The sequence below is a fragment of the Pseudomonas palleroniana genome (genome assembly GCF_003031675.1).
GTDB lineage: Bacteria > Pseudomonadota > Gammaproteobacteria > Pseudomonadales > Pseudomonadaceae > Aquipseudomonas > Aquipseudomonas palleroniana.
Genome location: NZ_PYWX01000039.1, coordinates 57,317 through 98,858 on the forward strand (window position 1 = coordinate 57,317; position 41,542 = coordinate 98,858).

At 60.8% G+C, this 41,542-nt stretch carries 33 protein-coding genes (1 of these 33 only partly in view); 21 read left to right on the top strand and 12 right to left on the bottom strand.

The annotated features are described in order from the left end of the window. The 4 genes from C9383_RS14020 to C9383_RS14035 all read left to right on the top strand — a co-directional run. Positions 1 to 50 carry the 3' portion of a fimbria/pilus chaperone family protein gene (locus tag C9383_RS14020; RefSeq protein ID WP_060753853.1) on the top strand. The gene continues 667 nt to the left of window position 1, outside the view, so 50 of the gene's 717 nt are visible here — the last part of the coding sequence; its start codon lies beyond the left edge, outside the window; the stop codon is at positions 48 to 50. A 129-nt stretch (positions 51 to 179) separates the two neighbouring features. Next, positions 180 to 2,618, top strand: coding sequence for a fimbria/pilus outer membrane usher protein (locus C9383_RS14025; protein ID WP_235863186.1), 2,439 nt, complete (start codon positions 180 to 182; stop codon positions 2,616 to 2,618). 11 nt (positions 2,619 to 2,629) lie between these two features. Continuing rightward, a complete protein-coding gene (locus C9383_RS14030; protein WP_090366624.1) occupies positions 2,630 to 3,754 on the top strand; it encodes a DUF1120 domain-containing protein in 1,125 nt (374 codons plus the stop codon). 11 nt (positions 3,755 to 3,765) lie between these two features. After that, positions 3,766 to 4,416 carry a DUF1120 domain-containing protein gene (locus C9383_RS14035; RefSeq protein WP_090366626.1) on the top strand — a complete coding sequence of 217 codons (651 nt, stop codon included), beginning with the start codon at positions 3,766 to 3,768 and terminating at the stop codon, positions 4,414 to 4,416. Positions 4,417 to 4,608: 192 nt separating this feature from the next. Here C9383_RS14035 and C9383_RS14040 read toward each other — a convergent pair whose 3' ends face one another. The 6 genes from C9383_RS14040 to C9383_RS14065 all read right to left on the bottom strand — a co-directional run bounded on the left by C9383_RS14040 (position 4,609) and on the right by C9383_RS14065 (position 10,837). Next, positions 4,609 to 5,880, bottom strand: a complete 1,272-nt coding sequence (locus C9383_RS14040) for a CynX/NimT family MFS transporter (RefSeq protein ID WP_090366628.1) — start codon at positions 5,878 to 5,880, stop codon at positions 4,609 to 4,611. After that, the gene (locus C9383_RS14045) at positions 5,870 to 6,529 is read right to left on the bottom strand and encodes a FadR/GntR family transcriptional regulator (protein ID WP_090366630.1); all 660 of its coding nucleotides are present in this window, start codon (positions 6,527 to 6,529) and stop codon (positions 5,870 to 5,872) included. The genes C9383_RS14040 and C9383_RS14045 overlap by 11 nt, the downstream gene beginning before the upstream one ends. Before the next feature lie 139 nt (positions 6,530 to 6,668). Continuing rightward, entirely contained in the window at positions 6,669 to 7,433 is a 765-nt protein-coding gene (locus C9383_RS14050) for an amino acid ABC transporter ATP-binding protein (protein WP_003221897.1), read from the bottom strand. A 10-nt stretch (positions 7,434 to 7,443) separates the two neighbouring features. Continuing rightward, positions 7,444 to 8,541: an amino acid ABC transporter permease gene (locus C9383_RS14055; RefSeq protein ID WP_090366632.1), complete on the bottom strand. Its 1,098-nt coding sequence runs from the start codon at positions 8,539 to 8,541 to the stop codon at positions 7,444 to 7,446. A 10-nt stretch (positions 8,542 to 8,551) separates the two neighbouring features. After that, a complete protein-coding gene (locus C9383_RS14060) occupies positions 8,552 to 9,733 on the bottom strand; it encodes an amino acid ABC transporter permease (protein WP_090366634.1) in 1,182 nt (393 codons plus the stop codon). 72 nt (positions 9,734 to 9,805) lie between these two features. Continuing rightward, positions 9,806 to 10,837: an amino acid ABC transporter substrate-binding protein gene (locus C9383_RS14065; RefSeq protein WP_090366636.1), complete on the bottom strand. Its 1,032-nt coding sequence runs from the start codon at positions 10,835 to 10,837 to the stop codon at positions 9,806 to 9,808. A 345-nt stretch (positions 10,838 to 11,182) separates the two neighbouring features. On the opposite strand from C9383_RS14065, the gene C9383_RS14070 reads away from it, so the two are divergent. Together C9383_RS14070 and rhlB are read left to right on the top strand one after the other, a co-directional pair. Then, the gene (locus tag C9383_RS14070) at positions 11,183 to 11,839 is read left to right on the top strand and encodes an alpha/beta hydrolase (RefSeq protein ID WP_090366637.1); all 657 of its coding nucleotides are present in this window, start codon (positions 11,183 to 11,185) and stop codon (positions 11,837 to 11,839) included. 97 nt (positions 11,840 to 11,936) lie between these two features. Beyond that, positions 11,937 to 13,406, top strand: a complete 1,470-nt coding sequence (gene rhlB, locus C9383_RS14075) for an ATP-dependent RNA helicase RhlB (RefSeq protein WP_090366639.1) — start codon at positions 11,937 to 11,939, stop codon at positions 13,404 to 13,406. A 586-nt stretch (positions 13,407 to 13,992) separates the two neighbouring features. Here the strand turns inward: rhlB and moaE are convergent. The 6 genes from moaE to C9383_RS14105 form a co-directional block, all read right to left on the bottom strand. Next, a complete protein-coding gene (gene moaE / locus C9383_RS14080) occupies positions 13,993 to 14,439 on the bottom strand; it encodes a molybdopterin synthase catalytic subunit MoaE (RefSeq protein ID WP_081086985.1) in 447 nt (148 codons plus the stop codon). A 5-nt stretch (positions 14,440 to 14,444) separates the two neighbouring features. Further along, on the bottom strand, positions 14,445 to 14,687 hold the full coding sequence (gene moaD, locus C9383_RS14085; protein WP_060753863.1) for a molybdopterin converting factor subunit 1: 243 nt from the start codon (positions 14,685 to 14,687) through the stop codon (positions 14,445 to 14,447). Continuing rightward, a complete protein-coding gene (moaC, locus tag C9383_RS14090) occupies positions 14,684 to 15,157 on the bottom strand; it encodes a cyclic pyranopterin monophosphate synthase MoaC (RefSeq protein ID WP_060753864.1) in 474 nt (157 codons plus the stop codon). The genes moaD and moaC overlap by 4 nt, the downstream gene beginning before the upstream one ends. A 179-nt stretch (positions 15,158 to 15,336) precedes the next feature. Next, entirely contained in the window at positions 15,337 to 19,056 is a 3,720-nt protein-coding gene (locus C9383_RS14095; protein ID WP_090366641.1) for an autotransporter domain-containing protein, read from the bottom strand. A 314-nt stretch (positions 19,057 to 19,370) separates the two neighbouring features. Then, the gene (locus tag C9383_RS14100) at positions 19,371 to 20,765 is read right to left on the bottom strand and encodes a PhoH family protein (RefSeq protein ID WP_060753866.1); all 1,395 of its coding nucleotides are present in this window, start codon (positions 20,763 to 20,765) and stop codon (positions 19,371 to 19,373) included. Positions 20,766 to 21,112: 347 nt separating this feature from the next. Then, a complete protein-coding gene (locus tag C9383_RS14105; protein WP_090366643.1) occupies positions 21,113 to 22,237 on the bottom strand; it encodes a polysaccharide deacetylase family protein in 1,125 nt (374 codons plus the stop codon). Positions 22,238 to 22,369: 132 nt separating this feature from the next. On the opposite strand from C9383_RS14105, the gene yaaA reads away from it, so the two are divergent. The 15 genes from yaaA to C9383_RS14180 form a co-directional block, all read left to right on the top strand. Beyond that, positions 22,370 to 23,149: a peroxide stress protein YaaA gene (gene yaaA, locus C9383_RS14110; RefSeq protein WP_090366645.1), complete on the top strand. Its 780-nt coding sequence runs from the start codon at positions 22,370 to 22,372 to the stop codon at positions 23,147 to 23,149. An 816-nt stretch (positions 23,150 to 23,965) separates the two neighbouring features. Next, the gene (locus C9383_RS14115; protein WP_060753869.1) at positions 23,966 to 25,282 is read left to right on the top strand and encodes a nucleotide sugar dehydrogenase; all 1,317 of its coding nucleotides are present in this window, start codon (positions 23,966 to 23,968) and stop codon (positions 25,280 to 25,282) included. 79 nt (positions 25,283 to 25,361) lie between these two features. Next, a complete protein-coding gene (alg8, locus tag C9383_RS14120) occupies positions 25,362 to 26,843 on the top strand; it encodes a mannuronan synthase (protein WP_161548234.1) in 1,482 nt (493 codons plus the stop codon). Between the two features lie 37 nt (positions 26,844 to 26,880). Next, positions 26,881 to 28,047: an alginate biosynthesis protein Alg44 gene (locus tag C9383_RS14130; RefSeq protein ID WP_060753871.1), complete on the top strand. Its 1,167-nt coding sequence runs from the start codon at positions 26,881 to 26,883 to the stop codon at positions 28,045 to 28,047. 8 nt (positions 28,048 to 28,055) lie between these two features. Beyond that, positions 28,056 to 29,600: an alginate biosynthesis TPR repeat lipoprotein AlgK gene (gene algK / locus C9383_RS14135; RefSeq protein ID WP_235863188.1), complete on the top strand. Its 1,545-nt coding sequence runs from the start codon at positions 28,056 to 28,058 to the stop codon at positions 29,598 to 29,600. After that, positions 29,597 to 31,084, top strand: a complete 1,488-nt coding sequence (locus C9383_RS14140) for an alginate export family protein (protein WP_090366647.1) — start codon at positions 29,597 to 29,599, stop codon at positions 31,082 to 31,084. Before algK ends, C9383_RS14140 begins: the two co-directional genes overlap by 4 nt. Beyond that, complete coding sequence (gene algG, locus C9383_RS14145; protein ID WP_090366649.1) at positions 31,084 to 32,652, top strand: mannuronan 5-epimerase AlgG; 1,569 nt, start codon at positions 31,084 to 31,086, stop codon at positions 32,650 to 32,652. The genes C9383_RS14140 and algG overlap by 1 nt, the downstream gene beginning before the upstream one ends. Positions 32,653 to 32,663: 11 nt before the next feature. Beyond that, entirely contained in the window at positions 32,664 to 34,112 is a 1,449-nt protein-coding gene (locus C9383_RS14150; RefSeq protein ID WP_060753932.1) for an alginate O-acetyltransferase, read from the top strand. An 8-nt stretch (positions 34,113 to 34,120) separates the two neighbouring features. Beyond that, positions 34,121 to 35,230, top strand: a complete 1,110-nt coding sequence (locus C9383_RS14155; RefSeq protein ID WP_060753874.1) for a mannuronate-specific alginate lyase — start codon at positions 34,121 to 34,123, stop codon at positions 35,228 to 35,230. A 192-nt stretch (positions 35,231 to 35,422) separates the two neighbouring features. Continuing rightward, positions 35,423 to 36,955 (top strand): MBOAT family O-acyltransferase, encoded by a 1,533-nt coding sequence (locus C9383_RS14160; RefSeq protein ID WP_090366651.1) that lies wholly within the window; start codon positions 35,423 to 35,425, stop codon positions 36,953 to 36,955. 11 nt (positions 36,956 to 36,966) lie between these two features. Then, positions 36,967 to 38,148, top strand: a complete 1,182-nt coding sequence (locus C9383_RS14165) for an alginate O-acetyltransferase (RefSeq protein ID WP_090366653.1) — start codon at positions 36,967 to 36,969, stop codon at positions 38,146 to 38,148. A gap of 16 nt (positions 38,149 to 38,164) precedes the next feature. After that, positions 38,165 to 38,821 (top strand): alginate O-acetyltransferase AlgF, encoded by a 657-nt coding sequence (locus tag C9383_RS14170; RefSeq protein WP_060753877.1) that lies wholly within the window; start codon positions 38,165 to 38,167, stop codon positions 38,819 to 38,821. Positions 38,822 to 38,905: 84 nt separating this feature from the next. After that, the gene (locus C9383_RS14175) at positions 38,906 to 40,357 is read left to right on the top strand and encodes a mannose-1-phosphate guanylyltransferase/mannose-6-phosphate isomerase (protein ID WP_060753878.1); all 1,452 of its coding nucleotides are present in this window, start codon (positions 38,906 to 38,908) and stop codon (positions 40,355 to 40,357) included. A 178-nt stretch (positions 40,358 to 40,535) separates the two neighbouring features. Then, entirely contained in the window at positions 40,536 to 40,838 is a 303-nt protein-coding gene (locus C9383_RS28405; protein WP_014717988.1) for a transposase, read from the top strand. Positions 40,839 to 40,846: 8 nt separating this feature from the next. After that, a partial coding sequence (locus tag C9383_RS14180; protein ID WP_249031087.1) for an IS3 family transposase occupies positions 40,847 to 41,542 on the top strand: 696 nt, incomplete at its 3' end.

The following is a 41,542-nucleotide window of genomic DNA, read 5'->3' on the forward strand; positions in this document are numbered from 1 at the left end:
CCACCTACGGCTTTGCCGTTGCGCCCTACGACGCGGCGCTCAACCTATAAGAACAGGCGACGGTCACACCGCGCCAACCCTCAAATAAAGAAGTGGCCTCATTGAAGGCCGCCGGGAAGCCTGGCCCTGAATTCAGCCAGTATGCCTCCACTCTCGAGTACGACCTTGTGAGCACAGTAATGACTGACCGCGACGGCGAAGCCATGCCCGCCGTTTCACCCCGCCGCACCCTGCTGGCCGGCCTGGCGCTGACACTCGGCGCCCTCTGGCCCGCCAACGAACCCTTGGCCGACGAGCCGACAAAAGTCGGGCTGTTCGATCCACAAACGTTGTCCCAACGCGGTATCGACCCCGAGCTTGCCAACCTGCTGCTGGACGCGCCGCGCTTCACCCCTGGGCGACACGCCGTCAACCTCAGCATCAACGGCCAACGCCGAGGCCGGATCGACGTGGCATTCGACCGCAAGGGCGCTCTGTGTTTCGACCGACCTCTGCTGGATGCCGGTAACTTGGTGGTGTTGGATGCAGACGCCGCCTGCCAGGATTTCCTGGCCGCCTACCCACAAACTGTTATCGAGCAAGACCCGGCCGCTTTGCAGCTCGCCCTGATCGTGCCCGGCGAAGCCCTTCGCCCAGCGGTGCAGGATGTGTCCGGCTATCAGAGCGGCGGTTTCGCCGGTTTGCTCAACTACGACCTGACTGGCCTGCATAACCAATCTTCAGGCAGCAGCAGCCGTTTTGCATCGGCCAACACCGAAGCGGGTTTCAACGCCGGCGATTGGATCGTGCGCAGCCGCCAGGTGCAGACCTGGCAAGACAAAATCTCGCGCACCACCCACCTGGACGCCTATGCCCAGCGCACCTTCGCCGAACAACAGTCGGTGTTCCAGGCCGGGCAGATCAGCCTCTATAACCCGGTGCTGGCAGGCGCGCAGATCACCGGCGCGCAGGTGCTTAACGAAACCGCCCTGCAAGACCAGAACCGAGGCGCGACCATTACCGGCATCGCCAACAGCCCGGCGCAGGTCGAGGTGCGCCAGAACGGCGCGTTGATCCACTCGACGGTGGTGCCCGCCGGGCCGTTTTCCCTGACCGATGTACGCCGCTTGAACAGTCGCTCCGACGTGGAGGTCACGGTCAAGGAAACCCATGGCGAAGAACGCCGTTTTACCGTACCGGCCGCCATGCTCGGCCTGGGCCTGCCGGCGCCGGGTTATTCCGTGGCGGCCGGCCGCGTGCGCCAGATCGGCAACAGCGACGGTGCCGAACCCTGGGTGGTCAGTGCCGGTTGGAATGGTGCATTGCTCTCCCAGGTGAGCGTCGGCGGTGGCGGATTGATCGCCGACGCCTATCGTGCCGCCGGCATGAACCTGGGCTGGTTACCGCGCCCGGACACCCAGCTGCAATTTACCGTGCAGGGCGCACAAGCCACGCGTGTGGGCAACGAGCAAGGCGTGCAGACCGACCTCTCCTGGTCGCAACGGCTGAACGACAATTGGGCAATCACCACCGCCGCCTCGTGGCGTTCACTGGGCTACCGCGACCTCGACGAGTCGACCTATTCGCGCTACACCCACGAGCAGGAACGTTCACGCTATCGTGATCAGCAAAGCCTCACCGCATCGTGGGCCAGCCCGTGGCTGGGCGCCTTCAGCGCGGGGGTGTCGCGTTCTGCGTCGTATGCCGGTTACAGCAGCAGCCGGGCGCTGGCGTCATGGGGCACATCAGTGGGCGGGGTGTCGGTTTCCGCCAGCGCCGAGTGGCAGGTCGGTGGTCGGCAGCAAAGCGACGACAGCCTTTACTTGAACATCAGCCTGCCCCTCGGTGAAAACCGCAGAGCCCGCGCCTGGGCGCGCAATACGGGCGGCGAGCACCGCGTCGGCGTGGGCATGAGCGAGCAGGTCAACGACCAACTGGCCTACCGTGTCGGCGTAGAACGCGACAGCCGCGACCGCGAAGTGGAGTCGTCCCTGGGGGTCTCGGCACTGCCCTACTACAGCCAGTTGGACTTCAACTACACCCGCTCCGAAGACCAGCGCTCCAGCTATCAAGGCGGCGCCCGCGGCGGTGTGGTGCTGCACGGTGACGGTGTGACGTTCTCGCCGTACCCGGTGCGCGACACCTTTGCCGTGGTTTCGGTGGGAGAGATGGCCGGGATCAAACTGTCGACCCCAAGCGGCCCGGTGTGGACCGACTGGCAAGGCCAGGCCGTGGCACCGCAACTGGCCGCCTATGGCCGTAGCCCGGTGGAAGTACAAACCCGCTCACTGCCACGCAACGCCGATATCAACAACGGCCTGGCGGTACTGACCGCCGGCCGGGGCAGCGTCGACAAGCTGCAGTTCGGCGTCAGCCTGACGCGCCGCGTGCTGCTGAGCGTGACTACCGCCGATGGCCGGCCGTTGCCGCGAGGGGCGGCAGTGAGCACTGAAAATGGCGAGTTCGTGACGCTGGTTCAAGAAGGCAGCCAGGTGTTTTTACCCAATGCCCTGGATCAACGCCCGCTATGGGTCAAGCCCCCCGACCAGCCACGCTGCCGCTTGGATTTTGCCTTGCCGAAGGACGGCGATCCGAACGTGTATTTCGAAACCGCACCCGCGCGCTGCCTGACGCCATGAGGACCATCACCATGAAAGCTGCCTTGTTTCCCCTGGGTTTTCTGCTGCTGAGCGCCAGTGCGTTGGGCGCGGAGGAATGCCAACTGAACCTGAGCGAAAACCGCCTGGATTTCGGCTTGATGAACCGCGCCCTCGCCCTTGTCCCAAGCGGTGAGCGGCTACTGGGTGAGCGCCGCACAAGGCTCACCCTGAACTGCCCGCAGCCGACGGACATGAGCGTGTTTTATCGTGGCCTCGGCGCGGGTGTGGAGCGGTTTCGCTTCACCGAGCGTGGCAGCTACGGCCTGACAGCCAGCGATGCCGTGCTCGATGGCCAGGCGGTGGAGCTGGGTTTATCGGCAGGGCCAGGCCAGCCCGCCGTAACAGTCGCCACGGCCCTGGCTTGGCGCCCGGAACACGGCATAGTGCCAATGCGCGGCGGCATGCCCGTAACCGGGCGCAGCCTGTCGGTGCAAATCGACGCCAGCGCCTGGGCCCGTGAAGAGGCCTCCCGCGTGCGTGAAGCCGTCACCTGGGAAACCAGCGGGCTGTTCGACGCCCGCGGCGCCGGGCGGTCGCGGGAGGTCAGCCTGCTTGCACAGTTTGCCCCGGCCGCCTGTACCCCGAGCCTGTCCAACGGCGGCAATGTGAACCTGGGCAAACTGTCGGTCATTGACCTCAATCAGCATCAGGAAACACCGCTGGCCCCGCGCACAGTGGTGCTGAACGTCACGTGCGACGCCCCGACCGCCTTCGCCATGCGCATGCAGGACAACCGCCAGGGCTCGGCCACCGGCGTGGCCGACGACAGCACCTACGGCCTTGGGCTGGACGCCCGGCAACAGAAGATCGGCCGCTACCGGCTGACCTTCGACCCATCGCAGATGACCGCCGATAACGTCGCTCAACTCTACCGAACCGACTCCGCCACCGGGTCCCAGCCGTGGAGCAGCGCCAGTGCAACCCCACTGCCGATTGCAGCCAACCGATACCTGGGGTTCGCCGCCCAGGCCGGCAGCGTCGGCGGCCCCATCGCCATTCAAAACCTCAACGCCACGCTGAACCTCGAAGCGGTACTCGCGCCCCTGGGCTCCCTGGACCTGGGCAGCGAAGTGCATCTCGACGGCTCGGCCACCCTCGAAATCAACTACCTCTAGAGGAGCACCCCATGAACGCCTACCTGATACCCATCGCGGCCTTGACGTTGCTGGGCACCTACACCTTGGCCAACGCCGCGTCCACCGTCGAACTGACCGTCACCGGCTTGATCACGCCCATGGCCTGCACGCCGCTGCTGCCTGGGGGTGGCCTGGTCGACTTCGGCAAGATTTCGCAAAAGGACCTGAACCAGGCGACCGGTACCCGCCTGCCCCTCAAGTACCTGACCCTGACGGTGAACTGCAACGCCCCTGGCCGCTATGCCCTGCGCATGCGCGATAACCGCGACGGCACGGCCCACGTCAACAGCGAGATTTACTACGGGCTGGGGCTGGACAACAGTGGCGGCAAGATCGGAGTGTATTCGGTGAGCTTCGATCCCAAGCAAACCGTGGTCGATGACCTGCCGCAGATCTACGGCACCGAATCGACCACAGGCGGTGTGGCGTGGCGCACCGCCAACAGCAACCCGATCGATATCGGCTCGCGCAGCCTGCTGGGCTTCACCGACGTGCTCGGCAGCGTGGCCGGCCCGTCAGCGATCCAGAACCTGAGCACCACCTTGAAGCTCGAGGCGGTGATCAATGCCAAACAAAACCTGGACCTGAGCACGGAAACGCCGATGGATGGATCAGCCACGCTGGAGGTGGTCTACCTCTAGGCCCATGGGTATCTACACGAACGGTGGCCCTAATGCGCTGTTTGCTGTGTTTTTGATCTTAGTCGCCCCGTTAAACCACGCTGGCCGAACGCAGGCTTGAATCCGTGGGTAACCCGGCAGGACGCCGGGTTAGCCGCCACGGGAGCAAGCTCCCTCGCCACAGGCTTCAACTTAGCACCGCAAGCCCATGCTCTAGGCGTCAACCCTCTCACTGCGCACGTCCACATACAACGCCCGGCCGGCGCCCACGCCGGCGGCAATGGCGCCGAGCCCGAGTGCTGCGAAAATCCAGCCCACGGCGGCCCAGCCGCCGGTCCAGTCATGTACCAGGCCGACGGCGAACGGGCCCATGGAAGCCAGGGTGTATCCGATACCCTGGGCCATGCTCGACAGGTTGGCCGCCACATGCGCATCACGCGAGCGCAGCACGATCAAGGTCAATGCCAGGCTGAAAGTGCCGCCCTGCCCGAGCCCCAGCAGAATGGCCCAGCCCCACAGCCCGTCGAGGGGTGCATACAGGCAACCGAACAGGCCGCCGAGGGTCAGCACCATCACCACCACGATGGCCAGGCGCTGGTCCTTGCCGCGTGTGGCCAGCCACGGTGCGGCAAGGGAGCTGATCAATTGCACGATGATGGAGCCCGACAGCGCCAACCCCGCTTCGGTGGCACTCAGGCCACGGCCGATCAGGATCGACGGCAACCAGCCAAACACGATGTACGCCAGGGAGGATTGCAGGCCCATGTACAAGGTGACTTGCCAGGCCAGTGGATCGCGCAACAAACCGCTCACCCGATAAGCCATCCGATGGGCACCATGCTTCTGACCGACCTGCGGCAGCCAGCACAGTGCGGCCAGCAACGCCGGCAGAATCCAGAAGCCCAGCCCGATGCTCCAGCGCTCACCAAAGTGCTGGCTGAGCGGCACCGTGGCCCCAGCCGCCAGCGCCGCCCCCAGACACAGGGCCATGGTGTAGACACCGGTCATGGCACCCGCCTGCCGGGCAAAATCACGCTTGACGATGCCCGGCAACAACACGCCGATGATGCCGATACTTGCGCCGGCGACCAGGCTACCGGCGAACAACCCCACTTCACCCAGCGAACTGCGCAGCAGGATGCCCGCAGCCAGCATCAGCAAGACACCCAGCACCACGCGCTCGGCGCCGAAGCGGCGGGCCAGGATCGGTGCGGTGGGGGCAAACAGCCCCAGGCATAACACCGGCAAGGTCGTCAGCAACCCCGCCTTGGCCGCCGACAACCCAAGGCTTGCGGACACGTCATTGAGCAATGGCGACAGGCTCGACAGCGCCGGGCGCAGGTTCAACGCCACCAGCACCAGGCCCAGCAGCAACAGCCAGGGGCGACTCACTGGCGGGTGGCTGTTTTGCACCACCTCATCGTCGGCTTCGGCATCGATCAACAGTTCTTCGAGTTCGCTGGGGCGCTGGGTTTCAGGGTTCATTGATCAACTGCCGGCAGAGGGATTTGGCACGTTCCGGGTCTTGGTGTTCCACGGCGTCGAGCAGGGCGACATGCAGATCGAACACCGCCTGGCGACGCGGCGAAATATTCAGGGTCTGGCGCAATTGCGCGCTGACGATGGCGGAAAAGTACTGGTACAACTCGCTCAGCGCAGGGTTATGCGCGGCGTCCACCAGGCGCGTGTGAAACACCAGGTCGGCGCTGATATAAGCCTCCAAGTCGCCGTGGTACAACATGGCGCTGGCTTCGAGCGCCGTACGCAGGCCGTTGAGGTCCTCTTCGGTACGACGCACCGCCGCCAGGCTGACGGCCTCCACCTCGAGAATCTGCCGCGTTTCCTGCGCCTGCCCCAGGGTGCAATGGGACAACGCACGCATCGTCCCCAGTGGGTCGGTCATCGAGCGCAGATAACTGCCGTCGCCCTGACGGATATCGATCAGCCCGGAAAACGCCAAGACACGCATGGCTTCGCGCACGGTATTGCGGCTGATACCCAGCTCAGCGGACAACTCAGGCTCGGTGGGCAACCGCTCACCCACGGCCCAGACGCCTTGGCTGATGCGCAGGCGCAATTGCTCAAGGGCCTGATCGACCAGGGAGCGTTTGATCAGAGGGGCGATGTCAGTCATGGGATCTGCGCTTTCGTCCAATCATAGGATGAATTTTCCTACAGCGTATTCAGAGTTGCCTACAAAGGCAACGCTCCAGGTTTTCAGTCAGGCAAAAATAAACCCGGCACCAGGCCGGGTTTATTCATTCAAACATTGATCAATGCAAAATCTGACTCAAGAACAACTTGGTCCGATCATTCTGCGGGTTGTCGAAGAAGTCATTCGGCGCCGCCTGTTCCACGATCTCGCCCTTGTCCATGAAGATCACGCGGTTGGCCACGGTGCGGGCAAAGCCCATTTCGTGGGTCACGCACAACATGGTCATGCCGTCTTCGGCCAGGCCGATCATGGTGTCCAGCACTTCCTTCACCATTTCCGGGTCGAGCGCCGAGGTCGGCTCATCGAACAACATGATCTTGGGCTTCATGCACAGGGCACGGGCGATGGCCACACGCTGTTGCTGGCCGCCGGACAGTTGCCCTGGAAACTTGTGGGCCTGCTCCGGAATACGCACGCGCTCAAGGTAGTGCATGGCGATTTCTTCGGCCTTGCGCTTGGGCATCTTGCGTACCCACATTGGCGCCAGCGTGCAGTTCTGCAAGATGGTCAGGTGCGGAAACAGGTTGAAGTGCTGGAACACCATACCGACTTCACGGCGGATCGCTTCGATCTGCTTGAGGTCGTTGGTCAGCTCCACGCCGTCGACCACAATACGGCCCTGCTGGTGTTCTTCCAGGCGGTTGAGGCAGCGGATGGTGGTGGACTTGCCCGAACCCGACGGGCCGCACAGCACGATACGCTCGCCCTGCTTGACGTTGAGGTTGATGTCTTTCAGCACGTGGAACTGGCCGTACCACTTGTTGACGCCCTGCATCTGGATAATGCCTTCAGGGCCCACAGGCTTTTTGATTGCTTCGCTCATAAAAGAACTCCTAACGCTTGTGGCCTGTGTCGAGCTTGCGTTCCAGATGCATGGAATAGCGCGACATACCAAAACAGAAAATCCAGAACACCAGGGCGGCGAACACGTAGCCTTCGGTGGCCATGCCCAGCCATTTCGGGTCGGCGGCGGCTTGCTTGACGCTGTTGAGCAGGTCGAACAAACCGATGATGATCACCAGGCTGGTGTCCTTGAACAGCGCGATAAACGTGTTGACGATGCCCGGGATCACCAGCTTCAAGGCTTGGGGCAGAATCACCAGGCCCATGCTGCGCCAGTACCCCAGGCCCATCGCCGCGGCCGCTTCGTATTGCCCCTTGGGAATGGCCTGCAAACCGCCACGCACCACTTCGGCCACGTAGGCCGACTGGAACAGGATCACGCCGATCAGCGCCCGTAGCAGCTTGTCGAAGTTCATGCCCTCGGGCAGGAACAGCGGCAGCATCACCGAGGACATGAACAACACCGTGATCAACGGCACGCCGCGCCAGAACTCGATGAAGGTCACGCAGACCACACGAATCGCCGGCAGGTTCGAACGCCGCCCCAGCGCCAGCACGATACCCAGCGGCAACGCGCCGGCGATACCGACGGTGGCGATCACCAGGGTCAGCATCAGGCCGCCCCACTGGCTGGTCGCCACGTTGGTCAGGCCGAAGATGCCGCCATGCAACAGGCAGTAGGCAATGATCGGGTACAGCACCAGGAAGCTCAGGCCGTAGATCGCCTTGCGCTGGAAACGCGAGATGAACAACGGCGCCACGCCCACGACGGCCAACCATACGGTCAGGTCCACTCGCCAGCGCAGATCGGCGGGATAATAGCCGTACATGAACTGCCCGAAACGCTGTTGGATAAACACCCAACAGGCGCCCTCCTTCGTACAGTCGGCACGGGTAGTGCCGACCCAGTTGGCGTCCAGAATCGCCCAATGCAGAATCGGTGGCACCACCAGGTACACCAGGTAGATCGCCAGCAAGGTCAGCAGGGTGTTGAGCCAACTGGAAAACAGGTTGGCGCGCATCCAGGCCACCGGGCCGAAGACTTTGTTCGGCGGCGGCATGTCAGGTTTGAAAGTATGAGAACTCATGGGCGTTTCCTCACCGCTCGATCAGCGCAATGCGCTTGTTGTACCAGTTCATCAGCAGGGAAATGCTGATGCTGATCGCCAGGTACACGCTCATGGTGATAGCAATGACTTCGATCGCCTGGCCGGTCTGGTTGAGCACCGTGCCGGCAAACAGCGAAACCATTTCCGGGTAACCGATACCGGCGGCCAACGACGAGTTTTTCGCCAGGTTCAAGTATTGGCTGGTCAGCGGCGGAATGATCACCCGCAGGGCTTGCGGGATGATGACCTTGCGCAGCGTCGGCCCCGGGCGCAAACCCAGGGAGCGCGCGGCTTCGGTCTGGCCGTGGCTGACGGACTTGATGCCCGAACGCACGATCTCGGCGATGAACGCTGCCGTATAGACGGTCAATGCCAGGGTCAGGGCCAACAGCTCGGGAATCAGGACCCAACCGCCGACAAAGTTGAAGCCTGCCAGCTTCGGCATTTCCCAATGCAGTGGGGCGCCGAAAACCAGCGTGCACAACGTCGGGATCAGCACCAGCAGCGCAAGCCCCGCCCAGAACTTGTGGAACGGCTCACCAGTGGCTTCGAAACGTTTATTGGCCCAGCGCGTCATCAGCACAATTGCGACGATCGCCACCACCACGCTGACCACAAACGGCCAGAAACCCTGCGCCATCAACGCCGCCGGCATGTTCAGGCCGCGACTGCTGACAAAGAAGGTATCGCCGAAGTTGTGGCTGTTACGCGGCCCCGGCATGGTCAGGAACACCGCGAAATACCAGAACAGGATTTGCAGCAGCGGCGGTATGTTGCGGAACACTTCCACGTACACCGTCGCCAGCTTGTTGATCATCCAGTTCGGCGACAGTCGCGCCACGCCGATGATGAAACCGAGCAGGGTCGCCAGGACCACGCCGATCACGGTCACCAGCAAGGTGTTGAGCAAGCCGATCACGAACACTCGGGCATAACTGTCCGATTCGGTGTAGTCGATCAGGTGCTGCGCGATACCGAAGCCGGCACTGCGCTCAAGAAACTCGAACCCCGAGGTGATGCCCCGGTGTTGAAGGTTGGTCTGGGTATTGTTGAAGAGGTACCAGCCCAGCGAGACCACCGCCACAATCGTGATGATCTGGAAGAGCCACGCACGCACTTTGGGATCGCTGAAGCTGAGCTTCTGCTTGGGTGCGCCGATTTGATTTTGCATGAAGTGCCCCGGAAATAATGGAACAGAACATCACCCGGTGGTTGGCCCACCGGGTGACAGAACCATCAGCGATCAGCGCACTGGGGGTGCGTATTGAATGCCGCCGTTGTTCCACAGCGCGTTCAGGCCACGGTCGATTTCCAGCGGAGTGCTCTTGCCGAGGTTTTTCTCGAACACTTCACCGTAGTTACCGACTTGCTTGACGATCTGTACGACCCAATCTTTCTTCACTTTCAGGTCTTTGCCGTATTCGCCGTCGGCACCGAGCAGACGTGCAACGTCCGGGTTCTTGGTGGACTTGGCTTCAGCTTCAACGTTTTTCGAAGTGATACCGGCTTCTTCAGCATTGAGCATGGCGTAGCCTACCCAGCGCACGATGGCCAGCCACTCGTCGTCGCCGTTACGTACGACTGGGCCCAGTGGCTCTTTGGAAATGGTTTCCGGCAGTACCGAGTAATCCTTCGGCGAGGCCAGCTTGCTGCGTTGGGCGAACAGCTGGGACTTGTCGGAGGTCAACACGTCGCAACGGCCGGATTCCAGCGATTTGGCGCTTTCATCGGAGGTATCGAAGGTGATCGGGGTGTATTTGAGGTTGTTGGCGCGGAAGTAATCGGAAACGTTCAGCTCGGTGGTGGTACCGGCCTGGATGCAGATGGTTGCACCGTCCAGTTCCTTGGCACTTTTCACGCCCAGCTTGTTGTTCACCAGGAAGCCGACACCATCATAGTAGGTGATGAAGCCCGGGAATTTCAGGCCCATGCCCGCATCGCGGGAACTGGTCATGGTGGTGTTACGGGACAGGATGTCGACTTCGCCGGATTGCAGCGCGGTGAAACGCTCCTTGGCATTCAACTGGCTGAATTTGACCTTGGTGGCGTCGCCGAAAACGGCAGCGGCCACAGCACGGCACACGTCAGCGTCGATCCCGAGGATCTTGCCGCTGGCATCCGGCACCGAGAAACCCGGCAGGCCGTCACTCACACCACATTGCACAAAGCCTTTCTTCTGCACGGCGTCCAGGGTAGCGCCGGCTTGGGCAAAACCACTGACACCCAATACAGCGGCCGCGGTGACGATGGCCAGGGTGGATTTCAATACCTTCATTCAAACCTCCAGTTGCTCTTGTTGTGTCGGAGCTCGAACCTCAGCGCACCCTTATGAGGCGATATCGACCCGTGTTGGCTTTTTTTAGGGTCAAGCGGCATGAGGTTGTCGCGATAATTCCAGCTGCTATCCCACAAGCGGCAGTCACTGATAGTGTTACCGTCTGCGAATAGTTCTGACATCGACCTACACATAGCAAGGCGCGTACCAGAGTGCCGGCTGAGTCGTTTCAGCCCATGTGCAATAGAAAAAGATTCAACCTTGCGACATTCTCTTAACAGATCGACCTTTTACGCACCGTTCCAACGCACCCAATCGGAGCGTGTGCACATAGATGGAGCAGACATGACCGAACCCTTGATTCTTCAGCCCGCCAAGTCCGCCGACGCCTGCGTAATCTGGCTGCATGGCCTGGGCGCCGATCGCTACGACTTCCTGCCGGTGGCCGAAGCGCTGCAGGAAAACTTACTGACAACCCGTTTCGTTTTGCCCCAGGCACCGACCCGTCCCGTGACGATCAACGGCGGCTACGAGATGCCCAGCTGGTACGACATCAAGGCCATGAGCCCGGCCCGGTCCATCAGCCTGGAAGAGCTGGAAACCTCGGCCAAAATGGTCACCGACCTGATCAAAGAGCAAAAAAGCAGCGGAATAGACGCCTCGCGGATTTTCCTCGCAGGGTTCTCCCAAGGCGGGGCGGTGGTGTTCCATACCGCGTACCTGAAATGGCAAGGCGCGCTGGGCGGCGTGATCGCCCTCTCCACCTACGCACCGACGTTCGACGATGAGCTGGAATTGTCCGCCAGCCAGCAGCGCATTCCGGCCCTGTGCCTGCACGGCCACTACGACGACGTGGTACAGAACGCCATGGGCCGCAGTGCCTACGAGCACTTGAAGACCCGTGGTGTCACCGTGACATGGCAGGAATACCCAATGGGCCACGAAGTGTTACCTGAAGAGATACGCGATATCGGTACCTGGTTGAGCACTCGCCTGGGCTGAAAAGCATTGCTTTATGTAGCCGCATGACAGACGCACTACGCCGCGCCCGTTTCTTGCATTACACTGGCCGGCGTACATTCCTTAACCAATTAATGAGATCACCGTGCTCAAAGCACTCAAGAAGATGTTCGGCAAAAGCGAGGCTGAGCCGCTCGCGCCAGTTTCCAGTGCCCCTGCCCCCACGTCCGGCAGCCGCAATGACGGTAAACAGCCCGGCCGGACCGCACCTGCCGCCCAGCCGAAAAAGCCAGCGGCAAAGCCGGCCGAACAGGCAAAACCGCTCGAGGCCACGCCTGCGCCCGTCGCGCCCAAGCCACGTCGCGAACGTGCGCCCAAACCGCCGGTCACTCCGTGGAAACTCGAAGACTTCGTCGTCGAGCCCCAGGAAGGCAAGACGCGCTTCCACGATTTCAAGCTCGCCCCGGAACTGATGCACGCCATCCAGGACCTGGGCTTCCCGTACTGCACGCCGATCCAGGCGCAAGTCCTGGGTTTCACCCTGGCCGGCAAAGACGCCATCGGTCGTGCGCAGACCGGCACCGGCAAGACCGCTGCGTTCCTGATCTCGATCATCACCCAGTTGCTGCAGACGCCACCGCCCAAAGAACGCTACATGGGTGAACCACGCGCCCTGATCATTGCCCCGACCCGGGAGCTGGTCGTGCAGATCGCCAAGGACGCCGCCGACCTGACCAAGTACACCGGCCTCAACGTGATGACCTTCGTGGGCGGCATGGACTTCGACAAGCAGCTCAAGCAGCTCGAAGCCCGCCACTGCGACATCCTGGTGGCCACTCCGGGCCGCCTGCTGGACTTCAACCAGCGCGGCGACGTGCACCTGGACATGGTCGAAGTGATGGTGCTGGACGAAGCCGACCGCATGCTCGACATGGGTTTCATCCCGCAGGTCCGTCAGATCATTCGCCAGACCCCACCGAAAACCGAGCGTCAGACCCTGCTGTTCTCCGCGACCTTCACCGACGACGTGATGAACCTCGCCAAGCAATGGACCACCGACCCGTCCATCGTCGAGATCGAAGCCGAAAACGTTGCCAGCGAAAACGTCGAACAGCACATCTACGCCGTAGCCGGTGCCGACAAGTACAAACTGCTCTACAACCTGGTCAACGACAACGGCTGGGAACGCGTGATGGTGTTTGCCAACCGCAAGGACGAAGTTCGCCGCATCGAGGAACGCCTGGTGCGTGATGGCGTCAACGCCGCGCAGCTGTCGGGCGACGTGCCGCAACACAAGCGTATCAAGACCCTGGAAGGCTTTCGCGAGGGCAAGATCCGCGTGCTGGTGGCCACCGACGTGGCGGGCCGCGGGATTCATATCGACGGAATCAGCCACGTGATCAACTTCACCCTGCCGGAAGTACCGGACGACTACGTGCACCGCATTGGCCGTACCGGCCGTGCCGGCGCGGCGGGTGTGTCGATCAGCTTCGCAGGGGAAGATGACTCGTATCAGCTACCGTCGATCGAGGCGCTGCTGGGCCGCAAGATCAGCTGCGAAACACCGCCGACGCACCTGCTGCGCCCGGTTGAACGCAAACGCCCATAAAGCTGGATGCAGTAAAAATGTGGGAGGGGGCTTGCTCCCGATAGCAGTTGTTCAGTCAACACAACTGTTGAATGTGCCACCGCCATCGGGAGCAAGCCCCCTCCCACAGTTGGTTTTGTGTTCGATCCGCTATTTCCAGCGGTCCGGCTTCGCTGGGGATGACTCTTATCAGCGGCGAGAGACCACCAATGCACTTGCTGCGCCCGGTTGAACGCAAGCGCCCATAAAGCTGGATGCAGTAAAAATGTGGGAGGGGGCTTGCTCCCGATAGCAGTCGCTCAGTCAACATAACTGTTGAATGTGCTACCGCCATCGGGAGCAAGCCCCCTCCCACAGTTGGTTTTGTGTTCGACCCGCTATTTCCAGCGGTGCGGCTTCGCTGGGGAAGATGACTCGTATCAGCGGCGAGAGACCACCAATGCACTTGCTGCGCCCGGTTGAGCGCAAACGCCCATAAAGCTGGATGCAGTAAAAATGTGGGAGGGGGCTTGCTCCCGATAGCAGTCGCTCAGTCAACATAACTGTTGAATGTGCCACCGCCATCGGGAGCAACCCCCCTCCCACAGTTGGTTTTGTGTTCGATCCGCTATTTCCAGCGGTCTGCGGCCGTATGGTCGCTGTGGCGTCCTTCTACCCAGCGCGGCCCTTCGTTGGTGTTCTCTTTCTTCCAGAACGGCGCTCGCGTCTTCAGGTAATCCATCACGAACGCACAGGCATCAAACGCGGCCTGGCGATGGGCACTCGCTGCCGCGACGAAGACGATGGGCTCGCCCGGCTCCAGCACACCAATACGATGCAGCACCTCCAGCTTGAGCAACGGCCAGCGCTGCTCGGCCTCCACGGCAATCTTGGCCAAGGCTTTTTCAGTCATGCCGGGGTAATGCTCAAGGAACATCCCCGACACTTCACGGCCATCGTTGAAGTCGCGTACATAACCGACAAAGCTCACCACCGCGCCCACACCCACATTGGCTGCGTGCATAGCATTGACTTCGGCACCGGGATCAAACGCCTCGACTTGCACACGAATCACCCTGCTCACCCCCCGGTCACGGGCGGGAAAAACGCCACTTCGTCGCCCGGCTGCAGCGGTTCGTCGAGGTTGCACAGTTCCTGGTTGCGGGCGCACATCAGGCTGGTCTCGTTGAGCACGGCAAACTCCGGATCCGCCGCCAACGCCAGGCGCACAGCGTCAACGGTGGCAAAATCGCCTTCCATTTCCAGCGAATCGAAGCCCACCACCTCTGCGTAGCGCGCAAAAAACAATACGTTGATGCTCATGCCTGCTCCGCCTTGAAATGCCCGCTTTTACCGCCGAGCTTTTCCAGCAGGCGAACGGTTTCGATGGTCATGCCGCGGTCCACGGCCTTGCACATGTCGTAGATCGTCAGCGCTGCGACACTGGCGGCGGTCAGGGCTTCCATCTCCACGCCGGTCTGGCCACTGAGTTTGCAGCGCGCCAGGATATGCACCGTATCCACACCTTCGGCGCTCAGCTCGACCTTGACGCCAGTGAGCATCAACGGGTGGCACAGCGGGATCAGATCACTGGTTTTTTTGGCGGCCTGGATGCCGGCGATACGGGCCACGGCAAACACGTCGCCCTTGGGGTGGGCGCCGTCGACAATCATTTGCAGGGTCTGGGGCAGCATGCGCACCCGCGCTTCGGCCACGGCCTCTCGGAACGTCACGGCTTTGTCGGTGACGTCGACCATATGGGCGCGACCTTGGGAATCGAGATGAGTCAGCACAGGGATACTCCTGATCAGGAGCGACAATTGTAAACCCGTAGGTCAAAAAAAGGGGCACTACACGCGGCCCCCCATCCAAATGCATGTAGTGAGCGGGCTTGCCCGCGCCGCGGTGTGTCAGGCGGCTCAAACTTACCTGATACACCGCCGCGCGGGGCAAGCCCGCTCACTACAAAGGGTCAGAAGCGGAAGGTAAACCCGGCATTGATCCCGTTGTTGTTACCTCGGTTGGACAGCAAACCGCTGTAGCTCAAGGACACCAGCGTATCCGGGGTCAAGGCCATTTCAGCACTGGCCTTGATGACCGCGCCATCGCGGGCCACGGGCACGCTGTTGACTGCAAAGGCCGTGTCGCTGCCGGCGAATTTCAGCGAGGCTTCGCGATCGGTAGCGCCAAACTGATGCTCCCAACCCAACTCGCCGCGCAAGGTCACCGACGACGTCGAGCTGACCGGCAATTGGGTATGCGCGCGCAGGCCCAGTGTGGAGAGCGTGGCGTCCTGGCTTTGTTTGCTGGCGTGCAAGGCTGCGGCGCCGCCTTTCTCCTTGAACGAATCGCTCTGGTAGTTCAGGTAGGTCAGGTTGGCGAAAGGCTCGAACTGGCTCCATTGGGTGTAGCCGATCTCGCCGAACACCTGGTCGGTGCGCGCGTTGTAGTCGGCTTTGTCGTAGTCCGCCTGGTTGGCATAGGCCACACGACGCGAAGCGTCGATACGGTGCCAGGTGCTGGCGCCACCCAGGCGCAGGGCTATCGCATCGAAACGTTTTCCACCGTAGACCGACAGGTGATAGTTGTCGCTGTCTGCCGAAGACGATGCGCCATTGAGATGGCTCTGGGTGTAGCCGGTAGCTGCCCCCACGCGCCAGCCGTCCCCGACCTCGGTGTCCAGGCCCAGCAACACCCCGCTGGTGGATGAGGAATAACCGCTGGCGTTGTTGTCACCGCTGATGTTGTTGCGACCGCCCAGCAACTGTACCCAACCGCCGTTATCGCCGGCCTGGATCTGCGCGCTGGAATCCAGCGACTGGGCCTGTTGCAGCCGGCCATTGACCGCTTCACGCAGGTAACGGCTGTCGGCCATGTGCGCCGCCGCCACATCCGAGTGCAATTGCCCGGACAACTGCTTGAACGCCTCCCGCGCCTGCGGCGCCGAGTCGGAGGCCAGCAGGCTTTCGTACACCGGGCTGCCCGCGCCCAACGCTTCGGCCGCTGTCGCGACCGCACGCTCATTACGGGTTTGCGCGACACTGGCGAACGTCGCCTGGTTACGCGCCACCGTCAGGCTCAGTTGGTTCGGCTGGTAGCTGAGCTCAGTGCCAATAAACAGATAGTTGGGAGTAATCGCCGCAAACCGGCCGTTGATACCTTGGCTGGCGCTGAGGATGTTGAACGGCTGGCCCAGCAGGCTGCGCGCCTCGCTGGCGGACAGCAGGTTTGGGCTATTCTCCAGGGACACCGTCACCACACCGCCATTGAGGGTCGCGACGCCACTGCTCTGGATCTGGTCGCTGCGGCCATTGGGGCCCACTTCAACGGCGTACACCGAGCCTGGATTGAAGGTCACGTCACCCGTGTGCAGCGTGCCGATCGAATGCCCCGGCGCCACGCGGCCACCGCTGTTGAGGGTCAAGGCACCCACGGTGCCGTTGCCGGCCAGCGTGCCACCCAACGTGGTCGTCACACCGTTATCCGCATTGCGCGTGCCCACGGCACTGGCGTCCACCGTCACTGCGGAAGTCAGCGAGCCGTCCACCGACAGCTTGCCTCCACGCACCCAAGTACTGCCCGAGTAAGTGTTCTGGCCTTCCAGTACCAGCTCGCCGTCACCGGACTTGACCAGGCTGCCGACATAGGTCGCGCCGGTGAGCAAATCCTTGCCACGAGCCAGGGTCGCCTGCTCCCGTGCGCTGCCGATCTCGTACGCGAACTGATCATCCGCCGAAGCATTGGCAGGCAGGCCATTGAGCCAGCCTTTTTGCTGTTTGGTCGCGGCCCAGGTCGCTTGTTCGGTGGCATCTTCTACCCGACGTGCGCGAATCGCCTCATCGGAAATCGGGTTAGCCCAGATGTCACGCGTAGCCGTTGGCAATGCCACGGCCACCGCCCCGAGGAACTGCCCCGGCCCTTGCATGGCTTTTTGCAGATTGGGCAGGCCCCAGCCACTGACCACGCCCGGTACTTGCGGCGTGCCCGGCGCCGCATCATGCACCGGTTGCAGGTTGTCGTAGGTGCGGCCACCGGTCAGGGTGCCCACAGGGGTGTCCGGCCCATCCGGCGCTTGCAGGCTGGAGGTGGTGAGCAACACATCCCGGGCCTGGCTGGCGGTCATGTAGGGGAAGCGCTGGAGCACCAGCGCCAGAGCCCCGGAGACGCTCGGCGCAGCGGCGGAAGTGCCGTTGGCGTTGGGGATGATTTCACCTTCAGGCCCGGTGGACGGAATCCCGGAAACACCCATCACGCACCACCATTTCGAGGTGCCGCAACGGTTGTAGACCTGGGCACTGGTCTCGTCGTAACCGGTGATCGAAAGGAATTTGCTTTCGATATCCGGCTTGAAAAATGGCAGGTTGGCGTTGGTGTCCGGGTTGGCGCCGTGGCTGTCGTTGCCCGCCGAAATGATCTGGATAAAGCTGTTTTGCCGGGCAGCATCGGCCATCGCATCCATCCAGGTTTTCTGCCCGGCGTGGGCCTTGTCCCAGAACGGGCGGTAGGCGGCGGTCATGTCGCGCAGGTTGTCGGCCGCGCTGTCGCCGACGTTGCCGAAATGGTTTTCCACGTCATTGCGCGAGTTCTGCCCCCAGCTCTGGTTGACGATCGACACATTCTTGGCGGCCAGGGCGTTGTAGCTGGCCATGAACGCGTTGTAGTCCAGATCGTTGGAGCCCTGGAAACGGTTGTCGTCGGTGCCGCCGGTATTGGCGACAAAAATGTTCGCGTCAAAGGCTATGCCGTGCATACCGGTGCCGTTGCGACTGGCGCCCAGCACACCGGACATTTCCGTGCCGTGCCCGTCGTTGATGGTCGGGTCGTACTCGCCGGAAATACTGAAGTGCTCGCCTTTTTGAAACTCGCCCGCCGGGGTGTCATGGAAATAACGCGGATGCGTGGCGTAGTACTCGCCGGTGGACGTCACCGCCTGCACACGGTCCTGGCCCTGGGCGTTCTTGCCCTGGAATTCGAAGTGTTCGGTGAGAATGCCGGAGTCGAGCACGCCGACATTCACGCCCTTGCCGGTCATGCCCAAGGCATAGGCGAAATACGCGTTGGTGCGATCCAGGCCGGAGTTGACCTGGGCTTCCGGGGTTTTCCAGGTTTGCGCGTTGGCATTCCAGTCACGGGTGACGGCGGCCCAGGACTGGCCGGCGTTGAGCTGCCCGTTGAGGTTGCTGCTGACGCCCGGTTCTACATAGGTGTAGGGCTTGGCGGCGGGCAGGTTGGCAATGATGGCCTTGGAGAAGTCGAGAATGTTGGTGGTGTAGCGACCGCTGTTGCTGAAAAGCCGGCTGCGGTAGTAATCCAGGCGTGAGCTGTAGTCCAGCGGCCGCCGGGTGTCACCGAGCATGGCTCCGATGGTCAGGTTTTCTGGTTGCAGCTCGTAGTTCTGCTTGAGGGCCGAATCGAACTTGGCGGACTGGCCGGCGAAGTCTTTGGCGGCAAGATCGACGATATCGGCGTAGGCAAACCGCAGGTTTTTATACACGTCGGTATTCGGGCCAAACGAGGCAACCGCTTTGCGGAAGGCCGATTCGAGCACCGGGGCGGTGTAAGGGTTGCTGTCATCCGCCCAGGCCGTTGGGCCGTGGCCGAGCCATAAGGCCAAGCCGAGTGCGATGGGTGTGAGGGGTATCGATTGGCGCTTGCGAAAAAATACAGTGGAGCCATTACCTGCTACGTCCATTTTCCTTTCCCTTTGGAGATGTGCGTCGTCAATGAGCGATGTATCGGGCTTTTTGTAATAGGCAGGGTCACGCGGAAAACCCATGGGGTTTTCAAGTGTTCGTCGAATGAATGAGGTGGTTTTCCGACGGGGGTCACGCAGCGTTCTTATTGTTTTTGCAGCGGCAAAAAATGTAACAAAATAATTACAAAGACCACAAGCACCCTGGGCGCATTAACGAAGACAAATGTCGCCCACAACAAAAACCCCGGACTTCGTGAAAAATCCGGGGCGGTTCGTGGCATTTAGCCACCAACTCTCACAGGTGTGTGTGTTTACAGATGCGACTCGGCGTATTCGGCCAGGATCGAACGAGGCACCCCTTGCAGCGCGATGTGCACGCCGTTGGGGAAGTCTTTGAAACGTTCCGTCAGGTAGGTCAGCCCGGAACTGGTCGCGGACAGGTAAGGGGTGTCGATCTGTGCCAGGTTACCCAGGCACACCACTTTGGAACCGGCGCCGGCACGCGTGATGATGGTTTTCATCTGGTGCGGCGTGAGGTTCTGGCATTCATCGATCAGGATCAGGCTTTGCTGGAAGCTGCGACCTCGAATGTAGTTGAGGGATTTGAACTGCAACGGCACTTTGCTGAGGATGTAATCGACGCTGCCATGGGTGTTTTCGTCATCCATGTGCAAAGCTTCGAGGTTATCGGTGATCGCCCCCAGCCACGGCTCCATTTTTTCCGCCTCGGTGCCGGGCAGGAAACCGATTTCCTGGTCCAGGCCCTGCACGCTGCGGGTGGCGATGATGCGGCGATAGCGCTTGGTCACCATGGTCTGTTCGATGGCGGCAGCCAGGGCGAGAATGGTTTTGCCCGAACCTGCGGCGCCCGTCAGGTTGACCAGGTGGATATCCGGGTCGAGCAGCGCATACAACGCCAGGCTCTGGTAGATATCGCGCGGTTTCAGGCCCCAGGCTTCCTGGTGCAACAGGGGTTCCTGATGCAGGTCGAGGATCAGCAGCTTGTCGACCTGGATCTCTTTGATCCAGCCCACGAAGCCCTGTTCGTCGACGATGAACTCATTGATGTGCACGGCCGGCAGGTTGTCGATCAACTGCACCTGGTGCCAGGTGCGGCCATGATCCTGACGGGTTTCGACTTTGCTGACGCGATCCCAGAACGAGCCGGTCATCATGTGATAACCACGCGACAGCATCGATACGTCGTCGACCAGTTGGTCGGTACTGTAGTCCTCGGCAGCGATCCCACACGCTCGTGCCTTGAGGCGCATGTTGATGTCTTTGGTCACCAGCACCACGCGCAGCTCCTTGTCGCGTGCGTGCAAGTCGATCAATTGGTTGATGATTTTGTTGTCGTTCAGGTTCTCCGGCAGCAGGCTGTTGGGCTCGCTGCGCTTGCTCATCAGAATCGACAGCAAGCCCTTGGGCCCGCCTTTGCCACGCTGGATCGGCACGCCGACTTCAACGTCTTCGGGTGAAGCTTCACCCAGGGTCTTGTCGATCAGGCGAATCGCCTGGCGGCACTCGGCGGCCACGCTGTGGTGCCCGCTTTTGAGCTTGTCGAGCTCCTCAAGCACGATCATCGGGATGGCGACGTGGTGTTCTTCGAAGTTAAGCAGTGCGTTTGGATCGTGGATCAATACGTTGGTATCAAGCACGTAAAGGATTGGCTGGTCGGAAGAAGGGTTACGTCCATGATCATCCATACTCGGTCACCTTTGTGGGAGCCATTCGACGCAATACCTGGGCGGTGCTGCGCCTCGATTCGACCACCGACCGCACCTGAGTGACGTCAAGCGCGGTGCCCACCTGAGGAGTCTTGTAAGACGCCACCTGTGCTGCAGGTTTCGGCGATCTGACTTCGTAATACCGCAAAACCCATGACAGGAAAAAGCACTTTGACGCTTTTTTGAAGTTTATTTTTCAGGATGACGAATAACACTAGCCGAGTGCCAGGTACCCCGTTAAAGTCGGAAGTCCGCCTGCATCGATTTGTCGCACAAAATCACCCCGAAAATGCCTCTGCCCCAACCGGGCCGGGCGTTTCGTCTTTTCAACGAAAAGCTTCCCGGCAGTCCTGCCAGCCCAGGCCACTCTGCGCCGTAGATTGCAACAACAGCGGCAACGCCACCCGTGCCTTGTCCTGGGTGTCATGAAACACAATCACCCCTTTGCGCCACAGCAACATCAGCGTCAGCACCCGTTGCGCCGATTCGTCGGCCTTGAGCTGGCCCGGCTCGTCCTGGGAATCGATATCCCACAACGCCACCTGCAGACCTTGCGCTTGGAAGAACCCCTGGCTGTCCGCGCGACGCTGGCCGTAAGGCGGGCGAAACAGCGGCACGTAGTTTTCCGGCATCAGGTTTTGCGTCAGCGACGCACCACGTGTGATGGAGCTTTGCCAGTCCACCCAGTGGCTGTGGGAACGGTATTGCCAACCCTGGGTGCCCACGCACTGGCCGTGGTACAGCGCCTGCACGTCACTGGCCGAACTGCGTTCCACCCGGGTTTGCAGGCTGCCGCCGAGGGCGAAGAAAATGGCGTTCATCTTCTGTTTACGCAAATAGTCAGTGAGCCAGTCGGTATTGCCGTTGAGCGGTGCCGGACCGCCGTCGAAGGTCAGCAGGAACATTCGATCATTGAGCTCATCACCGTTGCGCTCATGGTCACCAAAGCGCGCCACTTCGCTACTGATCTGCGGGAACAGCGCTGCCTTGCGCAGCAGTTCATCGAGGTAACGCTCATGGAATTGATGGCTCGGCCCGGCCCAGCCTATATAGAAGGAGTTTTCACTGACTACGAACTTGCCGGCCTGCTCGCGCAGGTCATCCATGTTTTCCACCAGATAGCAGAACGAGGCGTCCTCTTCACAGCTCTGCTGGGCGAGGGTGTAGTTCTCCAGCAGGCGCTGCCACAGCTGGCGACGCAGGTCGTAGATCGACGCCAGGTTGATGATCTTCAGCCCCAGTCGCTGCTTGAGCGCGCCGTCATCCTGGGCCTCACTGGCCAACAGGCTGTGGGCGAACATCAGGATTTCCGCACGTGAGGCCACATCGAACAGCGCCGGACTGCTGAGTTTTTCCGGCCAGGTGTCACGATCCAGGCTCGCCACATCCACCGGCGCAGCCTGGGTATTGAGGCATAACAGACAAGCCGAGATTAAAAGCGCGATTCGCACACAGGGTCTCCCTCTCCAGAGTCACCGGGCATCATAGCGGATCGCGACTATCGCCATCATAGGTGGAGTCAAAACGCTGCACCCCCTAGAATCGCGGCCACGCTACACGCCACGATTTCAGGAGACGACTTCATGCTGATGGTGATTTCCCCCGCCAAGACTCTCGACTTCGAGACGCCGCCGGTAACCCAGCGCTTCACCCAGCCGCAGTACCTGGATCACTCCCAGGCACTGATCGAACAATTGCGCGAACTGAGCCCGGCGCAAATCAGCGAGTTGATGCACGTCTCCGACAAGATCGGCGGCCTCAATGCGGCGCGCTTCGGCAGCTGGACGCCCGCCTTCACCCCGGCCAATGCCAAGCAGGCACTGCTGGCCTTCAAGGGTGACGTGTACACCGGCCTGAACGCCGAAACCTTCACCGATGCCGATTTCAGCTACGCCCAGGACCACCTGCGCATGCTCTCGGGCCTGTACGGCCTGCTGCGCCCTCTGGACCTGATGATGCCGTACCGCCTGGAAATGGGTACCAAGCTGGCCAACGCCCGTGGCAAGGACCTCTACGCGTTCTGGGGCACACGCATCAGCGAGTGGCTCAATGAAGCCCTGGCCGAACAAGGCGACGATGTGTTGCTCAACCTGGCGTCCAACGAATACTTCTCGGCGGTCAAGCGCACAGCCCTGAACGCACGCATCATCAATACCGAATTCAAGGACCTGAAGAACGGCCAGTACAAGATCATCAGCTTCTACGCCAAGAAGGCCCGGGGCATGATGAGCCGCTTTGTGATCGAAGAACGCATCAACGACCCGGCGCATCTGAAGCAGTTCGAGGTGCAGGGTTATCGCTTCGATGCGCAGCTGTCCAAGCCGGACAATCTGGTGTTCCTGCGGGATCACGCACCGGAATAAGGCGCTCAAAATGTGGGAGGGGGCTTGCTCCCGATAGCGATAGTTCAGTTACCCATTCAGTGACTGACACTCTGCCATCGGGAGCAAGCCCCCTTCCACTTTTGCCTGTATTTCAAATTGAAAACGTCATTTATTTGGCGTCAAAAAATAGATTGACGCATTCCTAACGAATCTTTCACTCGACATTCGTCATTTTTTTTCGTAGTGGCACCGCTTTTTTCAAAAGGTAGTGGCACAAAACTATCCCCGCTTACCAACTCCCTGCAACTACTGGCCGAAGTAGCAAGTGCTATCAATATAGTACTAGTGCCATCTTTTCCAATATTTCAAGAAATTTCATAAAACAGGATGAGCGGCTCGGAACTTCACCTGAACACGCGGCTCATACCACCGGTAACAAAATTCTCTGTTTCTGTAGGAGATGACTTACATCACAACCCAGCAATAACTAAGTTGCCATCACGACTTATATAGCAGGGTTGAATCATCAACTGATTGAGTTGAGGGCGGCGATAAGGATTAGTTGCTATCCCCTATAGGCCAAGGCAGCGTTTGCCTGAAATATGCAAGCCAGAGCCCAGCGGGCAAAGGCGCCAGCCCCTTCCAGCAGGAAGCCTGGCGACATTTCAGAGCACTCCTCAATAACAAGGCCAAGTTAAGCACAACTTGAGTGCACTCGTTAGCCACTCACTACTCAACATGCCTGCACGTGACAAGTCGGCGTTTATTCGCCCAACTTTCGCGGCAATCAGTGACGCTTGCAAACATGAACTCCGGCCATCTAATTGGCGTGATTAACACAAAGAGGTAAATGCGATGCGCATCAGCATATTTGGTCTAGGTTACGTTGGCGCAGTCTGTGCCGGTTGCCTGTCTGCCCGTGGCCACGAAGTGGTCGGTGTAGATATTTCCAAGGAAAAGATCGACCTGATCAACGCGGGCAAATCGCCAATCGTTGAACCGGGTCTGGGCGAACTGTTGAGCCAGGGCATCGCTAACGGTCGCCTGCGCGGCACCACCAACTTCGCCGAAGCCATCCGCGACACCGACCTGTCGATGATCTGCGTCGGCACGCCGAGCAAGAAGAACGGCGACCTGGAACTCAACTACATCGAGTCGGTGTGCCGCGAAATCGGCTTCGTCCTGCGTGACAAGACCACCCGCCACACCATCGTGGTGCGCAGCACTGTGCTTCCGGGCACCGTGGCCAACGTGGTGATCCCGATCCTCGAAGACTGCTCCGGCAAAAAAGCCGGCGTCGACTTCGGTGTCGCGGTCAACCCGGAGTTCCTGCGTGAATCCACCGCCATCGCCGACTACGACCAGCCACCAATGACCGTCATCGGCGAGTTCGACACAGCGTCCGGCGACGTGCTGCAGTCACTGTACGAAGAACTCGACGCACCGATCATCCGCAAGGACATCGCCGTCGCCGAGATGATCAAGTACACCTGCAACGTGTGGCACGCCACCAAAGTCACCTTTGCCAACGAGATCGGCAACATCGCCAAGGCCGTTGGTGTCGATGGCCGTGAAGTGATGGAAGTGGTGTGCCAGGACAAGACCCTCAACCTGTCGCAGTACTACATGCGCCCAGGCTTCGCCTTCGGCGGTTCGTGCCTGCCCAAGGATGTACGCGCCCTGACCTACCGCGCCGGTTCCCTCGACGTGGAAGCGCCGTTGCTCAACTCGCTGATGCGCAGCAATGAATCCCAGGTCCAGAACGCGTTCGACATCGTTTCCAGCCACGACAAGCGCAAAGTCGCGCTGCTGGGCCTGAGCTTCAAGGCCGGCACCGACGACCTGCGTGAAAGCCCATTGGTGGAACTGGCGGAAATGCTGATCGGCAAGGGTTACGACCTGAGCATCTACGACAGCAACGTCGAGTACGCCCGTGTGCACGGCGCCAACAAGGACTACATCGAAGGCAAGATCCCCCATGTGTCGTCCCTGCTCAACTCGGACTTCGATGATGTGATCAACAACTCCGACGTGATCATCCTGGGCAACCGCGACGAGAAGTTCCGCGCCCTGGCGCACGAAGCACCGCACGGCAAGCAAGTGATCGACCTGGTGGGCTTCATGGCCAAGGCGACCAGCGCCGGCGGCCGCACCGAAGGCATTTGCTGGTAACGGCAACGGTAAGTTCCGGCTGCAAGGGTACTTCCCCAGCGCTTGCAGCCGGAGCCTTCTCCACCCTCGGATGACGCTCATGTCCAAGTTAAGACACATTTTGCTCCAATCGGCCGGCTGGTTGTTCTTCCTCAGCCTGCTGATGGGTCTCGCCCTGCTGTTGCCGGCGAGCACGTTCGACTCGCAGTCGAAGAATTTTATTTTCCTGATTGGTGCCGTCGGTATCTGGCGCTACTCGATGGGGGCGACGCATTTCTTTCGCGGCATGCTGTTCCTGTACGTGGTCTACCCGCACCTGCGCCGCAAAGTGCGCAAGCTGGGCAAGGCCGCCGACCCGTCCCATGTGTTCCTGATGGTCACCAGCTTCCGTATCGACGCGTTGACCACCGCCCAGGTGTACAGCTCGGTGATCCGTGAAGCCATTGAATGCGGCTTCCCCACTACGGTGGTCTGCTCGCTGGTGGAAATGTCCGATGAGCTGTTGGTGAAAAGCCTGTGGGAACGCATGAACCCTCCGGACCACGTCAAGCTCGACTTCGTGCGCATCGCCGGCACCGGCAAGCGCGACGGCCTGGCCTTCGGCTTCCGCGCCATCTCCCGGCATATGCCGGATGACCGCGCCGTGGTGGCCGTGATCGACGGCGACACCGTGCTCGCAGAAGGCGTGGTACGCAAGACCGTGCCGTGGTTCCAGCTGTTCGACAATGTCGGCGGCCTGACTACCAACGAGTTCTGCGAAGTACGCGGCGGCTACATCATGAGCGAATGGCACAAGCTGCGGTTCGCCCAGCGGCACATCAACATGTGCTCCATGGCCCTGTCCAAGCGCGTACTGACCATGACCGGGCGCATGTCGGTGTTCCGTGCCACGGTGGTCACCGACCCGGACTTCATCGCCGATGTGGAAAGCGACTCGCTGCAACACTGGCGCCTGGGCCGTTTCAAGTTTTTGACCGGTGATGACAAGTCCAGCTGGTTCAGCCTGATGCGCCTGGGCTACGACACCTTCTACGTGCCGGATGCCGCGATCAACACGGTCGAGCACCCACCGGAAAAAAGCTTCATCAAGGCCAGCCGCAAACTGATGTTCCGCTGGTACGGCAACAACCTGCGCCAGAACTCCCGCGCCCTGGGCCTGGGTGTGCGCCGCCTGGGCGTGTTTACCAGCATCGTGTTGTTCGACCAGCGCGTGTCGATGTGGACGTCCCTGCTCGGCCTGACCGTAGCGTTCATTGCCACCTTCAAATACGGCGGCGCGTTCATCCTCGCGTACCTGCTGTGGATCGGCATCACTCGCCTGATTCTCACGCTGTTGCTGTCGTGCTCCGGCCACAAGATCGGCCCGGCCTACCCGGTGATTCTCTATTACAACCAGATCATGGGGGCGCTGGTGAAGATCTACGTGTTCTTCCGCCTTGATCAACAGTCCTGGACCCGCCAGGACACCAAACTGACCCGCGATTTGGCCAGCTTTCAACGTTGGTTCAACACCTGGTCGTCTCGGACCATGACCTTCTCTGCCGGCAGCATCTTTGTCGCCGTGCTTTTGATGATGGTCTGACCCTGCCAAGCCTGAATTAACTAGGAAATCGAACAGTATGAACAGCCCAGTCAATGCCAATGTTGTCCACGAATCCGAAGCCCAGCGCCAACATGCCCGAGTCAAGATTCCGGCCAAGTTGCGCTTCTTCAACACTGACCGCACACCGACTGAAGCACGGGTGATCGACCTGTCCGCTGGTGGCCTGGCGTTCACCTCCACCCAGCCGCTGACCGTCGGCGCCGTACACAAAGGCCGCCTGCAATTTGTCATCGACAACCTCGGCCTGGCGATGGATGTGGAGCTGCAGATCCGCTCCTACGACCGCCAGAGCGGCCGCGCCGGTTGCCAGTTCCAGAACCTGGAGCCGCAAGACATTTCCACCCTGCGCCACCTGATCACCTCGCACTTGTCCGGTGACATCGTGACCATGGGCGACGTGCTCGCCACCCTGCAACGCGACAACTTCACCAAGGCACGCAAGGTCAAGGACAGCGGCAGCGGCATGACCGCGTTCGGGCGTCTGCGTGCAGTGACGTTCAGCGCGGGGATCTTCCTGGTCGGCCTTGCGGCGTTCGGGTTTATCTTCAAATCGGTGTACGGCATGTACTTCGTCAGCCACGCCCAGGCCGGCCTGGTCAGCGTGCCCGGCATGAACGTGACCATGCCCCGCGACGGCACCGTGCAGAGCTTGCTCAAAGGTGACGCGGTCGCCGCCAAAGGCGCGCCACTGGCGACGTTCAGCACCAGCATGCTCGACGTCCTCAAAGGCCACCTGGACGAAGACCAACTGCAGCCGGCCAAGGTTGAAGAACTGTTCGGCAAGCAAATGACCGGCACCCTCACTTCGCCCTGCGATTGTGTGGTCGCCCAGCAACTGGTTGCCGACGGCCAGTACGCGAGCAAAGGTGACGTGATCTTCCATCTGGTGCCACGCGGCAGCCAGGCCAACGTGGAGGCACGCTTCACCTATCGCCAGTTCGCCGACGTTCGCCCAGGCACTGCGGTGAGCTTCCAGGTGGCCGACGAAGAACAGGTGCGTACCGGCACCATCGTCAGCAGCACCAGCCTGAACAGCGCCGACCTGTCTTCCGACATCCGCGTACAGATCAAGCCAGACGCCCCGCTGGACAGCACCTACGCCGGTCGCCCGGTGGAAGTGACCAGCGACCGCGGCCCCTCCTTGAACTGGCTGATCGATAAAGCCATGGCTCACGGTCTGTAAGCGAGGACATGCCTGTGAACCCAATATCAAAAACAACACGATCCCTGTGGGACCGGGCTTGCCGTGGCGAGGGCGCTTGCTCCCGCTCGACTGCGCAGCAGTCGTCGACTTTTTGGGGGCGCTTCGCCCCTCAGCGCAAGCAAGCTTGCTCGCCACAGCAAGCCCCCTCCCACCTGGGTTCGCTGGCCTTGCTGGCTGTTGCGGTGAGCCTGGCCGGTTGCGCCGGCCTGCCCGACCAGCGTTTGGCCAACGAAGCTTTGAAGCGTGGCGACACCGTCACCGCCCAGCAGAATTACCAGCAACTGGCAGACCTGGGCTACAGCGAGGCCCAGGTAGGCTTGGCCGATATCCAGGTCGGCACACGCGATCCGGCGCAAATCAAACAGGCCGAAGCCACCTACCGTGCGGCGGCGGACACCTCGCCCCGCGCCCAGGCCCGTCTCGGTCGCCTGCTGGTGGCCAAGCCCGGCAGCACCGAAGCCGAACAGCATGAAGCCGAAGGGCTGCTGAAAAAAGCCTTTGCCCATGGCGAAGGCAACACCCTGATCCCGCTGGCGATGCTGTACCTGCAGTACCCGCACAGTTTCCCGAACGTGAATGCCCAGCAGCAGATCAGCCAATGGCAGGCTGCCGGTTACCCCGAAGCCGGTCTGGCCCAAGTGCTGCTGTATCGCACCCAGGACACCTACGACCAGCACCTGGATGATGTGGAACGCATCTGCAAGGCCGCACTGAACACCACCGATATCTGCTACGTCGAGCTGGCCACGGTCTATCAGAAAAAGGCCGAGCCGGAGAAACAAGCCGAGCTGCTCAAACAGATGGAAGCCGGCTACAGCCGTGGCACCGTCACCGCACAACGCGTCGACAGCGTCGCCCGTGTGCTCGGCGACGCCAGCCTCGGCCAGCCGGACGAAAAAACCGCCCAGGCGCTGCTGGAGAAGATCGCCCCCGGCTACCCTGCGTCCTGGGTCAGCCTGGCGCAGTTGCTCTACGACTTCCCTGAACTGGGTGACGTCGACCAGATGATGAAGTACCTGGACAACGGCCGCGCTGCCGACCAGCCGCGTGCCGAATTGTTGCTGGGCAAGCTCTACTACGAAGGCAAGTGGGTACCGGCCGACGCCAAGGCCGCCGAAGCCCACTTCGAAAAAGCCGTGGGCAAGGAAGTCGCCGCCGATTACTACCTCGGCCAGATCTACCGTCGTGGCTACCTGGGCAAGGTCTACTCGCAAAAAGCCCTGGACCACTTGTTGACGGCTGCACGCAACGGCCAGAACAGCGCCGACTTCGCCATTGCCCAGTTGTTCTCCCAAGGCAAGGGCACCAAGCCCGACCCATTGAACGCCTATGTCTTCAGCCAATTGGCCAAGGCCCAGGACACGCCGGAGGCCAACGAGTTGGCCACCCAGCTCGAGGCCCCGCTGACGCCTGCGCAACGCGCCGAAGGCCAACGCCTGGTGCAACAAGAGCTGGCCACCCGCGGCACCCTGGCCCAGAGCACGCTGCAACTGCACGCCCTGCAAGAAGAAGACGGCGAGGAATCCCTATGAAGCTCAATCCATTCGTCAAGGCCGGCATTGGCCTGACCTTCGCCCTGCTCTGGTCGTGCCCGACCCTGGCGGCGCTGACCGAAGCCAAGAACTTCGGCCTGGAAGTGAAAATCACCGGCCAGTCCGAAGACGACCGCGACCTGGGCACCAAGCCCGGCGGTGACGTCAACGGCATCGGCCTCGACCTGCGCCCGTGGGTCTATGGTGAAAGCGGCGCGTGGAGCGCCTATGCCATGGGCCAGGCCGTGACGTCGAGCGACATCATCGAGACCGACACCCTGCAACAGTCCTCCGATGACACCACCGAGCAGTCAAGCAATAACGACCGCAAGACCAAGAAAAACTACCTGGCCCTGCGCGAGTTCTGGGTCGGCTACAGCGGCTTCACGCCCTACCCTGGCGAGATGCTCAAGCTGGGTCGCCAACGCCTGCGCAACGACGACGGCCAATGGCGCGATACCAATATCGAGGCGCTGAACTGGACCTTCGACACCACCTTGCTCAAGGCCAATGTCGGCGCCGCCGAACGCTTCAGCGAATACCGCACCGACCTCAAGGAACTGTCGCCCAAAGACAAGGACCGCCAGCACTTCTACGCCGATGCGTCCTACCAGTGGACACCGGGCCAGTGGATCGGCGTACGCGGTCACCATACCCATGACGATGGCAAGCTCGACTACGCCGAACCCGGCGTGGCTACCGACCCACTGGACAAGCGCGAAAACGGCGACCTGACCTGGCTCGGCCTCGAAGCCAACAGCGACGCCTATAACTGGCGTAACACCAACACCGTCAACTACTGGGCCAGCATCACCGGCATGCAAGGCAACCGCGACACGGTCAACGCGTTGAATGCCGACGGCACACGCCCGGGCAACGCCAAGCGCAGTGATGACGTGAACGGCTGGGCCACCGATATCGGTGTGCGCCTGCGCCTCGACCCGCAGTGGCAAGTCGGTGCAGCTTATTCGCGCGCCAGCGCCGAATACGAGCAGAACGGCCTGCAGAGCAACCGTTCGAACTGGACCGGCACTCAGTCCCGCGTGCACCGCTTCGGCGAGGCGTTCCGGGGTGAGATGAACAACATGCAGTCCATGAGCCTGTTCGGTTCCTGGCAATTGCGCGAGGACTATAACGCCAGCCTGGTCTACCACAAGTTCTGGCGTGTCGACGGCAACAAGCCGGTGGGCAGCAACGGTATCGACGCCGTGCAGAACAACACCGATGACGTGACCGGCGCAATCTTGTCCAGCACTTCCCTGCCCCTTGAAGACGGCAAGAAAGACCTGGGCCAGGAGATGGACCTGGTGGTCACCAAGTACTTCAAGCAGGGCCTGCTGCCGGCCGCGTTGAGCCAGTCGATCGATGAACCATCGGCCCTGGTGCGCTTTCGTGCAGGCGTGTTCAAACCGGGCGACGCTTATGGCAGCCAAGTCGACTCGTACATGCACCGCGCCTTTGTCGACGTGATCTGGCGATTCTGATGGGAGCCTGCGCAATGAATGCTCAAAGCCTACTCGTCGCCGCAATGCTGCTGGCCAGCGCCCCGGCGTTTGCCGATTCGGCGGCCAAGGCGCCGACCATCGCCAAAGGGCTGCAACAGGCCAAGACCTACACCATTTCCAGCCCGCCGACCGCACCGCTGGAAATGGCCAAGCCCGCCTTGCCGGACCTGAGCGGCTACACTGCTGCGGCGCTGGAAAAGAAAGTCGTACGCAGCACGCCCGGCAAGATCAGCATCCGTCGCATGATGCAGGAAGACGCGCTCAAGGATTTCATCGGCGGTGACAACAAGATGGCCGAATGGGTGGTGCGTCAGCACGGCATTCCCCAGGCGATCTTCGTCGATGACGGCTACATGAACCTCAAGGACTTGCTCGGCAAAGTACCCAAGCAGTACTTCAGCGAGACCTCGCCGGGTGTGTTCCTGGCCAAGCTGCCGATCGTGGTCGGGCGTAAAGGCATCCTCGAAATCGACCGCAAAACCCAGGAGCTGCGCCTGTCCCAACAAGCCGGTGCGTTCCTGATCAACGACGGGCAGCTGTTCGTGCGTGATACCAAAATTACCGGTTGGAATGAAAAGACCAACGGCCCGGCACTGTTCCAGTCACCCAAGGAGTTCCGTCCGTTCCTGCTGGCCTGGGGCGGTACCGAGACCTACGTGGCCAACAGCAAGATGGCCAGTTTCGGCTACGCCAACAGCAAGTCGTACGGGGTGAGTATTTCCCAGTACACCCCGAACATGGCCAAGGTACTCAAGCGCCCGGAACCGACCGGCTGGATCATCGATTCCGAGTTCTCGGACATGTGGTACGGCTTCTACTGCTATGAAACCACGGGTTTTGTCATCAAGGGCAATACCTACAAGGACAACATCGTCTACGGCATCGACCCCCACGACCGCTCCCATGGCCTGATCATCGCCGACAACACCGTGCACGGCACGAAGAAGAAGCACGGCATCATCATTTCCCGTGAGGTCAATGACAGCTTCATCTTCAACAACCGCAGCTACGACAACAAGCTCTCGGGCCTGGTGATCGACCGTAACAGCGTGAACAACCTGATCGTCGACAACGAGATCTACCGCAACCACACCGACGGCATCACCCTCTATGAGAGCGGCGACAACCTGTTGTGGGGCAACAAGGTGATCAGCAACCGTCGTCACGGCATTCGCGTGCGCAACAGCGTGAACATCAAGCTCTACGAGAACACGGCCATGGCCAACGGCCTGACCGGCGTGTACGGCCACATCAAGGATCTGACCGACACCGACCGTGACATCGCCCTCGACCCGTTCGACGCCAAGGTCTCGCTGATCGTGGTCGGCGGTGAACTGGCAGGCAACGCCAGCGGGCCGCTGTCCATCGACTCGCCGCTGAGCGTCGAGCTGTATCGCGTGTCGATGCTGGCACCGACCAAGTCCAGCGGCATCAGCTTCAACGGCGTGCTGGGCGATCGCCAGGAAGAAATTCTCGACCTGCTGGTACGCCAGCAGAAAGCCGTGCTGATCGACCCTGTCGAACGCCAGACCGAAATGCAGGATTGAGGATGACCCTTATGCACCCACACATGATCAAACTGCTGAGCCTTTCGGGTCTGACCCTCGGCCTGCTCGCGGCCAGCCAGGGCGTACGCGCCGACGAATTGAAGGCCCCGACCTTCACCGCCGAACCCTGCTGCAGCCTGTGCCCGGCCGCGCATGACGCGAAGAACTACACCACGCGCTACCAGCAGAACTTCACCACCCTGGTGCAAGCCCAGGGCGATTGGCTGTTCCGTACCCAGGAAGATTTGCGCACCGAATTCGACACCACCCCGGCCGGTTACAAGCGCATGCAACAGCTGCACGATGCGTTCAAGGCCAAGGGCGTGGAGCTGGTATTGGTCTACCAGCCGACCCGTGGCCTGGTAAACCGCAACAAGCTCAACCCCGAAGAAAAAGCCAAGTTCGATTTCGACAAGGCGTTGGGCAACTACAAGAGCATGCTCGGCCGTTTCGCCAAGATGGGCTTTGTAGTGCCGGACCTGTCGCCGTTGACCAATGAGCAACTGCCCGATGAATTGCCGGCCCACGACTTCTACTTCCGCGGCGACCAGCACTGGACCCCGTACGGCGCCCAGCGCACCGCGAAAATAGTCGCCGCCAAAGTGCGTGCGATGCCTGAGTTCGCGGATATTCCCAAGCGTGAATTCGAAACCAAACGCTCCGGACGCATGGGCAAGACCGGCACCCTGCACAACATGGCCGGGCAACTGTGCGGCACCAGCTATGCAATCCAGTACATGGACCAGTTCACCACCGAGCCCAAGGGCGAAGCGGGCGACGGCGATTTGTTCGGTGACTCGGGCAACCCGCAGATCACCCTGGTGGGCACCAGCCACAGTGGCAAGAACTACAACTTCGCCGGCTTCCTGGAACAGGAAATCGGTGCCGACATCCTCAACGTCGCCTTCCCCGGCGGCGGCCTGGAAGGCTCGATGATCCAGTACCTGGGCAGCGATGAATTCCAGAAGAGCCCACCGAAGATCCTGATCTGGGAATTCTCGCCGCTGTATCGCCTGGACCAGGAAACCATCTACCGCCAGATGATGGCGCTGCTCGACAACGGCTGTGAAGGCAAGACCGCGCAGATGAGCACCAGCACCACGCTCAAACCCGGCAAGAACGAACTGCTGGTCAACAGCGCGAACAAGGACCTGCGTAACAGCAGCCATCAGGTGGATATCCGCTTCGCCGATCCGTCGGTGAAAACCTTGCACGCCACCCTCTGGTACATGAACGGGCGCCACGAGGACATCAAGATCGAGAAACCCGAAACATCCGATACAGACGGGCGTTTCGCCTTTGAACTGCGCACCGATGAAGACTGGGCCTCGCAGAACTTGCTGGCCGTGGAAGTGCAGGGGCCGGAAGCGGGAGCTGCCGCGCAAAAGGTCGAAGCGAAAATTTGCACACGCAACGTATTCCCAAGCGGTGGTCAGCAGACCGCCCAACTCGGGAAGTGAGGTGACTTATGCAAAAACTTTGGATTCCCTCGTTGCTCGGCCTGGCGATCTTCGCCGGTTCCGTCAACGCCGCCGCCCCGCTACGTCCGCCCCAGGGCTATTTCGCACCGATTGAAGCGTTCAAGACCGGCGACTTCAAGGAAAACTGCGACACCATGCCGACGCCCTACACCGGGCCGCTGCAATTTCGCAGCAAGTACGAAGGCTCGGACAAGGCTCGCGCCACGCTGAACCTGAAGTCCGAACAGGCCTTTCGCGACAGCACCGCCGATATCACCAAGTTGGAAAAAGACACCAGCAAGCGCGTGATGCAGTTCATGCGTGACGGCCGCCCGGAACAGCTCGAGTGCACGTTGAACTGGCTGGTGTCGTGGGCCAAGGCCGATGCGTTGATGTCCAAGGACTTCAACCACACCGGCAAATCCATGCGCAAATGGGCATTGGGCAGCATGGCCTCGGCCTATGTGCGCCTGAAGTTCTCCGACTCTCACCCGCTGGCCAACCATCAGCAGGAATCGCAACTGATCGAAGCGTGGTTCAACAAGCTGGCCGATCAAGTCGTCAGCGACTGGGACAACCTGCCGCTGGAAAAAACCAACAACCACTCCTACTGGGCCGCCTGGTCGGTGATGGCCACGTCCATCGCCACCAACCGCCGCGACCTGTTTGATTGGGCGGTGAAGGAATACAAGGTCGGCGTGAACCAGGTCGACGACCAGGGCTTTTTGCCCAACGAATTGAAGCGTCAGCAGCGGGCCCTGTCGTACCACAACTACGCCCTGCCGCCGCTGTCGATGATCGCCAGTTTTGCCTTGGTCAATGGCGTGGACTTGCGCCAGGAAAACAACAGCGCGCTCAAGCGCCTGGGCGACAAAGTACTGGCCGGCGTGAAAGACCCGCAGATCTTCGAACAGAAGAACGGCAAAGAGCAGGACATGAAGGACTTGAAGCAGGACATGAAATTCGCCTGGCTCGAACCCTTCTGCACCCTCTACACCTGCGCCCCGGATGTACTCGAGCGCAAGCACGGGATGCAGCCCTTCAAGACTTTCCGCCTGGGCGGCGACCTGACCAAGGTCTACGACCCGACGCATGAAAAAGGCAACAAAGGCAGTTAGCGGCTGATCGTTCCCACGCTCCGCGTGGGAACGCAGCCAGGGACGCTCCGCGTCCCAAAAGCGGACGCAGAGCGTCCAGTGAGGCGTTCCCACGCAGAGCGTGGGGACGATCACACCGCCCTCCCCGTCTTTTCGTGGGGGGTTTGGGGGGGCTCTGGCCCTTGACTGTTGGTTAAACATGGAGAGATCGGGATGGTTTTCTCGTCCAATGTGTTCCTGTTTCTGTTCTTGCCGATCTTTCTCGGCTTGTACTACTTGAGCGGGCAACGCTATCGCAACCTGCTGCTGCTGATTGCCAGCTACGTGTTCTACGCCTGGTGGCGAGTGGACTTCCTGGCGCTGTTCGCCGCCGTCACCCTGTGGAACTACTGGATCGGCCTCAAGGTCGGCGCCGCCGGTGTACGCACCCGGCCGGCACAGCGTTGGCTGCTGCTCGGCGTGGCCGTCGACCTGTGCATCCTCGGCTACTTCAAGTACGCCAACTTCGGCGTCGACAGCATCAATGTGATGATGAAGTCGATGGGCCTGGAGCCGTTCATCCTCACTCACGTGCTGTTGCCGATCGGTATCTCGTTCTACATCTTCGAGTCCATCAGCTACATCATCGACGTGTACCGCGGCGACACCCCAGCCACGCGTAACCTCATCGACTTTGCCGCGTTCGTGGCGATCTTCCCGCACCTGATCGCCGGCCCGGTCCTGCGTTTTCGCGACCTGGCCGACCAGTTCAACAACCGCACCCACACCCTCGATAAATTCTCCGAGGGCTGCACCCGGTTCATGCAGGGTTTTATCAAGAAGGTGTTCATTGCCGACACCTTGGCGGTGGTGGCCGATCATTGCTTCGCCCTGCAAACCCCCACCACCGGCGACGCCTGGCTCGGCGCGCTGGCCTACACCGCGCAGCTGTACTTCGACTTTTCCGGCTACAGCGACATGGCTATCGGCCTGGGCTTGATGATGGGTTTTCGCTTCATGGAAAACTTCAAGCAGCCGTACATCAGCCAATCGATCACCGAGTTCTGGCGACGTTGGCACATCAGCCTGTCCACCTGGTTGCGCGATTACCTGTACATCACCCTGGGCGGTAACCGCAAAGGCACACTGACCACCTACCGCAACCTGTTCCTGACCATGCTGCTCGGCGGCCTGTGGCACGGTGCGAACATCACCTACATCGTGTGGGGCGCATGGCACGGCATGTGGCTGGCGATTGAAAAAGCCATCGGCCTCAACACCGCACCCCGCAGTTTCAACGTCATCCGTTGGGCCTTCACCTTCCTCCTGGTGGTGATGGGCTGGGTGATCTTCCGCGCTGAAAACCTGCACGTCGCCGGGCGTATGTACGGCGCGATGTTCAGCTTCAACGAGTGGTCGCTGTCGGAACTTAACCGCGCCAGCCTCACCGGCCTGCAAGTGGCAACCCTGGTGGTGGCGTACGCCACGCTGGCGTTCTTCGGCCTGCGCGACTTCTACGCCAACCGCCCCGCCGAGAAAACCCGCCCGGCCGACCCGAGCCTGATCAAGGCGGTGCCGGGCGACAACCCAGGCAGCATCCACCAGCCCGGCTTCACCGTCGGCCGGGATGCCGCGGTGCAACCGGCCTACTGGACGGCTGACTGGCCACGCTACGCCATGCGCGCGGTGGTGCTGCTGCTGTTCGTGGCGTCGATTCTCAAACTGTCGGCGCAGAGTTTCTCGCCGTTCCTTTACTTCCAATTCTGAGGGAGCCGACCATGACCCGCTCATTGCGCATCCTCTACATCAGCCTGTTCCTGGCGTTGCTGCTGGCCCTTGGCGCCTGGTCGCTGCGCAGTTTCTTCGGTTTCAGCACCAACGCCGACGCGACCGTACTCAACGGTCGCTGGACCAAGGCCGTCGAGACCCACTACGACGACGAATTCCCGATCAAGCGCCTGGGCACCAACCTCTGGGCCGCGCTGGACTACAAGCTGTTCAACGAAGGTCGCAAGGGCGTAGTGCTCGGTCGCGATCACTGGTTGTACAGCGACGAGGAGTTCAACCCCAGCGCCAACGAAGACCAGAACCTGCAAGACAATTACGCACTGGTCGAAGGCGTGCGCCAGAAGCTCAAGGCCCAGGGCATTCAACTGGTGATGGCGATCGTGCCGGCCAAGGTGCGCCTGTACCCGGAACACCTGGGTGAGGTGAAACCTGCGAGCATCCACGCCAATCTGTACCAGGACTTCCACGCCCACGTGGCCGCCGACAAGATCATCGCCCCCGACCTGCTGGGCCCGCTGCAACAGGCCAAGCTCGGCGGCAAGCAAGTGTTCCTGCGTACCGACACCCACTGGACACCGGACGGCGCCGAAGTCGCGGCCAAACAGCTGGCCAAGGTGATTGCCGACAAGACCCCGCTCAGCGGCGAACCCCAGCGCTTCGTCACCGAAGCCGAAAAGACCGAGCCGCATAAAGGCGACCTGCGTCTGTTCCTGCCGCTGGACCCGTTGTTCGAAAACCTGATGCCGCCCAAAGAGCCGCTGCAAAAACGCGTCACTCATCTGGCTGAAAACAAAGGTGACGATGCGTTATTCAGCGACAGCGAAACCCCAGTGGCCCTGGTCGGCACCAGCTACAGCGCCAACCCCAACTGGAACTTCGTCGGCGCGCTCAAGCAAGCCTTGCACAGCGACGTGATCAGCTACGCCGAAGACGGCCACGGCCCGATCCTGCCGATGCTCAGCTACCTGAAAAGCGACGACTTCAAGAACAGTCCGCCGCAAGTGCTGATCTGGGAGTTCCCCGAACGATATCTGCCCGTCAACAACGAAATCGGCGATGCCGACCCGCAGTGGGTTGCGCAGCTTAAACAAGCCGGTTCGCGCCAACAAAACATGGCACTCAACACCGTTAAAACCCAGAAATCCGAGATGCCCGACCGGGCGCAAAACTGAAAGAGAGGTAACTCACATGACTTTCACTACTACTCCTCGTCGTCTCGCCAAGACCCTGGCCCTGGCTGCCGGTATGAGCATCGTCTCGATGTCCGCCTTTGCCGGTGGAGACGCGGCGCTTTACGGCCCGACCGCGCCAAAAGGCTCGAGCTTCGTACGTATCTACAACGCGTCCAACCAAGAGGTCAGCGCCACCGTCGGCGCGACCAACCTGAGCGATGTCGCACCACTTTCCAGCAGCGACTTCAGCTTCATGCCCGGCGGTGACTACAGCGCCAAGGTCGGCAGCCAGACCGTGCCGGTCAAACTCGCCCCGGACCACTACTACACCTTGGTCAACAGCAGTAGCGGCCAGCCGCAATTGATCGAAGAACCACCGTTCAAGAACAAGCAGAAATCCCTGGTACGCGTGCAGAACCTCAGCGACAAGGCCCTGACCCTGAAAACCGCCGACGGCAAGACCGACGTGGTCCAGTCGGTGGCCGCCAAAGGCCGTGGCGAGCGTGAGATCAACCCGGTGAAAGTCAGCCTGGCGTTGTATGACGGAGACAAGAAAGTCGGCGATGTGAAGCCGGTTGCGTTGGAACGTGGTGAAGCGGCGGTGCTGTATGTCACCGGCTCGGGTTCGAGCCTGTCGCCAGTCTGGGTCAAGCGCCCGGTGTCGACCCGCTGATTAGCTTTTCAATTTGACGATTCCCTGTGGGAGCAAGCCCCCTCCCACAGGCTCTGCCCCATATCGATTCAAGGAGAAACACCCATGATCCCAGTAATTCTCTCCGGTGGTAGCGGCTCACGTCTTTGGCCGCTTTCGCGTAAACAGTTCCCCAAGCAATTCCTGGCCCTGACCGGCGAACACACGCTGTTCCAGCAAACCCTGGAGCGCCTGGTGTTCGAAGGCATGGACACCCCCATCGTGGTCTGCAACAAAGAGCACCGCTTCATCGTCAATGAGCAACTCAACGCCCGCAACCTGGAAAGCCAGCGCATCCTGATGGAGCCGTTCGGGCGCAATACCGCACCGGCCGTGGCCTTGACTGCGATGATGCTGGTCAATGAAGGCCGCGACGAACTGATGCTGGTGCTGCCGGCCGACCACGTCATCGATGACCAGAAAGCCCTGCAACGCGCCCTGGCCCTGGCGACCGTGGCCGCCGAACGGGGCGAGATGGTGCTGTTCGGTGTACCGGCGACCCGCCCGGAAACCGGCTACGGCTATATCAAGTCCACCAACGACTCGCTGCTGCCTGAGGGCGTGAGCCGCGTGCAACAGTTCGTGGAAAAACCCGATGAAAAACGTGCCGTAGAGTTCGTCAAAAGCGGCGGTTACTTCTGGAACAGCGGCATGTTCCTGTTCCGCGCCAGCCGTTTCCTCGAAGAGCTGAAAAAGCACGACCCGGACATCTACGACACCTGCGTGCTGACCCTCGAGCGCAGTGAGCAGGATGCCGACACCGTGACGTTCGACGAAGCCACCTTCGCCTGCTGCCCGGACAATTCCATCGACTACGCCGTGATGGAAAAAACCCAACGCGCCTGCGTCGTGCCGCTGAGCGCCGGCTGGAGCGACGTGGGTTGCTGGGCCTCGCTGTGGGCGGTCAACGATAAAGACGCCAACGGTAACGTGAGCAAAGGCGACGTGGTGATCCAGGACAGCCGCAACTGCATGGTGCATGGCAACGGCAAACTGGTGTCGGTGATCGGCCTCGATAACATTGTGGTGGTGGAAACCAAGGACGCGATGATGATTGCCCACAAGGACAAGGTCCAGGGCGTCAAGCAGATGGTCAACACCCTCAATGAGCAAGGCCGCAGCGAAACCCAGAACCACTGCGAAGTCTATCGTCCGTGGGGCTCCTACGACTCGGTGGACATGGGCGGACGCTTCCAGGTCAAGCACATCTCGGTGAAGCCGGGCGCCTGCCTGTCGCTGCAAATGCACCACCACCGCGCCGAGCACTGGATCGTGGTCAGCGGCACCGCTGAAGTCACCTGTGACGAGAACGTGTTCCTGCTTTGCGAGAACCAGTCCACCTACATCCCAATTGCCTCGGTGCACCGCCTGCGCAACCCGGGCAAGATCCCGCTGGAAATCATCGAAGTGCAGTCGGGCAGCTACCTGGGCGAGGACGATATCGAGCGGTTCGAAGATATCTACGGACGCTCGACGCCGGTTGAACGAGGTGTTTCGGTGAAAACTATCGCGCAGTAAAACAGTCGTACAAGAAGCCCTCGCCCAGCCGACTGCGTCCCCTATCCGCAGCCGGTTGGGCGGGGGCTTTTTCTTTGGGGCCTTCAGTGCCCCCATCGGGAGCAAGCTGAACTGGCCTAATGATTTTGGACACTTCAATCGGGCGCTATGATAGCGCCCAAATCTGAGGTGTTTGGATATGCGTAAATCTTATTCGAGTGAGTTCAAGCTCAAGGCTGCCAGCATGGTGCTGGATGAAGGTCAGCCGGTTACCGAAGTCTGTGCCAGCCTGGATATCGGCCCCACAGCCCTGCGCCGTTGGGTTGATCAAGTGCAAAAAGAGCGCTTGGGCTCGACTCCGGTGGGGGCCAAGGCGATTACCGCTGATCAACGAGAAATCCAGAGGCTCAAAGCTCTGCTCAGAGAGAAAGACCTGGATATCGAAATCCTAAAAAAGGCCAGTGCTCTCCTGCTTTTGGACGCCAAAGATCATTCACGCTGATCGATGAGCTGGACGAGCAGTACGGCGTTAAAAAGTGTTGCCGGGTGTTTGGGGTCAACCGCAGTAGCTTTTACGCCTGGCGCCAGCGCCAAGGCAGAGCAAATCCTGAACGGGACAAGCTCAAAGCCGCGCTGGTCAGGCACCACAAGGCGTCCAGAGAGTCGGCCGGCGCACGTACTTTGTCCAAGGAGCTACAAGCCAAAGGGCATCGTATCGGGCGTTATATGGCTCGCAGTTTGATGCGCGAAGCTGGCATCGCTAGTCGTCAGCGCCGGCGCCATAAGTACAAATCGCCGGGTGTGGAGGCCTTGGTGGCGCCGCACGTGCTCAAGCGAAAATTTGATGTGACGGCGGTTAATCAAGTGTGGTGTGGCGACGTGACATACATCAAGGTCGGCAAGCGATGGATGTACTTCGCCGCCGTTCTGGATCTGTACGCTCGCAGGATCGTAGGCTGGTCGTTCTCGATGATTTCTGATGCCAACCTGACCTGCGAAGCGCTACGCATGGCGGTTGAGCTGCGCGGCCATCCCCAGGATGTGTTGTTTCATTCTGATCAAGGTTGCCAGTACACCAGCCATAAATTCCGAAACGCGCTTGTGAAACATGGGTTTAGGCAAAGTATGAGCCGTAAAGGCGAGTGCTGGGACAATGCCCCGATGGAGCGTTTCTTTGGTAGTTTGAAGTCCGAGTGGGTGCCTGAA

Coding starts and splice junctions, on each gene's coding strand:
- C9383_RS14025 (WP_235863186.1), top strand. CDS start 180: ATGACTGACCGCGACGGCGAAGCCATGCCCGCCGTTTCACCCCGCCGC.
- C9383_RS14030 (WP_090366624.1), top strand. CDS start 2,630: ATGAAAGCTGCCTTGTTTCCCCTGGGTTTTCTGCTGCTGAGCGCCAGT.
- C9383_RS14035 (WP_090366626.1), top strand. CDS start 3,766: ATGAACGCCTACCTGATACCCATCGCGGCCTTGACGTTGCTGGGCACC.
- C9383_RS14040 (WP_090366628.1), bottom strand. CDS start 5,880: ATGAACCCTGAAACCCAGCGCCCCAGCGAACTCGAAGAACTGTTGATC.
- C9383_RS14045 (WP_090366630.1), bottom strand. CDS start 6,529: ATGACTGACATCGCCCCTCTGATCAAACGCTCCCTGGTCGATCAGGCC.
- C9383_RS14050 (WP_003221897.1), bottom strand. CDS start 7,433: ATGAGCGAAGCAATCAAAAAGCCTGTGGGCCCTGAAGGCATTATCCAG.
- C9383_RS14055 (WP_090366632.1), bottom strand. CDS start 8,541: ATGAGTTCTCATACTTTCAAACCTGACATGCCGCCGCCGAACAAAGTC.
- C9383_RS14060 (WP_090366634.1), bottom strand. CDS start 9,733: ATGCAAAATCAAATCGGCGCACCCAAGCAGAAGCTCAGCTTCAGCGAT.
- C9383_RS14065 (WP_090366636.1), bottom strand. CDS start 10,837: ATGAAGGTATTGAAATCCACCCTGGCCATCGTCACCGCGGCCGCTGTA.
- C9383_RS14070 (WP_090366637.1), top strand. CDS start 11,183: ATGACCGAACCCTTGATTCTTCAGCCCGCCAAGTCCGCCGACGCCTGC.
- moaD (WP_060753863.1), bottom strand. CDS start 14,687: ATGAGCATCAACGTATTGTTTTTTGCGCGCTACGCAGAGGTGGTGGGC.
- C9383_RS14095 (WP_090366641.1), bottom strand. CDS start 19,056: ATGGACGTAGCAGGTAATGGCTCCACTGTATTTTTTCGCAAGCGCCAA.
- C9383_RS14100 (WP_060753866.1), bottom strand. CDS start 20,765: ATGGATGATCATGGACGTAACCCTTCTTCCGACCAGCCAATCCTTTAC.
- yaaA (WP_090366645.1), top strand. CDS start 22,370: ATGCTGATGGTGATTTCCCCCGCCAAGACTCTCGACTTCGAGACGCCG.
- C9383_RS14115 (WP_060753869.1), top strand. CDS start 23,966: ATGCGCATCAGCATATTTGGTCTAGGTTACGTTGGCGCAGTCTGTGCC.
- alg8 (WP_161548234.1), top strand. CDS start 25,362: ATGTCCAAGTTAAGACACATTTTGCTCCAATCGGCCGGCTGGTTGTTC.
- C9383_RS14130 (WP_060753871.1), top strand. CDS start 26,881: ATGAACAGCCCAGTCAATGCCAATGTTGTCCACGAATCCGAAGCCCAG.
- algK (WP_235863188.1), top strand. CDS start 28,056: ATGCCTGTGAACCCAATATCAAAAACAACACGATCCCTGTGGGACCGG.
- C9383_RS14140 (WP_090366647.1), top strand. CDS start 29,597: ATGAAGCTCAATCCATTCGTCAAGGCCGGCATTGGCCTGACCTTCGCC.
- algG (WP_090366649.1), top strand. CDS start 31,084: ATGGGAGCCTGCGCAATGAATGCTCAAAGCCTACTCGTCGCCGCAATG.
- C9383_RS14150 (WP_060753932.1), top strand. CDS start 32,664: ATGCACCCACACATGATCAAACTGCTGAGCCTTTCGGGTCTGACCCTC.
- C9383_RS14155 (WP_060753874.1), top strand. CDS start 34,121: ATGCAAAAACTTTGGATTCCCTCGTTGCTCGGCCTGGCGATCTTCGCC.
- C9383_RS14160 (WP_090366651.1), top strand. CDS start 35,423: ATGGTTTTCTCGTCCAATGTGTTCCTGTTTCTGTTCTTGCCGATCTTT.
- C9383_RS14165 (WP_090366653.1), top strand. CDS start 36,967: ATGACCCGCTCATTGCGCATCCTCTACATCAGCCTGTTCCTGGCGTTG.
- C9383_RS14170 (WP_060753877.1), top strand. CDS start 38,165: ATGACTTTCACTACTACTCCTCGTCGTCTCGCCAAGACCCTGGCCCTG.
- C9383_RS14175 (WP_060753878.1), top strand. CDS start 38,906: ATGATCCCAGTAATTCTCTCCGGTGGTAGCGGCTCACGTCTTTGGCCG.
- C9383_RS28405 (WP_014717988.1), top strand. CDS start 40,536: ATGCGTAAATCTTATTCGAGTGAGTTCAAGCTCAAGGCTGCCAGCATG.